The sequence below is a fragment of the Nitrospira sp. MA-1 genome (assembly GCA_032139905.1).
In the GTDB taxonomy this organism is placed as follows: domain Bacteria; phylum Nitrospirota; class Nitrospiria; order Nitrospirales; family UBA8639; genus Nitrospira_E.
In genome coordinates this window covers 391,029-448,699 of sequence record JAQJDB010000005.1, presented here as the reverse complement: position 1 = coordinate 448,699, position 57,671 = coordinate 391,029, and the positions used below count along the sequence as shown (strand labels likewise).

Annotated in this window: 51 protein-coding genes (2 of these 51 cut by a window edge); 13 read left to right on the top strand and 38 right to left on the bottom strand. The window is 49.4% G+C overall.

Going from position 1 to position 57,671, the window contains the following annotated elements:
- The 7 genes from PJI16_06455 to PJI16_06425 all read left to right on the top strand — a co-directional run.
- Positions 1-784, top strand: partial view of a tyrosine recombinase XerC gene (locus tag PJI16_06455; GenBank protein ID MDT3777196.1) — the 3' portion only. Its footprint begins 164 nt before the window's first position; the window shows 784 of its 948 coding nt (coding positions 165-948); its start codon lies beyond the left edge, outside the window; the stop codon is at positions 782-784.
- Entirely contained in the window at positions 781-1,317 is a 537-nt protein-coding gene (hslV, locus tag PJI16_06450) for an ATP-dependent protease subunit HslV (protein MDT3777195.1), read from the top strand. Before PJI16_06455 ends, hslV begins: the two co-directional genes overlap by 4 nt.
- 3 nt (positions 1,318-1,320) lie before the next feature.
- Positions 1,321-2,724 carry an ATP-dependent protease ATPase subunit HslU gene (gene hslU / locus PJI16_06445; GenBank protein MDT3777194.1) on the top strand — a complete coding sequence of 468 codons (1,404 nt, stop codon included), beginning with the start codon at positions 1,321-1,323 and terminating at the stop codon, positions 2,722-2,724.
- An 82-nt stretch (positions 2,725-2,806) separates the two neighbouring features.
- Complete coding sequence (gene argB, locus PJI16_06440) at positions 2,807-3,700, top strand: acetylglutamate kinase (GenBank protein MDT3777193.1); 894 nt, start codon at positions 2,807-2,809, stop codon at positions 3,698-3,700.
- A gap of 5 nt (positions 3,701-3,705) precedes the next feature.
- The gene (locus PJI16_06435) at positions 3,706-4,359 is read left to right on the top strand and encodes an isochorismatase family protein (protein MDT3777192.1); all 654 of its coding nucleotides are present in this window, start codon (positions 3,706-3,708) and stop codon (positions 4,357-4,359) included.
- A 190-nt stretch (positions 4,360-4,549) separates the two neighbouring features.
- The gene (locus PJI16_06430) at positions 4,550-5,017 is read left to right on the top strand and encodes a helix-turn-helix domain-containing protein (GenBank protein MDT3777191.1); all 468 of its coding nucleotides are present in this window, start codon (positions 4,550-4,552) and stop codon (positions 5,015-5,017) included.
- 171 nt (positions 5,018-5,188) lie between these two features.
- Positions 5,189-5,368 carry a hypothetical protein gene (locus PJI16_06425; GenBank protein ID MDT3777190.1) on the top strand — a complete coding sequence of 60 codons (180 nt, stop codon included), beginning with the start codon at positions 5,189-5,191 and terminating at the stop codon, positions 5,366-5,368.
- A 249-nt stretch (positions 5,369-5,617) separates the two neighbouring features.
- Here PJI16_06425 and PJI16_06420 read toward each other — a convergent pair whose 3' ends face one another.
- The 3 genes from PJI16_06420 to PJI16_06410 form a co-directional block, all read right to left on the bottom strand.
- A complete protein-coding gene (locus PJI16_06420; GenBank protein ID MDT3777189.1) occupies positions 5,618-6,445 on the bottom strand; it encodes a HAMP domain-containing sensor histidine kinase in 828 nt (275 codons plus the stop codon).
- Between the two features lie 535 nt (positions 6,446-6,980).
- Positions 6,981-9,125, bottom strand: coding sequence for a V-type H(+)-translocating pyrophosphatase (locus tag PJI16_06415; GenBank protein MDT3777188.1), 2,145 nt, complete (start codon positions 9,123-9,125; stop codon positions 6,981-6,983).
- A gap of 484 nt (positions 9,126-9,609) precedes the next feature.
- Entirely contained in the window at positions 9,610-10,212 is a 603-nt protein-coding gene (locus tag PJI16_06410; GenBank protein MDT3777187.1) for a pseudouridine synthase, read from the bottom strand.
- A 757-nt stretch (positions 10,213-10,969) separates the two neighbouring features.
- On the opposite strand from PJI16_06410, the gene hflK reads away from it, so the two are divergent.
- From hflK to PJI16_06395, 3 genes are all read left to right on the top strand, one after another.
- Positions 10,970-12,010 (top strand): FtsH protease activity modulator HflK, encoded by a 1,041-nt coding sequence (gene hflK, locus PJI16_06405; protein ID MDT3777186.1) that lies wholly within the window; start codon positions 10,970-10,972, stop codon positions 12,008-12,010.
- The gene (hflC, locus tag PJI16_06400) at positions 12,007-12,864 is read left to right on the top strand and encodes a protease modulator HflC (protein MDT3777185.1); all 858 of its coding nucleotides are present in this window, start codon (positions 12,007-12,009) and stop codon (positions 12,862-12,864) included. Before hflK ends, hflC begins: the two co-directional genes overlap by 4 nt.
- A gap of 66 nt (positions 12,865-12,930) precedes the next feature.
- Positions 12,931-13,596 (top strand): pentapeptide repeat-containing protein, encoded by a 666-nt coding sequence (locus PJI16_06395; GenBank protein ID MDT3777184.1) that lies wholly within the window; start codon positions 12,931-12,933, stop codon positions 13,594-13,596.
- Positions 13,597-13,823: 227 nt separating this feature from the next.
- On the opposite strand, the gene PJI16_06390 is transcribed toward PJI16_06395, so the two are convergent.
- The 6 genes from PJI16_06390 to PJI16_06365 form a co-directional block, all read right to left on the bottom strand.
- A complete protein-coding gene (locus PJI16_06390) occupies positions 13,824-15,884 on the bottom strand; it encodes a PAS domain S-box protein (protein MDT3777183.1) in 2,061 nt (686 codons plus the stop codon).
- Between the two features lie 151 nt (positions 15,885-16,035).
- Positions 16,036-16,206 (bottom strand): hypothetical protein, encoded by a 171-nt coding sequence (locus tag PJI16_06385; GenBank protein ID MDT3777182.1) that lies wholly within the window; start codon positions 16,204-16,206, stop codon positions 16,036-16,038.
- Between the two features lie 220 nt (positions 16,207-16,426).
- On the bottom strand, positions 16,427-16,723 hold the full coding sequence (locus PJI16_06380) for a hypothetical protein (protein MDT3777181.1): 297 nt from the start codon (positions 16,721-16,723) through the stop codon (positions 16,427-16,429).
- 580 nt (positions 16,724-17,303) lie between these two features.
- Entirely contained in the window at positions 17,304-18,233 is a 930-nt protein-coding gene (locus PJI16_06375; protein ID MDT3777180.1) for a GTP-binding protein, read from the bottom strand.
- A gap of 59 nt (positions 18,234-18,292) precedes the next feature.
- Positions 18,293-19,051, bottom strand: coding sequence for an SIMPL domain-containing protein (locus PJI16_06370; GenBank protein MDT3777179.1), 759 nt, complete (start codon positions 19,049-19,051; stop codon positions 18,293-18,295).
- A gap of 254 nt (positions 19,052-19,305) precedes the next feature.
- A complete protein-coding gene (locus tag PJI16_06365; protein ID MDT3777178.1) occupies positions 19,306-20,535 on the bottom strand; it encodes a TraB/GumN family protein in 1,230 nt (409 codons plus the stop codon).
- Positions 20,536-20,661: 126 nt separating this feature from the next.
- On the opposite strand from PJI16_06365, the gene PJI16_06360 reads away from it, so the two are divergent.
- On the top strand, positions 20,662-20,865 hold the full coding sequence (locus PJI16_06360) for a hypothetical protein (protein ID MDT3777177.1): 204 nt from the start codon (positions 20,662-20,664) through the stop codon (positions 20,863-20,865).
- Between the two features lie 35 nt (positions 20,866-20,900).
- Here the strand turns inward: PJI16_06360 and PJI16_06355 are convergent, their stop codons facing one another.
- From PJI16_06355 to PJI16_06345, 3 genes are all read right to left on the bottom strand, one after another.
- The gene (locus tag PJI16_06355) at positions 20,901-21,212 is read right to left on the bottom strand and encodes a hypothetical protein (protein ID MDT3777176.1); all 312 of its coding nucleotides are present in this window, start codon (positions 21,210-21,212) and stop codon (positions 20,901-20,903) included.
- A gap of 55 nt (positions 21,213-21,267) precedes the next feature.
- Positions 21,268-23,052 carry an aminopeptidase P family protein gene (locus PJI16_06350; GenBank protein MDT3777175.1) on the bottom strand — a complete coding sequence of 595 codons (1,785 nt, stop codon included), beginning with the start codon at positions 23,050-23,052 and terminating at the stop codon, positions 21,268-21,270.
- A gap of 481 nt (positions 23,053-23,533) precedes the next feature.
- Positions 23,534-23,869, bottom strand: a complete 336-nt coding sequence (locus PJI16_06345; protein MDT3777174.1) for an STAS domain-containing protein — start codon at positions 23,867-23,869, stop codon at positions 23,534-23,536.
- A 365-nt stretch (positions 23,870-24,234) separates the two neighbouring features.
- On the opposite strand from PJI16_06345, the gene recQ reads away from it, so the two are divergent.
- The gene (gene recQ / locus PJI16_06340; GenBank protein ID MDT3777173.1) at positions 24,235-26,697 is read left to right on the top strand and encodes a DNA helicase RecQ; all 2,463 of its coding nucleotides are present in this window, start codon (positions 24,235-24,237) and stop codon (positions 26,695-26,697) included.
- A gap of 236 nt (positions 26,698-26,933) precedes the next feature.
- Here recQ and PJI16_06335 read toward each other — a convergent pair whose 3' ends face one another.
- From PJI16_06335 to PJI16_06220, 24 genes are all read right to left on the bottom strand, one after another.
- Positions 26,934-27,734, bottom strand: coding sequence for a hypothetical protein (locus PJI16_06335; protein ID MDT3777172.1), 801 nt, complete (start codon positions 27,732-27,734; stop codon positions 26,934-26,936).
- A 796-nt stretch (positions 27,735-28,530) separates the two neighbouring features.
- Entirely contained in the window at positions 28,531-29,997 is a 1,467-nt protein-coding gene (locus PJI16_06330; GenBank protein ID MDT3777171.1) for a hypothetical protein, read from the bottom strand.
- Positions 29,998-30,251: 254 nt separating this feature from the next.
- Positions 30,252-30,383 carry a DUF5615 family PIN-like protein gene (locus tag PJI16_06325; protein ID MDT3777170.1) on the bottom strand — a complete coding sequence of 44 codons (132 nt, stop codon included), beginning with the start codon at positions 30,381-30,383 and terminating at the stop codon, positions 30,252-30,254.
- A 545-nt stretch (positions 30,384-30,928) separates the two neighbouring features.
- Positions 30,929-31,138, bottom strand: coding sequence for a DUF433 domain-containing protein (locus PJI16_06320; GenBank protein MDT3777169.1), 210 nt, complete (start codon positions 31,136-31,138; stop codon positions 30,929-30,931).
- A gap of 301 nt (positions 31,139-31,439) precedes the next feature.
- Positions 31,440-31,931, bottom strand: coding sequence for a peptidylprolyl isomerase (locus tag PJI16_06315; GenBank protein MDT3777168.1), 492 nt, complete (start codon positions 31,929-31,931; stop codon positions 31,440-31,442).
- A 66-nt stretch (positions 31,932-31,997) separates the two neighbouring features.
- Positions 31,998-32,699, bottom strand: a complete 702-nt coding sequence (locus tag PJI16_06310; GenBank protein MDT3777167.1) for a ribonuclease H-like domain-containing protein — start codon at positions 32,697-32,699, stop codon at positions 31,998-32,000.
- Positions 32,700-32,808: 109 nt separating this feature from the next.
- Positions 32,809-33,114: a hypothetical protein gene (locus PJI16_06305; GenBank protein ID MDT3777166.1), complete on the bottom strand. Its 306-nt coding sequence runs from the start codon at positions 33,112-33,114 to the stop codon at positions 32,809-32,811.
- Between the two features lie 65 nt (positions 33,115-33,179).
- On the bottom strand, positions 33,180-33,779 hold the full coding sequence (locus PJI16_06300) for a hypothetical protein (GenBank protein ID MDT3777165.1): 600 nt from the start codon (positions 33,777-33,779) through the stop codon (positions 33,180-33,182).
- Positions 33,780-34,253: 474 nt separating this feature from the next.
- Positions 34,254-36,593, bottom strand: a complete 2,340-nt coding sequence (locus PJI16_06295) for a serine hydrolase (protein ID MDT3777164.1) — start codon at positions 36,591-36,593, stop codon at positions 34,254-34,256.
- A 154-nt stretch (positions 36,594-36,747) separates the two neighbouring features.
- Entirely contained in the window at positions 36,748-37,599 is an 852-nt protein-coding gene (locus PJI16_06290; protein MDT3777163.1) for a DsbA family protein, read from the bottom strand.
- A gap of 378 nt (positions 37,600-37,977) precedes the next feature.
- Entirely contained in the window at positions 37,978-38,850 is an 873-nt protein-coding gene (gene sucD, locus PJI16_06285; protein MDT3777162.1) for a succinate--CoA ligase subunit alpha, read from the bottom strand.
- Between the two features lie 50 nt (positions 38,851-38,900).
- The gene (gene sucC / locus PJI16_06280; protein MDT3777161.1) at positions 38,901-40,076 is read right to left on the bottom strand and encodes an ADP-forming succinate--CoA ligase subunit beta; all 1,176 of its coding nucleotides are present in this window, start codon (positions 40,074-40,076) and stop codon (positions 38,901-38,903) included.
- A gap of 83 nt (positions 40,077-40,159) precedes the next feature.
- Entirely contained in the window at positions 40,160-41,737 is a 1,578-nt protein-coding gene (locus PJI16_06275) for an FAD-binding protein (GenBank protein MDT3777160.1), read from the bottom strand.
- A 21-nt stretch (positions 41,738-41,758) separates the two neighbouring features.
- On the bottom strand, positions 41,759-42,475 hold the full coding sequence (locus tag PJI16_06270) for a 2Fe-2S iron-sulfur cluster-binding protein (protein ID MDT3777159.1): 717 nt from the start codon (positions 42,473-42,475) through the stop codon (positions 41,759-41,761).
- Positions 42,476-42,559: 84 nt separating this feature from the next.
- Entirely contained in the window at positions 42,560-44,806 is a 2,247-nt protein-coding gene (locus PJI16_06265) for an aconitate hydratase (GenBank protein ID MDT3777158.1), read from the bottom strand.
- Between the two features lie 67 nt (positions 44,807-44,873).
- Positions 44,874-46,700 carry a citrate/2-methylcitrate synthase gene (locus PJI16_06260; protein ID MDT3777157.1) on the bottom strand — a complete coding sequence of 609 codons (1,827 nt, stop codon included), beginning with the start codon at positions 46,698-46,700 and terminating at the stop codon, positions 44,874-44,876.
- 35 nt (positions 46,701-46,735) lie between these two features.
- The gene (locus PJI16_06255; protein MDT3777156.1) at positions 46,736-47,932 is read right to left on the bottom strand and encodes an ATP citrate lyase citrate-binding domain-containing protein; all 1,197 of its coding nucleotides are present in this window, start codon (positions 47,930-47,932) and stop codon (positions 46,736-46,738) included.
- 364 nt (positions 47,933-48,296) lie between these two features.
- On the bottom strand, positions 48,297-48,971 hold the full coding sequence (locus PJI16_06250; protein ID MDT3777155.1) for a methyltransferase domain-containing protein: 675 nt from the start codon (positions 48,969-48,971) through the stop codon (positions 48,297-48,299).
- 113 nt (positions 48,972-49,084) lie between these two features.
- Positions 49,085-51,319, bottom strand: coding sequence for an NADP-dependent isocitrate dehydrogenase (locus PJI16_06245; GenBank protein MDT3777154.1), 2,235 nt, complete (start codon positions 51,317-51,319; stop codon positions 49,085-49,087).
- A gap of 367 nt (positions 51,320-51,686) precedes the next feature.
- Positions 51,687-52,958: a hypothetical protein gene (locus tag PJI16_06240; protein MDT3777153.1), complete on the bottom strand. Its 1,272-nt coding sequence runs from the start codon at positions 52,956-52,958 to the stop codon at positions 51,687-51,689.
- A 44-nt stretch (positions 52,959-53,002) separates the two neighbouring features.
- Positions 53,003-53,623, bottom strand: coding sequence for a prepilin-type N-terminal cleavage/methylation domain-containing protein (locus PJI16_06235; GenBank protein ID MDT3777152.1), 621 nt, complete (start codon positions 53,621-53,623; stop codon positions 53,003-53,005).
- Between the two features lie 2 nt (positions 53,624-53,625).
- A complete protein-coding gene (locus PJI16_06230) occupies positions 53,626-54,042 on the bottom strand; it encodes a prepilin-type N-terminal cleavage/methylation domain-containing protein (protein MDT3777151.1) in 417 nt (138 codons plus the stop codon).
- Complete coding sequence (locus PJI16_06225) at positions 54,043-54,504, bottom strand: GspH/FimT family pseudopilin (GenBank protein MDT3777150.1); 462 nt, start codon at positions 54,502-54,504, stop codon at positions 54,043-54,045.
- Between the two features lie 77 nt (positions 54,505-54,581).
- A complete protein-coding gene (locus PJI16_06220) occupies positions 54,582-55,355 on the bottom strand; it encodes an A24 family peptidase (GenBank protein ID MDT3777149.1) in 774 nt (257 codons plus the stop codon).
- Between the two features lie 125 nt (positions 55,356-55,480).
- Here PJI16_06220 and PJI16_06215 point away from each other — a divergent pair, with 125 nt between their 5' ends.
- Positions 55,481-55,741: a response regulator transcription factor gene (locus tag PJI16_06215; GenBank protein ID MDT3777148.1), complete on the top strand. Its 261-nt coding sequence runs from the start codon at positions 55,481-55,483 to the stop codon at positions 55,739-55,741.
- Positions 55,742-55,755: 14 nt separating this feature from the next.
- On the opposite strand, the gene rlmB is transcribed toward PJI16_06215, so the two are convergent.
- Positions 55,756-56,520, bottom strand: a complete 765-nt coding sequence (rlmB, locus tag PJI16_06210; GenBank protein MDT3777147.1) for a 23S rRNA (guanosine(2251)-2'-O)-methyltransferase RlmB — start codon at positions 56,518-56,520, stop codon at positions 55,756-55,758.
- Positions 56,495-57,671, bottom strand: partial view of a cysteine--tRNA ligase gene (gene cysS / locus PJI16_06205; protein ID MDT3777146.1) — the 3' portion only. It continues 308 nt past the right edge of the window; 1,177 of the gene's 1,485 nt are visible here — the last part of the coding sequence; its start codon lies beyond the right edge, outside the window; it ends in the stop codon at positions 56,495-56,497. The genes rlmB and cysS overlap by 26 nt, the downstream gene beginning before the upstream one ends.

Here is a 57,671-nt window from a genome sequence, read left to right as displayed (position 1 = left end):
CAGCGATCAAGGGTTAAAAAAACCCTCACTTGCCAGAAAACTGGCATGCCTCAAAAGCTTTTTCCGTTTTTTAGTTGAAGATGGACGGGTACCGCGTAATCCGGCATCGACGGTTCGTTCACCTCGACAAGGAACACGTCTTCCCACTGTCCTCACCAAGGACGAAGCCAATACCCTGTTAGACGCGTCAGCATCCCAGAGATGGATTGAGTTGAGAAACCACGCCATTCTAGAAACGTTGTATGCAAGCGGAGCCCGGGTATCAGAACTGGTCGGATTAAATTGGGGAGATGTGGATCTAGAAACCAGATCGATCCGATTGCGTGGGAAAGGGAAAAAAGAGCGGATGGTGCCTATTGGCACAGTGGCGGCTGAGGTCATCTTGGAATATCAACGTCATCTGCCCCACAAGAACAAGGTTGTACCAACCGGAACATCAGCTCCACTCGTACCCTGCTCAGGATCCCAACCCCTTTTTCTTAATGCTCGAGGAGGACGATTAACCGCTCGAAGCGTGGAACGCATGATGAAGCAAGAGACCGAACACCGTTTCAATAAGACGGTTACTCCCCACACCTTGCGCCATTCTTTTGCCACCCATCTTCTCGATGAGGGCGCGGACCTGCGAGCCATCCAGGAACTCTTGGGGCATGCTTCGCTCGCCACAACCCAAAAATACACCCATGTGGCAACTGACCAACTCATGGCCGTTTATGACCGGGCACATCCCCGATCCGGCTCTTCTCACTCCATACCCCCAGAAGGAGGCCTTCTCAAACGATGAAGATTCGATCCACTACGATTTTGTGCGTCCGCAAGGGGGCTTCAGTAGCTATGGGCTGTGATGGCCAGGTCACCGTCGGCAGCACGATTATGAAAAGTAACGCCAGGAAACTCCGGAAAATGCATCAAGACCAGGTCCTGACCGGCTTTGCGGGAGCCACAGCAGATGCGTTTACCTTATTTGAAAAATTCGACACGAAGCTGGAAGAATACCGAGGAAATCTAACTCGAGCCGCTGTTGAGCTGGCGAAGGATTGGCGAACCGACCGAGTCCTCCGACGATTGGAAGCGCTTTTGGCGGTGGCTGACCGGGAACATTCATTCATTATTACCGGCACGGGTGATGTGGTCGAACCGGAAGATGGAATTTTGGCCATTGGATCGGGCGGACCCTATGCCTTATCGGCGGCTCGAGCTCTCCTGGCTCATACTGAACTGCTACCCTCCCAGGTTGTCGAACAAAGCATGCAAATCGCCGCCGGCATCGATATTTATACCAACCATCACATTGTCATTGAGGAGTTATCGTCATAACGTATGGAACAACAGACTTCACCAACACCCAAAAATTTGGACTCCCTCACTCCACGCCAAATTGTGGAGGAATTAGACCGCTATGTCATTGGACAACGGGACGCCAAGCGCATGGTCGCCATCGCCTTACGGAACCGCTGGCGACGCCAACAGCTCAGCCCGGAGCTCCGTGATGAAATTGTCCCGAAAAATATCATTATGATTGGGCCAACAGGTGTCGGGAAAACCGAAATTTCCCGACGGGTTTCAAAATTAGCAGATGCGCCATTCATTAAAGTTGAGGCCTCCAAATTCACCGAGGTGGGATACGTCGGCAGGGACGTGGAATCTCTGATTCGTGATCTCACAGATTTATCCATCAACATGGTCAAAACTGCTTACCTGGAAAAAGTCCAAAAGAAGGCTGAAGACATGGCCGAAGAGCGCGTCTTAGATATGCTCCTTCCGCCTTCGCCATCGAGTCCTTCATTTGAGACCACTGAAGAGTCAGCAGAGGCTCCCACACAACAGAAACAGGATCAACAGGAATCCACCCGCTCAAAACTTCGCCTTCAACTGCGCGAGGGCAAACTGGATAACCGGATGGTGGAAATAGAAATTAAGGAACGAGGAGGACTTCCGGTTGGAATCATTTCCAATATCGGAGGGATGGAAGATCTTGAGCACAACCTCCGGGATATGCTCGGCGGCATGATGCCGGGTAAAAAGAAAAATCGTCGGATGAAAGTCTCAGAAGCGCTGAAATTCATGGCCCAGGAAGAAGCGCAAAAACTCATTGATATGGAAGAAGTGACCAAAGAGGCCATTACCCGCACGGAACAATCGGGTATCGTCTTCCTGGACGAGATTGACAAAATAGCAGGGCGAGAGAAAAACACAGGCCCTGACATTTCCCGGGAAGGAGTCCAGCGAGACCTGCTTCCGATCGTGGAGGGATCGACGGTCAATACTAAACACGGCCCGGTCAAAACCGATCATATTTTATTTATTGCCGCAGGAGCATTTCACGTGGCCAAACCCTCGGACTTGATTCCGGAATTACAAGGTCGGTTTCCCATCCGGGTGGAACTGGAGCCCCTCACAAAGAATGATCTCATCCGCATTTTAACCGAGCCCAGAAATGCCCTGGTCAAACAATATCACGCATTGCTAAGCACAGAAGGCATCGCGTTGGAATTCACTAAAGACGGGATCGAAGAAATTGCAGCCACTGCTGTGCAGGTGAATGACCGAACCGAAAACATCGGAGCACGTCGGCTCTTCACCATCGTGGAACGATTATTGGAAGATGTCTCGTTTGAAGCGCAGGATCTTCAGAAAAAAGAGGTCGTCATCAACGCGCAGTATGTTCGAGACCACCTGCAAAGCATCGTGAAGGACGAAGATCTCAGCCGGTTCATACTTTAAAATCATCCCATCTGCTACTATGACCATATGTCCTTTTCACCTCTACCATCTCCCCGAAACCCTCTACCCATGAGTAGGTTGCATGATCAAACTGATTAAAAAAGCCGACATTCTGATTGAAGCGCTTCCTTATATTCGGACATTGGCCGGAAAAACCGTGGTCATCAAATACGGCGGAAGCGCCATGGTCCATGAAGAACTCAAGGAAGGATTCGCCGAAGATGTCGTCTTATTAAAATATGTCGGATTGCAACCGATCATCGTTCATGGCGGTGGGCCACAAATTAACGAGATGCTGGATAAATTCGGCATTGAAGCAAAATTTCTGCATGGCGTTCGGGTCACGGATCAGCCAACCATGGACGTGGTTGAAATGGTCCTGGGTGGAAAAATCAACAAGGAAATCGTCTCGTTATTGAACCAGCATGGCGCCAAAGCTGTAGGACTCACCGGAAAAGATGGTCGCCTCCTGACCACGAAACCATTTAATCCCAAGAGTCTTATTCACACCTACAGCGGATCGACCGACGTGTTGCATCCTGAAGACTACGGCCTCGTCGGCCAAGTCAGTCATGTCGAGACCGCATTGCTCCACACCCTTCAAGAGGCCAATTTCATTCCGGTCATTGCGCCAATTGGAGTGGACGCCAAATGGAAAACCCAAAATATCAATGCCGATCTGGTAGCAGGCAGCGTAGCTGCGGCGGTTCAAGCCGAAAAACTACTGGTCTTAAGCGATGTCAAAGGCATTCGTGATGCCAATAATCGGCACGTCTCCACCCTCTCAAAAAAAGACATGGAACGAATGGTCAAAAAACAGGTCATCAGTGCAGGCATGCTCCCCAAAGTTCATGCCTGTTTAACCGCGCTTCAGGGAGGCGTCCGCAAGGCGCACATTATTGATGGACGCGTGCCTCATGCGGTGTTACTCGAAATTTTCACCGACAAAGGCATCGGGACAGAAATTCTGGCATAACGAACATGAAACTTTCCAAGCATGTCTCCCCATCAGATTCCTCACATATCCAAACCTCGACCGTTCCCCAACCCGATCAATTTTCCGCGCTCCTTTTAGTCGACCTACAAAATGACTTCTTTCCGGGTGGCGCACTGGCTGTTCCCGAGGCAGATAGCCTCATCCCTCTCATCAACGCCTACATCAAGCACTTCAGCCGTCAAGGCTGGCCCATACTGGCGACCAGAGATTGGCACCCGGCCAATCACAGCTCCTTCACCGAAGAACGGGGACCTTGGCCGACTCATGCAGTTCAAGGGTCACGTGGAGCTCAATTTCATTCAGACTTAGTCCTTCCTCCTGGAATGATGGTCATTTCTAAAGGAACCGATCCCAAGAAAGATTCGAAATCCGGCTTTGATGGTACAAGTCTGGCCGACCGACTGGAAGATCTCAACATTCAAACATTGTATGTGCTGGGCTTACCTACCGAACATTGCGTCAAACACACGGTTCTCGATGGCTGTCAACGCGGGCTTCGAGTCGTCCTGCTCACTGATGCCACGAAGGGGGGCATTCCCCAACAAAAAGATTCCCTGAATCCCCTACAAGAAATGGCCGATGCAGGCGCGTGCCTCGCGAACAGTAGCGATTTGGGAATATCCGCTTCTTCTCTCTGAATAGTATCTGCTCCACTCCTTTTGTGTTAGGCATGTGGTTGACTTTCCTCACGTTTTGAATTGGGGAAATTTTTCTGTCATCACATCCTCCCCTTCCGGAATTTTTTCCAGGCATCCCACCTTTGGTCTTTTACGGGATGATGCACATATTCCCTCAAGAGTCGCATTGAGAAATCCGAGAAATGGATTTATGAGACCAAAGGGTAGTGCAGAAAAACTAGAAGCCAGGCGCCGAATGGCCGCCAGACTGTTGGCCAAAGGGCGAGGTATTCGTGAGGTTGCTCGCACAATCGGGGCAGCGCCATCTTCTGTTAAGCGATGGAAAGATGCACTCGAACAAGGCGGGAAAAATGCCTTGAACTCCAAGCCCCATACCGGACGTCCATCGCGCCTTTCGCCCAAACAACGCCAAAATCTCCTCCAGATTCTCCAACGAGGACCACGAGCTGCCAAGATGCGGACTGATCAATGGACCTGTCGTCTTATTGGCCGGATGATTCGGCGATATTTCGGAGTGAAATATCACCCAGACCATGTGAGTCGGATTTTGCGAGGGTTAGGTTGGAAGAACAAAAAGAACACCAGCCCGGTTAAAAAACCCAGCAAGACAGAACAAACACGCCTTCGGCGCTTGAACCAATCGCGGCGCCATCGGTAAGAAATTTTCGATGAGGGTCACTTCGGTCCTCAACAATCAAAATACGGGTTTCGGCTCCCAGCAATGACCTTTTCTTTCTTGCTGCCTGTCTCCAAACTTTCGCGACTGCCGAAAGGGACGCGCCTTACTACACCATTCACCACAAGCTTCAGGCCGGAGAGCCTTTTTGCCATGCAAGAGGTCATGGCCCACAAGAAGAATGGCTCCTACGTCCCATCAACAAACGCGTCGATTCAGGGAATGTTGAAAAATGCCGCCAGCGGTGTTCTCGCCCATTGGCCGTGCTCACGTACTCCTCCGTACGCTCCGCTCGTCCAAGCGGCTGCGGCCTTGCTGGACGGGCCTTTTTGAACACTCCACTATTTTTCTCTGATGAGCCTCGTTGACTCCTAAGCTGATGAAGCGGCGAAATTTTTACAATATTCAACAGTCCAATTCACGGAATACCAAAAGAAGATCTAAGCCACACCCAGTGACTGACGACTTCCTCATGAAACCATGCCAAGCAAGCAAAGGCCTCTGCCGGAGGTGGCTGACCAAGTGAAGATGGTTAAGTTCAAGTGGCCCGATTGGGAATAACACTTTTTTATTTCCTTCGATTCATTCTTCTTTCCCTCCTCCTTCCTCGGCAATGATCGCTCGAGGAAAATACACCCGAAAGGTCGAGCCTTGCCCCGGAGTCGATTCGACTTCAATATTTCCTTGATGCCGATCAATGATCCGACGCACAATGGCCAAACCAAACCCTTGACGATCTTTCGGCTCCACGACCGGATGCGAGAATGCCTCAAAAATTCGGGCATGATGTTCTTCGGCAAGCCCGATCCCGTTATCCCCAACAGAATAGACCGACCATCCATGCATCGCTTTACCGGAAATAATAATTTCTCCAGGACGTTCAGGATCGAGATATTTCTGCGCATTATCAAGCAGATTCGCAAAAACTTGATTCACCAACACCTCGTCACCCATACAATCTGGAAGATCCTCAATACGAACCACGACTTCCTTGGTTTTGAGTTTCCTCTCCATGGAAGTCACGATTCCCATCACAAGTTGATTCACGTCCAGGCCCTCCCACTGAAGGACAATCTGCCCAAGCCGGATAAATTGGAGAAGTCCCGACGTGAGGCAACGCATATGATCCACCTCACCTCGTATACGCTGTACGGCCTCGGGGATTTCTTTTGTGACCAAAGGATCGAATGGACCCCGTGCATTACCGAATGAGGCCTCCTCCTCAAATGATTCATTCAGCCGGTTGAACACCATGGCGAGTTGCCGACAGGTATCCTGAATAGTTGCCATTGGAGCAGAAAGATCTTGGGAGATCACCCGCAGCAACAGTTCCATTTCCGCGGAAGCAATGGCCTCAGACCTTCTCTTTCTCTGAAAGAAAGAATCATCTAGTTGGTTGGGTGATTCCATTCCAAGTACTCCCTTTTCAAGCAGCCATCTCGATTCATTAGGAAACCTGTCTACCAGAATTAGGCAGGGCGCATACCAATGGAGAGAGATCACCCCCTTCCCCTGAATGCGTTTTCCCTCAAATCGATACGAACCGGAACCACCATGAATGAGAAAGACCCAAGCGCCTCCTGGCTATTCTCATTTCACCAAACTGGCGATCCCGCCCGTAAAAACTTCAGAACATCAATCCTTGTTGTAATAAGACCGGTAAAAATTAGGGGAATGACCGATGAAATGACCAGCTTGGCCAACCACAGCTAGGAAGAAAAAAGGAGGATAAAGAGAGAGATGAAAATTCCACACCGAATAGAATAATGAAAAATACCACATCAAGATAGGCATGAATACCACATATAAGGCTTTAACCAGTCTCGCTATATCACTTAAAATGAAAACACCGTCTGTAGCACCCATTATCCGATGGATCACGGAATTCGGCCCAACCAAACAGAAGAAAGCTCAGGACTTGTTGGGCGCCTATGGTCTGCAGAAATTACTTTATCAATAGCCCGCCATACTGGACGAAAAATGGCACAAACACCAGTGACAAAATAGCTGAAAGTTTGATCAGGATATTCAACGACGGCCCTGAGGTATCTTTAAGGGGATCACCAACGGTATCACCAACAACTGCGGCCTTATGGGTATCGGTACCCTTCCCGCCAAGATTTCCTGCCTCAATAAATTTCTTCGCATTATCCCAAGCACCACCACTATTTGATGAGGAGATGGCGATGACGCCCCCGGCGACAAGGGAACCGGCAAGCACCCCAGCCACCGCTTGAATCCCAAACAGGAATCCAGTGATCAGGGGTGTTCCCATAATCAGAATGCCCGGTGCAATCATTTCTTTTAAAGCCGCCTGAGTTGAAATAGCGACACATTGTTCATAATCCGCCTCGGCTTTCCCTTCCATGAGGCCGGGAATGGTGCGGAACTGACGTCGGACTTCCTCAATCATCTTATAAGCCGCCGACCCCACCGACTTCATCGTCATGGCGGAAAAATAGGCGGGCAACACGGCTCCGATAAACAGCCCGGTAAACACCAGGGGATCCAGCAAATTAATACTGCCTAACAGATCAAAATCCTGCCCATGTTGTTCCTTGAGCAGCAAGTCCGCCCTGGTGAGGAACGCGGCGAACAGGGCCAATGACGTCAAAATAGCCGCTCCGATGGCAAAGCCCTTCCCAATGGCGGCAGTCGTATTTCCGGCAGCATCCAACACATCCGTCCGTTTACGGACATGTTCCGGCATACCGGCCATTTCAGCGATACCGCCAGCATTATCAGAAACCGGTCCATAGGCATCGATCGTGAGTGCAATCACCAGAGTTCCCAACATACCAAGAGAGGCAATGGCCACCCCATACATGCCGGCTAACATCCACGGGATATAGATGGCGAGACCAATGGCGAGATAAGGGCCCACGGCACTCTGATAGCCGAGAGCCAGTCCAAAAATGATATTGGTGGCTGCACCCGTTTCACAGGATTTCGCCACTTCCCGCACAGGCTTATAGTCATGGGAAGTGTAGTACTCAGTCATCAATCCCACAGCAAGCCCGGCAATAAGACCTGTCAGGAAGCAAAAATACACCCCTAGATCCGTATACGCCTGCCCATTAATTTCAAAAGTATCCGGGAGCATGGCCTTGGTCACAAACAACATCACCACCGCCATCAACGCACTGGAGATGATGAGCATCTTTTTCAGGGCCGGGCCAACCTGGTCCTCGGAAGTGACCTTGACCATCAACAGAGTGAGAAGACTCACTGGGATGCCGATGGCAGAAATAAGGATTGGATACAACAACGCATCCACCATCCCGGAAAAGGCGACCGCACTAATCACCATGGCGGCGCAGGTACTTTCCGCGCAGGAACCAAATAGGTCGGCCCCCATTCCGGCCACGTCACCCACGTTATCGCCTACGTTATCGGCAATCACCGCAGGATTACGCGGATCATCTTCCGGAATCCCCGCTTCAACTTTTCCGACTAAATCGGCCCCGACATCAGCGGCTTTTGTGAATATTCCTCCACCCACCCGCGCAAATAACGCGATGGACGATCCTCCGAGGCCGAAGCCGGCAATCACCTCCATCAGAATGTGCGTCGGGAGTTGATCCGGCATGATACTTTTGAGTCCAAGATAGATAATTAACAGTCCTAAAGCCGCCAAGCCGACCAACGCAAAACCCATCACAGCTCCGGAATGCAGCGCGACATTAAATGCGGTGGAGAGAGATTGATTGGCAGAAACCGTCGTCCGCACATTGCCCTGTGTCGCAATCTTCATCCCGATAAAACCGGAGGCAATCGAAATGATGGCGCCAAAGATAAAGGCAATAGCGGTATACAGCCCTTCATTCACATAGTCCGTATGATGGTCATCAATGAGCACCGCAATGATTGCCGCAAAGACCACCATAAAAATGGCCATAATTTTGTATTCTTGCTTCAGGAATGCCATGGCCCCGGTGGCAATAGCGGAATGGATTTTCGCCAGACGCTTCCGTGTTTCCGGATCTTCGACACCCATATCAATGGGGATCTTTAAAACCGATGAAGAATAGTAATACGCGATAGCTAATCCAAGAACGGACAGGGCCAGAATAATAGTTACCGACATGATGGGAATATCTCCATTCTTATGTAAGTGACCAGAAGTAAATTGTTAGCACCACCTCAACAGGAACGATAGAATGGGACCGGTGAATTCCGGCTATGGGCTAAGACCATACGTTACAACCTAAGAACCGACCCTCCATTTGTTCACAGAGAAATGCTCCATTCTCGAATCAACTTCCTTATGTCGTTCTAGCTGGGAGACAAAACAGCGTGCGGGGGACCGTCCTTGACCGACCAGACACGATCATGACATCGGCCTGATTCAAAAATGTGTCATGCCGCTATTCCGTCGGCCATCAACGCATGTTCATTGATGACGAGCGGTGAATTTTACCTGTCTGCGTAACAATGTTCAAGGTAAAAACCCTAATACCTATTTTATCGACACCAACACCCTGATCAAGGTCAAATATAAGGGTTGTTCCGGCTCCTGCTAATTATTTCATCCGAATGGCTTGTTCCTGTCCACACATTCGATTCAGTAAGCCCTAGGACAACCCGCGCAATTCTCCTGTTCGCAGCTCCCTCCATTGTCCAGGCGCAAGAGAGCCCAACCGAATCGGCCCGATGGCGACACGAATGATTCTGAGACACGGGTGTCCGACTTGTGCAGTCATATGCCGAATCTGCCTGTTCATGCCTTCTTGAATTTCCATACGCAACCATACCGTGGGAACGGATTTGCGAAAACGAATGGGGACGGGGCGAGGATAGACGTCCGGCTCACCGTGAAGAAGCTGAACTTTAGCCGGCCGGGTCCGCTTACCTTTGACCATGACGCCTTCCCGAAGCTCCACGAGGGCTGATTCATCTGGAATACGTTCCACCTGCACCAAATAGGTTTTGGAAACTTTCTGAAATGGCGAGGTCAAACGATGAGCCAGATCTCCATCGGAAGTCAGCAGAAGCAGGCCTTCACTATCCATATCCAATCGCCCGGCCGGATACACCCGTAACTCATTCACATAGTCGGCTAACGTCGGACGTCCTTCGGAATCGGTAAATTTTGACAGAACCCCGTAAGGCTTATGCAGCATCAAATGCCGATGAGGTAATTGCGAGGATGTCCTAGCTTGAAATTTTGATTTCATTGTCAGCGCTGTCGGTCAATCACAAAACGTCTCTCCACACTTCCCAAGGGACATTTTCTCTGCCCTACTCAATTATTCCAGCGAGTACATCAGACTGGGGCGATCCCACAAGACTTTCCCTTAGCTAACGCCCTGTCTACCACAAACATTCCTCCCTGTACTCCGTCAATTTTAATCCCTTGGTAAGGACCAGGTGGCAGGCCCTCCAGTGTAGGAACGACAGGCCCTGAAAAAGCTCGGCCTACCCCCAAAACACTCAAATCATCGAACAGGCAACTAAGATCTTCTCCCTGTCGTCAAAAACATCCCTCCTAAAAAATACAACTTATTTCCTTGTTGCCATACCACCAAGCTCTCTACGGCGATTGAATCGACATCACCTATTTATGAGCCCGTAGAAAACTCCCTCAGGACGACTACGTGATGGAAGTCTTTTACCCTTCAATCCATCCTCCATTCTCCACAAACCTCATGGGAAAAATTCCGCCAAGGTTTTTTCCAATTTTTTGCTCCCCATAGGAATAAGAATTTTTCTTTCTTGGACCAAGGCCAAATACCTGACTAGGCCATTTACTAAAATAGCAAATAGAGCAAATCCATTGCAGAAAGGGAATTGCCACACGGCACTCCCTGCCTGTGTGGAACAGGATTCATTGATCTTTTATTGCCCCACTCAAAAATTTCTGTTACCGTGGTTCACGTACCTACAGTAATTACCTCGCACATCCCGCTTGTAACTCAAACATAGGACTAACGTATGGCATGGGAACCTAAAGATCCGTGGGGAGGAAGCGGTCAAGACCCCCTCGATGAAGCGCTCCGGAAAGCACAAGAACAAATCACTCGACTCGTGCCCGGCCGGGGTTTCAAATCAATCATTTACATCGTCTTAGCCGTCCTAGCTCTCTGGCAATCAGTGTTTATTGTGGCTCCGGACGAGCAAGGTCTGGTGAAACGGTTTGGCGATATTGTTCGCGAGGTTGAATCCGGCCCACATTTCAAGATTCCATTTGTAGAAACAGTTGACACACCCAAGGTTGAAAAACTCCATCGAGTGGAGGTGGGATTCCGCGAAGACCGCGGACGCACCCAATTCGTTCCCAGAGAAGCCCTCATGTTGACCGGTGACATGAATATTCTGTCTCTCGAGTTCATCGTCCAATATAAAATCAAAGAAGCTAAAAATTATTTATATAAAGTCGCGGATGTGGAAGCCACCATTCACAATGCAGCTGAAGCGGCCATGCGTGAAGTCATAGGCAAAAGCAAGATTGATGAAGCGCTAACGATCGGCAAAGCGCAAATTCAACAGGAAGCTCAAGACCTGCTTCAAGGCATCCTCGACCAGTACCTGGCTGGCGTACAAGTGGCCACAATCCAACTTCAGGATGTGAATCCTCCGGATGCTGTCGCCGCGGCTTTTAAAGATGTCGCCAGCGCCAAGGAAGACCGCGAAAAACTCATTAACCAGTCTCACGGCTACCGAAACGATCTCATCCCCAGAGCCAAAGGGGAAGCGGCTCAAGGCATCAACCAGGCCAAAGGGAGCGCACAGTCACGGATTGCACGTGCGGAGGGAGAAGCCAATTACTTTCTCCAGACTTTAAAAGAATACAAACTGGCCAAGGATGTCATTAGTAAACGGGTCTACATTGAAACGATGGAAGAAGTCATGGCAAACACGGAAAAAATTATTCTGGATTCCAAGGCAGCCGGCAACGTCCTGCCCTTCCTTCCGTTAGACCGCCAATCCCGCTCGCGCGGAGAAACAACCACGCAAGGAGGGGACAACCGATGAAACAAAATCTCCTCATGGGTGTCATCTTAGTTTTTGGACTGCTTTTGGTCTTAGGTCTATCTCCATTTTTTGTGGTCGACTTAACCGAAACGGCTATTGTGGTCGCATTAGGAAAACCTGTCCAAACCATCACGGAACCAGGGTTGAAGTTTAAAATTCCCTTTTATCATCAAGTCACATTTTTTGATAAGCGTTATTTGGATTATGACGCTCCCGTGCGAGATGTCATTACCAGTGACAAGAAGTCTATGGTGATCGACAATTTCGCCAAATGGCGCATAGTGGATCCCTTAAAAGTCTATCAGGCATTTCAGACACAACGAGGTGCCCTCCAGCGCCTGGACGATATCATTTACTCGGAATTGCGTGTTGAGTTGGGCCGGCATGAACTGACGGAAATCGTTTCCGCAAACCGTGCATTGATCATGAAGGTCGTGTCAGATCGTTCCAACGAAAAAGCCTCGACCTACGGCCTTGAGGTCCTGGATGTGCGCATTAAGCGAGCCGACCTGCCTGAGCAAAATGAAAAAGCGATTTTCCAACGAATGCAAGCCGAACGGGAACGTCAGGCCAAGCAATATCGAGCAGAGGGGGAGGAAGAAGCCCAAAAGATTCGCTCCGAAGCCGAGAAAGACAAACAAATCATTCTAGCCGAGGCCTATAAGACCGCACAGGAACTTCGTGGAGACGGTGAGGCCAAAGCCTACAAAATCTATGCGACCGCCTATCAACAAGGTCCGGAATTTTTTGAATTCATCCGAACCATGGAAGCCTATAAGAAAACATTTGCGACCAATACCACGTTGGTGCTCTCTCCGGATTCGGAATTCCTCAAGTACCTCAAAAAACGGTAAACAACCAGAACCCCACCACCTTCAGCCAGGCGATCCGGTTCGTCGTTCAATCCCGACACTCTCCCCATGGCCAATCCTGAACATGTTGAACGCCTCATCAAGGGAGGGGTCGGGGAATGGAATAAATTTCGACGGACAAGCCAGGCGATTCAACCCGATCTGAGCGGAGCCGATCTTTCCGGCTATGACTTTACCGGACTCGATTTAGCCCAGGCCAATCTGGAAGGTGCCGACCTCTCAGACGCCTATCTCTTTCATGCAAATTTAACAGAAGCCAACCTTACAGGCGTGAACTTCACCGAAGCCGATGTCCAGGAAGCCAATCTGATCAAGGCTAATCTCTCACATGCCACCATGACCAGGATTGATTTGTCCGGAACCGGGCTCATTGCCTGCAACCTGGAGGGCGCGAATCTTGAGGGAGCCACCCTTACACGTGCTTCGATTCCATGGGGAAATTTTACCCGTGCCAATCTGGCCAAAGCCAAGCTCCACTTAACAGATTTGCGTGAGGCTCAACTCATACAGGCTAATCTGGAAGGGGCTTCACTTCAGGATACATCCCTGACCGGGACGAACTTACAGGAAGCCAATCTCCAAGGCGCCACTCATGTCTCCATTGATCTGCTGGCCAAAGCCAAATCTCTGTATCAAACCATCCTTGATCCGGACCTAAAAGAAACCCTTCTGCAAGGTCATTCTCACCTTTTCGAAAAACCAGTTGACCTATAGAAAATAGCTCCAAGCCATTTTAATTTTATTCCTTTGGAACGAATAATTTACGGAGTTTTGTCCATGACATTATTGGACGTATCGATGCAAGTCGGTAAGCATTCGAAATGGTCTTGTTCAGCAAGACGGTTGTCACTTTTGCATGCGAAAGGTACAGATTCGCAGATAAGTATAATAATGGACCAAGCTCACGTTTGAACGACCGTTCTCCTGATTCAAGAATCCCGCTAGGAAGGAATTCCTTCTGTTTTCGAAATCTGTGGAGTAATTGGCAATTGGATGGTGAAGATGGTGCCTTTCCGTGGTTCACTATGTACGCTGACCGTTCCTGAATGAGCATCAACCACATCCTTGACTATCTTAGTCCCCAATCCGGTTCCCCCGGCTTTACCGCTAATCGCTTCTTTAGTAAATAATTTGTCACGGATTTCAGGGGGCATTCCCCCACCCGTATCTGCGACCGTTAACACCACCGTTCTTCCATCTAACCCTACTGACCCACCAATGGTGACTGATCCACCGGCAGGGGTTTCCGGAATTGCATTATTGACCAGATTGTAGAGGGCGTTGAACAAACGGTTCTCATCCGCCTTAATGGGCGGAAGGACGTCAAGACCTTGCGTGTGCAGGGAAACCCTCATCTCGGTGGCATAGAACCGAAGGATGCCAAAGACACCTTCGACCACTTCTGCTATCTGGCATGGGGCAAACCGTAGCGGGCTGGATATACCTTTGACCGTATCGGCAATCTCCCGCATGCGACCTTGAATCCGACGGGCATTCTTCACGATCATGTCGACCGCCTCCCTGGAAAATTTCCTTGAGGCCGACAATTCCTTTGGAGTAACGTCAGGCAACTTCGCAAATAATTCTTGAAGATCGTCGTCTAACAATTTGGCGCCATTCAGCACCGGCATGAGCATATTCTTAATATCGTGGGCAATATCCCCAAGCATCACCGTCACCCCAGCGAGTTTTGTCTCTTCCACTAATTTTGCAGTCATTCGTACCCGCTCGCTGATATCTTTGAACGTCACTACAGCCCCAATCAAAATTCCATTTTCCCGGATCGGCGAAATGTAGTAATCAACGGGGAAAGAGGTCCCATTTTTGCGCCAGAGCCCCTCTGTATCATCATGATAAACCCTTCCCTCCTTAAGCGCGGCATAAATAGGACAGGCTTCTCTGGGATAGCGTGACCCAGCGGGTTTCGTATGATGTATCAGCTCGTGCATCGGCTCGCCAATTAATTCCTCGACCGTGTATCCCAGCATAAGAGCCCCGGCCGGATTCACAAAAGTGGTTTTGCCTTCTCTATCCAATTCATAGATCCCCTCTCCCGAAGCGGCGAGGATTCGTGCATAGTGCCTTGCGAGATCCTGATGCGCTTCCATGACTCTTTCACGTTCAATGGCTGTGGCGATACGGTCAGCCACTAACCCAAGACTGTGCCACGTAAAACTAGTCAGGAAATGCCGGGAAAATACCGCCATGACCCCCACCACTTCCTGATTGACCAGCAACGGGTACCCAGCAAAGGCCATTAGTCCCTCTTGTATGGCCCTGGCCTGTTCTGGAACACCAGGATCCCTAAAAATTGCATTGGTTAAATGTGGTCGTTTTTCAAACGCAATTTGACCGATTTGAGAATGGCCAAACGGCACTGAATCGTTCCAACGGGTGAACCGAGTGGAAAGACCGGCACTAGCCTGCAGCTCCAATCCTTCCTCCAAAGAATGCATGGTCCAGAAGCCGGCCCACGCAGCATCCAGATGACTTATGAACGAATCCGCGCAACCCTGCAGGCGGACGCTCAGTGTTTGGTCACAGTTCAGGACCTGCCCCACCTCCACCTCAAAGGCCAATAGACGGTTCCGTTCCTCCAGCACCCTCTCCGCCTGTTTCCGATCCGAGATGTCGCGGATAATGCCGCAATAAAATATCTCCTCGCGTAGGATGGATTTTGAAGGAGCCATCTCAATAGGAAATTCCTCCCCGTTCTTTCTCAATCCATGCAATTCCACAGTCTTCACGATGGTCTGACCCTCTCCTTCAATTCCCACACGCTCCATCCCATAGTGATGAGCTTCATGGTACCGGGCAGGCATGATCAGGATAAGGGACTTGCCTACAATTTCCTCGGCTGCATAACCAAACAGAGTGTGGGCACCCTTATTCCAACACAGGATGGTTCCGTGCTCATCCCACAAAATAATGGCATCCGTGGCGGTCTGTACAACAGATTGAAATCGCTCTTCACTGGCCGTCAACTTTTGAGTCAATTTCATTGATGGATTTCCGGAAGCTCTGCCCTTTAACGAATGGGAGAGGGTTGCGCTAATTTTGTTTTCTTTCACTTGAGTATCTTTCATTCATTACTTTCGAGGATTCTTGATGAAATTTCATATAAAAAAATGGTCAACTGCTTTAAAATACCTTTCACGGTGCGGAAGCCCGCCATTTACGATCAAGAAGCCATATGATCCCGTCAGACAACCCAAAGATGACAGTCATGATCACCCACCAGGTTCCGACCACTAATACTGGAATCAACGCCAGGCCGACCAAACCCATGACGATCCCGACAAAGACCGACATGACCAGTTCCATGTTTCACCTCCATTTAAAATTCTCAGAAAAGTGTAGATATGAGGCGGGGGGATTTTCTGTTGGACGCCCTCACCTCACCCTTCCCTTCCGAGGGAAACGGTGAGGCGAAAGAGCCATACTCAACAGCGACAGGGATTCAACTTCACTGCTCCGAGCCAGTCGTGAGATTCATCAGGAAGACTCCCGGGGCAACAACAAGCAGGGGCACCCGGATTGGTCCTCAGAAAGTCAGTGACTGCTGATTAATTGTCCGGACAGTCTCAACTTGTTGGCAGCTTTCTTTCGCCAACATCAGTTGCCCGCTACTGGCATCCTGGGGAATTCTTCCCAGACAGGCTTTTAATGTGTCCTGGGCACTTCCAACCGCAATTTGCGTGAGACCTTGAGCCTGTGCCTCGGCAGAAGACATCGGTTCTGTTACTTGTGGGGCGGCTAAAGTCAGTCCCGTCAGAATCAAAGGGATGAGTGCCATGGAGGCAATAAGAATGGTGCGTTTCATCAATAGAGTGTGTTTCATGGTTATTCTTTCCTTCTTAAAAAAAAGGTAAAAAAGTGCCCACCACGTCACATGGTTCCATGTGACGTGGCAAACAAGATTGACAACCTGCCTAGAAAGTAAGGTTGCTTACTCCCGCGATGGCAGGTCCCTACACAGCAGGTGTTGGCCTCTCGATGAAGGACGCATAAATGGCCGCACCCCAAAAGACAAACATGAGGCCTAAAAGAGCTTCTAATGGATACATGATGTTCACCTCTTTCCTGAGACCGCAGGGTCAGGAATGAACTCTCCCGGAACCTGATCTGACGACCAGCGTTACAATCGAAACCGTTGGATGGCACCGATTGGTGAGAAGAGTATAGGCGTAGGCTTGCGGAGACAGAGGAATCAGACGCGCAGGAAGGAATGCTGAAGCGCGAGGGATAGGAGAGTCAACGTAGATTCATACGTCATACACTCACGCTATACCCTAAACAGAAGGGTGTCAAGACAACACCATGTGTGTTTTTGAGGTAGTCGACCATAAAAGTTGATGATTTCCACAAGTCCTGCATGAATGAGAACCCGATCCGTGGAGAGATTAGCAAGGCCGAAGTCTCTATTTTCTCCGGATAACGACCAGACGGCCAAGCATTTCTTGAGGAAATTGTGAGGGAGGGGCACTGAGATCAATCCGGGGACCAACGCCTTGGACAAGCGTCGGCCCTTCTGACGTGTTCACGATGCCTTTTATGCGAAGAGTGTTGAGTGGTTGAAGGTGTTTAAGGAGCTGTTCGGGCGTGATGTTGTCGGGAAAGGAGAGTTCCTCCGCCTCAAATTCCTCATGGGTGTGAGGAAGGAGTTCGGGCTTTCGTTGAGCGTTGGATGAAATCTTTGCCGTAGGGATGGAAGGAAAAACAATCGTCGTATCGATTTCACCCTGAATGCTTCGAATTACTGGAGCGCCAGGGGCCATATCATGGAGAAGATCTTCCAAACGACCGAAGGAATCTGATGGAACTAAATCGACTTTATTGATGACCAACAAATCTGCCGAAGATACCTGTTGCTCAAACGTGCCTTCCAAATCCCGACCTTGGGCCACTTGTTCGGCATTGACCACCACCACGGCTAAACTTTCCCCTACCCACTCAGTGACGGGCTCGCGCCAAAACGTCAGAAGCGTTTCGAAGGGTAATGCTACACCGGATGTTTCCACGACGACCCGATCCGGATGAATGGTTTCCCACAGATTCTGCAGGTTGTTGAGCAACTCACCGGAAAGCTGGCAACACACACACCCGCCTTCAAGCTCCACATATCCCGGACCGCCTTCTTCTTGAAGCAGGGCTCGATCAATGCCTAATTCACCAAATTCATTGGAGATCACAGCCAACTTCAGACCCTGTCGTTGAGCATCGGCAATCAAATGTTTGACAAGAGTCGTCTTACCCGCCCCCAGGAAGCCGGACACCACCAGTGCCGGAACCCCAAGATCCGTTCCGGCTTTTTCAGTTTCTGCCTCAGTTTCTGGCTTTTCATTGTTCATGAAGGGAATGCTCATGAGGACAAGGACGGGGGATACAAGACTGATAAAAAAATGATTGATTACTTCTGGCTGATTTCATACACCAAGAGGACGGAACCACGTATGGAGATTTCTCCTGCCGACACTGAGGCATCTCCGCCGCTATCCATGGCCATCGCCATGCGATATCGACCCTCAGGAGGGGAGGGAGAATTTCCACCTTCCGAAACATTGATCATACGAACCAACTTGAGATTCAAAGCCTGAGCCAACGCTTCAGCCTTGGCTTGGGCTTTGGCAGAAGCCTGTTTCAAGACCTCAAGCTTTGTGGGTTGTTCATTTTGCAAACCCCAGGCGATGCCTGAAAATTTGTTGGCCCCCACGTGTAAAACTCGGTCAACGATTTTCCCCACAATCTCCAGATTACGGACTTCTACATTGACCTGGTGAACGACACGATAGCCAATGATCCGGGGTACATTGTTCTCTAAGGTTCCATCCGCTTGACGCCGCGGAGGTGGCGGATATTCAGGAATCACATTCAGGGAGGTGGTTTGAATGAACTCAGAGGGAATATTTAACCGTCGGCATTCCTCCAAGACCTTCGCCACGCGTTCCTGGTTTTCTTGTTGAACATCGGACAACTTTTCCCCGACTGTTTCAACCGCAAAACTTAATACCGCTTTATCGGGAGGCACATTGATCGTTCCCTCTGCGGAAACGGTTAATCGTGGAAGATCCTCTTCATTCGTTTCGGACCACCCGGATACCGGGAGCAAGAGCACAATCCCCAGCACCATACCATTCAATATTTTTGTGGCATTCATAGCCCTAAACATTGACAAACCCCCTGTATGTTTTTGAGAATGACCCCTATTATGACCGACACGGATTCCATACCTCCCTTGACGCCTTCTACATCAGATCTGCCTGACCGTCTCTGCACCTGGTGCCAAACGTCTATGCTGAAACGTCTCGTTGGCGATGGTCGCTTTATTCACTATACCTGCCCGAAATGTATTTTCCAGCACACGTCTAAAGTCGCCGCGCCCCAGTCCTAGCCTCTCTGTGCTTGGCTTGAATTTGCTCCTGATCAAAACAAATTAGAGACAATACGCGTGCCTCCCACCCAGGTGCCGATGAGACTTCCAATCGTGGGCAGGAGAAACGCTAAGAACACACGCAGGAGTCGACTCTTCCACCATTTGCGTGGAATGGCGATATCCTCTGCTACGGTTTGAAACTCCCGCACCAATGGCGGTTGCAAATAAGCCTGGACAAACGCCGTCACATACCCGACTCCAATAACCGGGGTGAGGCTGGTAAACGGTGCCGAGAAAAATGCGGCCACAATGGTGAGCGGATGAGCCATAGCTAACAACCCGCCAATCCCGCTGGGAATACCATTAGCCAAAATCCAAAACAATAAATTGTCTCCGGCAGCACTTAAACCTTTTTCCCATCCAATCCAGGCAATTGACCCCACAATCAACACAGGGATACTCCAACCCACGGCTTTCCACACAGGAGAGACGGGCGGAATACTTTCCAGCTTCTCCAAGACCACCGTCTCCCGTTCGTTCAATGTTCGGCAAATCCCTTCCACATGCCCCGCGCCAACCACGGCAACAATCCGGGTCCCAGGCGCATCGACAATTTTTTTGGCCAAATAATGATCCCGCTCGTCAATGAGCACCGTTTTGAGCGTCGGCACTTCTTTTCCTAAATCCTTCATCATTTCTGAAAGCACATCCTGCTTTTTGAGATTCCGAATCTCCTCTTCGGAGACTTCAGTGGTGTCGAAGATGCTCAGCATGAGGGAGGACATTAAGAGACTTTTTCGCCACATTGGGGTATTGCGCCAGGCCCGACGCATCGTCACCCGCACGTCCCGGTCAGCAAGGGTCACGGGAATGCCATGTTTGTCGGCCATACGAATGGCCTCCAGCATTTCCGTGCCTGGAATAACGCCCAATTTATCGCCCAGCCGCTTTTGAAAGGAAGACAGAATAAGATTGACCATCAGCGTACTGAGCTGCTGCTTGCGGATGATTTCTTTGAGGTCTAACGATTCCCACCGGTTGGGATGTGAGATGGCTTCAAAACGCTTCGTATCCAATTCTACACAGACACGATCAGGATGCTCCTGTTCAATGACGAGTTTGACTAAATCCACTGATTCTTGTGACACATGCGCCGTGCCAATTAGGATCACGGTCTTCCCATATACGGACAGACACAGAACATCCGCTTCGTACTGCCCCACCAAGCCTGTGGATAATTCCGGCACAATAGCTGATGAGGGATAATCTGAATTTTTCATGGGCACACCATGACATATCCGGCAAGGAACTTGTCAAGCCTCATAGCAATCGATCACAATACTCTCGGTAATATTGACTTCAACTCCCACAAAAGTCCCATTCAGCACGCCGACAAGGAGGTTTAAGTGCCATCCGAATCTAAACGGCCCGTTCGACGTTCCCCGGTCTGGATGTGGATCAGTGCCGATGGAGGACGATGGCGGATTAACCATACGCCGAACGGAGTGTGGTCCTGTCAAATTGGTCTCGGTGGGAAACGTGTGGGATCTTGGAAAACCGGACTTCCTCCTAGTCTGGACTCCTGGCCGAAGGGCACCTATCAAGAATAGGCCACGTCCCTTTCCCTGGAGTTCTCTTGTAAAACTTACAAGTCAAACAGGAAATTCACATTATCCCCGCCAAAGGCTTTGACGGTTCCCTCAATCACTTTCTCGTTCTCTGAATAGACCCACACTGCAACATCCGTTAATCCGGTCAGTTGCTTCATCTGTTCCATGAGGACCAGGACAATTTTCCGACCTCGCTCGCGATCGGCCGACAAGCGATGAAATAGCCCTTGGGTCACATGCAGTTGAAGCAGATGGCCCTTCACGATCACATTCGTAATCTCTGGATTTTTACCCATTTGAGTTTTAATGGCTTCAGTGATTTCTTCATTCGTTTTTTGTGGTGTCATGTATCGTTAGCTCCGATTTGATTATAGTTCGAATGGTCTCGGGCGAAGAGACGGACTAGTTGAGCGGTTGCGTCGCCTGCTCCAACCAAGCACGCGTATCGGTATCCACAAGGGATTGGAGATCCGCCCACACCCGGGCATGATAGGTATCGACCCATTGGCGTTCCTTAAGCGATAACACCTCTGTGGCAATAAGGGTCCGCTCAAATGGTACGATCGTCAGCGTATCAAAGCCAAGGAATGACCGCGTTGAGTTCTGGGAGGACTCATCTTTCACCACCGTCACGAGGTTTTCCAGGCGAATCCCATAGGCCCCGGTTTTGTAATAGCCCGGCTCATTTGACACAATCATCCCCGGCTTCAGGGCAACCGCATTGGCAGCTTTCCCGATCCGTTGCGGGCCTTCATGGACTCCTAAAAAACTCCCAACTCCGTGGCCTGTCCCATGATCGTAATCCAACCCCATTGCCCATAGGGGCGCACGTGCCAACACATCTAATTGACTGCCTGTAGTGCCTTCAGGAAATCTAGCCGTGGCCAGAGCAATATGGCCTTGTAACACGCGAGTATAACGATCACGATGTTCGTCCGAAGGGTGTCCAATCGCGAGCGTTCGTGTGATATCCGTCGTTCCGTCCAAATACTGCCCGCCGGAATCCACCAAGTACAATGTCCCGGGCTCCAGGCACCGATTCGTCTCCCGGGTCGAGTGATAATGCACAATGGCACCATTTGACCCCGCACCAGAAATGGTCGGAAAGCTGCAATCCTCCCACATCGCCTGCTTTCGACGACAGGCATCAAGATAGTCCACTGCTTCTAACTCGGTCACCTGTCCCTTGGATCCTTCCCGGGCCAGCCACGCCAGAAATTGACACATGGCCACTCCATCCCGCTGATGCGCGGCATACGCCCCGGCAATTTCCACAGGATTCTTACAGGCCTTTGGCAGCACACAGGGATCATCTTTTTGTAATAGAACAGCCCCGCTCTGAGTTAATGTGGTAAAAATCCAGGAATTGGTCTTGGCCGGATCACACAGCACTCGATTTCCATGGGTTCCTAACTGTTGTAAAGCGGCTTCAAATTCTTCCGGCAATGCCAAGGAAATGTCCGGACCCAAATGCGCTTGCAAGCCCGGTGTGATTTTTTTCGGATCGACAAATAGGGCGACCCGCCCCGTGGTGTAAAGAATTGCCCGGCATAATGGTAGCGGAGTATGCGGCACATCCGAGCCGCGAATGTTCAACAACCAGGCAATGGAATCGGGCGCGGTGATGATGGCCGCATCGATCCCGCCTTCCGAGAACCTCCTGCCAAATATCTCACGCTTTGCCTGGGAGCTTTGCCCGGAAAACTCCAGCAGATGAGGCTTGATCACACCTGAGGGTTGTTGAGGCCGGTCATGCCAGACCGCATCAATAGGATTCGATACACAGGGGACGAGATGTGCACCCACTCGTTCGGTTGCTGTCTGAAACCGTTCGAGATCCTGCGGAGTATGAAGCCAGGGGTCATAGCCGATTCGATCCGTTGGTGTCACCCGAAGTGCTAACCATTCATGTGGTAAAGTGTCTCCACTATTGTGAAGCGAAAAGCTTTTCTCATCAACCTGGTTAGCCACCTGAAGCGTATACCGGCCATCCACAAACATGGCGGCTTCATCCCGCAGGACAATCGCCGTCCCCGCCGAACCGGTAAATCCGGTTAGCCAGGCAAGCCGCTCGGCACATGGAGGCAGATATTCATTTTGATATTCATCCGTATGGGGCACCACAAAACCGGTTAATTGTTCACGGAGCAGCTCCGCTCGTAGCGCGAGAAGATGTTCATATGCCATCACAACATTCCTATTATTCTCAGAATTCAGGTTCTACTTGTTCCCTAGCAAATCCACGCGAGGATAACACATTCGCCATGATCTGCCGATTGTAAAAGCACACATTCCCGGAAGACACCACATCTGTACACATCCCGAATCGTCTCGGATATGCGCCGGGTCGACATGTTCGCGCCTGAGTAGGGAAATTTGACTTACCTCATTTTAAACGATGAAAAAGGGAAGCGCACCCGTAAATCTATTGGGAGTGTTGAATCATACTGTTCTCCATGTGCAAAAATCCCCATGGCAACTTTGAAGGCCAGAGGCCTTGGATCGGTTCAAAAAAGCATGCCCTGAGCCATTCGAAGGGTTCGTCCAGTCCTGACCTGAGTTAGGTGGAAGGGAAGGCCACAGCCATTTTTGCGCGCGGAGCGTACACGGAGTAAGTGAGCACGGGAAAATGGCGAAAACGCAGTTGGCGGCTTTTTTCAACAGACCACTATTGGATGGCTTGCAAGGCAGTCTCTTCGGTGGGATACGTCGGAATCAGATCGGGAAAATTTGCGTCTTCGAATAAGGTTTTGACCGGATGTTGAGGCTCCACGACGCTCATGGCCATATGATTCTCATTCAAGTCCAGGTAGGCGAGCACCAACCCACCCAAGGCAATGCTGTCCATGAAGGTGACTTCCTGCATATTGAAAATGATATGCTTGGCACCAGAGAACCTGGCTGCCTTCACCATCCCCTGGAAGACTTTCCTGGAGTACACGGTCACTCGTCCTGAAATCATCAGAACAAGGGTTGTATCTTGCATTCGTTCGGCTACATACATTATGGCACCAAAGGGTTTCTTTGTTCTTTTCGGCAATTTCCAGCGATTCTTGCTGAATGCCCCAGATTTCCTCATGATGTCGAGGATCTTGTGCATACACAGGTAGACAGCCTCTTGATGGAAAGAGCAAGATGGCGGATCCTGAGACGCCCACTGACAGAGAATAACATGCCGAAATGACCAAGAAATTAAGAAAAAATCTGAACATTGCGCCTGAGCCGAAGGAAATAGATCGGAATGGGAAATGAGGAAGCCACCTAATGTCAGTGGAGGATCTCCCTCCACAAGATGACCCTTGCGGCACACCTCAATAATTCTATCAAGACGATTCATTAACATCTCCAACATTTGCGACAACTTCAATTGTGAAAAGTAACCTATTCCCTCAACAGACGGATTCCCCGCACCTGCCCACCTCAACACAACCTCCCCTTCTCTCTCTGCTAAAAGAACATTTTGGCTTCACCGTCTTTCGACCCCTACAGGAAGAGATCATTCGGGATGTCCTGGCCGAGCGCGACGTCGTAGCCCTGTTACCCACGGGAGGAGGAAAGTCCCTGTGCTTTCAGTTGCCGGCACTGGCCCGCTCAGGCCTAACCATCGTCGTCTCACCGCTCATTGCCCTGATGAAAGACCAGGTCGATGGGCTCCGGGCCAATGGCATTGCCGCGACCTATCTCAACTCCACTCTCACCGCGCAGGAATCCCAGGCCCGCTTGCGGGGGCTGTACCAAGGGGACTACCGACTGCTCTACATGGCACCGGAACGGCTCATGCTCCCCGGGTACCTCAACCTGATCCGGAATTTTCAGGTCAATCTGCTGGCCGTTGATGAAGCCCATTGCATCAGTGAATGGGGGCATGACTTCCGGCCGGAATACCGGCGGCTCGTGGAACTACGAGATCAGGTCCCTGCCCTTCCAATCATCGCACTAACCGCCACCGCCACGGCGCGTGTGCAAAAAGACATCGTGACCCTCCTGCGATTGCGGGCTCCGGCATGCTATGTCGCCAGTTTCAACCGTCCCAATCTGACTTATCAGGTGCAGCCTAAGGACAACCCGTTTGGACAGGTTCTGGCATTTCTCCGGACACGCCCCAAGGACTGCGGAATTCTCTACTGCCAAAGCCGAAAAACTACGGAAAGTGTGGCGGAACGATTACAGGACCATGGCATCAACGCACAGCCCTATCATGCAGGCCTGAGTGCCGAGGAACGCACACGGCATCAGGAATTATTCCTGCGGGATGAAATCCAGGTCATCTGCGCCACCATTGCCTTCGGCATGGGAATTAACAAACCCAACGTGCGATTTGTCATTCACTACGATTTGCCAAAAAACCTCGAAAGTTATTATCAGGAGACCGGCCGCGCCGGCCGCGATGGACTGCCAAGCGAGTGCGTCCTGCTCTTCAGCGCCGGGGATACGGTCAAGCAGCAACGCTTCATCAATGAGAAACCCAACTTCCAGGAACAGCAGATTGCTAACAGGCAATTACAGGAAATGGTGCAATATGCCGAATGCGGCACCTGTCGACGTCGGACGCTACTCCAATATTTTGGAGAGCATGTTGAATCAGAAAACTGTGGCGGATGCGACAACTGCCTGACACCCCGCGAGACCTTCGACGGCACAAATGCCGCACAAACCGTGCTCACCTGCGTTGAAGAAATACGTGGATCCGGGGGATTTAGCGTGGGACTCAATCACGTCATCGCCGTCCTCACCGGAGCCAATACCGAAAAAATCCGCCGATGGGGTCATGACCGACTAACCAGCTACGGGAAAGGGGAAGCCCATCGCCGGCCTGAATGGGCAGCCATCAGCCGGGAACTCATCCGGCTGGGGTACCTTCAACAAACGGCAGACCCCTTCACTGTGCTGGAAGTCACCGATCAGGGGCAGCATTTTCTTCAGGACCCCAAGACGCTCATGCTCACCAAGCCCATGAGCACACCGGAGCGCAAAACTCCGTCTCTTCAGGACCTGGGTCACGACGAAATGCTCTTCACTCGCCTCCGCCAACTCCGAAAAACGTTAGCCGATGAAGCTGACGTCCCCGCTTACGTCATATTTTCCGATGTGGCATTGCGACAGATGGCACGAGACTGTCCCACCAATGAACAGGAATTTCTACAGATTAGTGGAGTCGGAAAGCGAAAATTAGAGGAGTTTGGGCCCAAGTTCCTCACCGTCATTGCGGCACATCTGGAGAATTACGCTCCCCTAACTAATCCAAACGAATCCAATCATTCTCCAGCCCCTTCTTTAAGGGATCAGAACCCGGCGAGCAATCAAAAAGGATTTGGGCACCAACACGATGTAGAGGGTTATGAAAAAACGTCCGGTTCACAAATCCCCACAATTTCACCAGCCCAATCCCAAGGGCGCCAAGACGCCCTTTCCCACGGACAAGGACGTAGGGGAATTGAAACCCCGAGCGCACACCAAATACCCGAGCACGACCAAGCTCCGAGAACTCCGCTGGCTGACTTCTCCAACAGGCCGGCCAGAAGAAAGCCGCTTGGAGATACCGTCCATCAAACCTTGCGCCGTTTTGGATCGGGAAATTCGGTCGAACAAATCGCCAGAGAACGCGGGTTGGTCACCAGCACCATCTATGGGCACCTGGAACAAGCCATCCAGGCGGGTGAGCCGGTAGACTCCACACAACTATGGACACCGGAGCAGGAATTAGAAATGAAAAAGGCTTTTGAGAAGACAGGGTATGGCAATCTCACCGGTGCCAAAGAGATCCTCGGCGATCTCTACGATTACGGCCAACTCCGCCTCTTCCGCGCCGTTCATGGAAATAAGGATCAATAAAAAAATCCGCTCTCTTTTCAGGCACTCGTTATTTCAAGAAGGTGCCATTCACGAGCACATAGCGGATTACTGAAGAATGTTTGTACGTTCGCTGTATGCGGGAATATCGTAGGAGGTAAACGGTGTCGCGCTAACAGTTGGTGTTGCCACCGAATGTGATCCCGGTACACAGGAAGGGTAAGACCCGAACGAGGCCTTTTCTCCTTAGAAGAAAAGGCCTCGCGGATGGGAGATGCCTACGGCACTTGAGGGAACTCGACATTGATAAAATAATCATCCTGGGGACTATTTGAAGATGGATTGGCTGCAGTCACCCCGGCATTGGATTCTCCGCCCATGGAAACCGACACCAGATCGAACACCTCTGACACTGTCGAATCAATGATATCTGCAAAAGCAGTGGACTGTGGGATATCCGTTATCCGAAACCGGGAGCCGGATAGTGAATTCTCCCATGTATACCTGGCACCTGCGGATGAAACAATCATAGGACTGCCACTCATAGAACTGCCGGGATCTATGGAAAGAACCTCCAGTGGTAGTAGGGGAGCGAAGAATCCTATATCAGTACAGGGATCTGCCGAGGGGGGAGCGGGGCAAGGGTCATAGTTCATGGGGTATTGGCTTAATTCGATAGTGTCGCCCTCACTAAGTCCCGCAGTTGTGTCGGTGTCTAACAACTTTGCGATTTCAAGGTCTACGGACGAGTCGTACACCCCGTTACGGTTCTTATCAATGTATGCGCGCACAAGTACGGGCGCAGGCGCCATGCTCTCCATGCAATCGGAATCCAGGGTGATCGACCCATCACCATTTGATTCGCCTGGAAATATGTCCCCATGGTTGGCCAGGTGGTTCGGTACTGCGTTACCACTGACGGAAATTTTCTTAAAAACCCCTTCATCCGCATCAAAATGGCAAATCTCCACTTTAGGCATCTTGGCCGCTTCGACTTGACCCACTCCTAGAATACATACACCCACAAAAGCTGCACTGAGCCATACCGATGCTCTCCTTCTTTGATCGACTAAATTCATAACATCCTCCAAATGTGTGGTTATGAATAATTAATCGGTTGGTTACCCAAAAAAGGAAAGTACCACGGAGCAAAATAATTTCACTCACGACCGAAAACTGTTCATACCAGGGGACCCACCCTCCCATTAGTAAGTCCCGCAATTTCTGGCATGGGATGCTTCAATCAATGTTCAAGGGCAAAGCCCCAGACTGGCACCATCACAAAAAAACACCACGCTTATTTAAAGGGAATTTCCTGTAGGGCACATCACCAATCAACGGGGATTAACGGCAAGCACTATCAATGGGCATCTGGAGCAAACCATCCAAGCAGGTGACGGTGGACCCCACCCAACTATGGACACCAAAGCAGGAATTAGAAATGAAAAACGGTTTTGAGAAAACAGGGATCGGAAATCTCACTGGCGCTAAAGAGATCCTCGGCGACCTCTATGATTATGGTCAGCCCCGCCTCTTCCGCGCGGTTCAGGGAAAGGACTGAGCGCTCACTCTTCAGACAGGGAAGGAATACTTTGCGACTCAGTTAGCTCTCCATCCGTATGTCCTCCTGAGCCACCAGCGAAGGATCTGTGTCCACAATGAAGATGCACTGCTGAGCGAGACCCTTTGTGGAATCTTACCTCAGCTACGTCGAAGGCGCTCAGTATTACATGGTCTCCTAAGCATTACCCATTTACTCATGATCAGCACCATATAATGGCTTTTTTGAGCCATCGCGTATTGCCATGGTGTACTTCAGCCTGAGGCCACGTTCAAAGGAAAATTATGGGTGCACTGCTTTGTTATCTTCACTCTTTAACGCACCTTACTTTTCGCTAATGCGAATACTCCCATCATTGAGTGGGAAAATTGCTTGTTCTCTGCTGTTTCATCCAGCTTATCAGAAGCATATTTGCCGATGGTTGAAGTGAGGCCCAGCGGAAGTAAAGCTCCTAAAAATGGAGCAAGAACTGGGAACATTGACACTCCTAAAGTTCCTGCACCGATTAAGGCTGTATACTTGTGCTTGGCTGCGTATTTTTTATTGATCCCATTTATTTGTTTCTCATGCTTTGATATGGACATCTCAATGTGGGAACAAACCTCTGAAGCAACATAACCTAAGTCATCAAGCTTCGTGCTTGGCAAACTATTTATCAAATCACGCAATTCTCTTCTAAATGAAATATTTTCCTTAGTTTTTCTCAGGTGCACGATTTGGGAATCATTAATATTTGCCAAAAAATCTAACTTTTTTGATGTAAGAGATTTCAAAATACTCATTGTAGAGGGGTCAAATGAGACGGCATCAGATGCGCGATTGTTCTTCATATTTGCAATTAGCTGATAATAATGAGCCTGCGCTTCAATACATAAAAATGGGTGACTTCTTAATTCATCTGAGTTTTCAAGTAAATGATAGTGAGGTTGAATTCTCTCACATATAGCATTTGTAACCACTTTCACATCGTTCATAGACAAAATTTTATTGCACCAAGCTTCCGATCTCCATGTCCTCATTTCATTTTTGTAGTTTTCAATTGCATTCTTTAGGCTTTCACCTATGTCACCACCTGGTGAAATAAAAAGGGTTGCATTTTCAACTTTATTAAGAAATAGGTCGGGATATTTGTCACCAAATTCTAAAACATCTTCCCAGTTCTGGATACCAGAATCTACATAAGTAGAAAAAACATCTACAATGAGCTGCATTGAGTTAGATTGAGTTTGGGGATCATTTTCCTCAAGCGTTTTTTCCCAACTAGGAAAAATGAAAAATGGTGGAATATCAAATTCGCTTTCAAGAAGATCCGAAAGATGGAGTACAAAAAAAGCCATTTCTAGAGGAATTACATGATGAAATTTTTCCTCGTCCCTCTTTTTCTCAATCCAGGGCATAACTGGATCTGGAATCAATACAGTATCCGAAAATAACAACGACCTACGCGTTGCGCCAAGTTGAGTATTCTTAAAGGAACGGCCGCCACCTAAATTTAGCTTACATGCGTCTAGCCTCTGAGCAGAGGCAAAGGCATCGGCTCCTTCTGAGGAATATAAAGTCTTTAAATTATTTTCTAATAGGGCATATGAATTTTGTATTTCAACTTGCCTTCTTATATTTCCCCTTATGTTATCTGGCATCCGATTGACTGCTTCTGAAAAGCTATCTAGCTGAGCAAACTCATTAGGTTGCTTTCCCGTCACAGATACGAAAAATTCATTCAGTATTTCAAAATAACGATTCTGATAAATTATTAGAGTATGTAAGTCATCCTGATCCACTCGATTCTCCCATTTAAAAGATAACCTTAATTAGACTAATCCGCATAAGATGTGGAGTTCTAATTTTTTATCTCTAATGACATGGCTTAAAAGAGGGACACTACCCTTTGTAGGTCGAACAATTACCGACTTGAGTTATTTCAACTAATAATCAGCAGTGCCTCATTCTGATTATTGAAAAAATCCTTGATGAACTCCACTCCACGAGTGAACAGTTCGTGGATATTCCGAGTTGAAAAATTTTCCACTCTCACTTAAATAACCTTCGGGGGGTGCCTACGGAGAAGACTTCTATGCAAGAAATCGGAATCTTTGGAAACAATAACGAAACTCTGCTCCAAAGCCAATTGCCCAATGGCTTCATCATCGTTGTGAGTTATAGGCATTTGAATTAACGTTCGATGGTTCAGCGCAAAAGAAACATCATTTCAAACACATTCCACTAACTGGAGTTATGAGAATTCATGATAAATGCCGGGTTTCGGCCCGGCAGCCCAGGTCCTTTTGTTTCGGCAAAAGGACCCAAAACCATGTTGGCCATACTGTGGCCCTTCAGGTTCCCTACGCGGTTCGCCGACGCCCGCGTCGCGCAAACTCGCTGCGCTCAAACAATGCGCGACTTTTTCCGGTGTCGGCTGCACGGCTCGGCCACATCATGAGGCCAGGAGAGGAGTCTGCTAAAACAATGAACCCCCTTAATTATGGAGAGCCAACTCCGGAGTCTACCCTGGGACTCAAACAAGGCCCGCCGGTTCATTAAAGCGTCCGACCCCAGGACCGGACAGCAGGCGTCGGTCAGCCCCGAGGGGGAAGCCTTTGGAAATTATTTGGAACCACCAAAGGCTAAAATCCTTGACATGTTTGGAGTCAGGGAACTCGGAATTCAGCCTAGGAGGGAGTTTAAAGGAAAGATTATGGTCGATAAGCAACTTCATGCCAGAGGCGCGGAACGCTTTTTCTCACGATCAGCGGCAAACGAGAGACACGCATGAATATCATCTTTGGTCAATTCAGGGAAATCACTAATAATTTCGTCTTCGGTCATCCCTGAAGCTATGTATTCCAATACATCCTGGACCGTGATCCGCATCCCTCTGATGCAGGGCTTCCCACTTCGCTTCCCAAATTTGATTGTGATGATATCTGCGTAGCTCGCCCATCGACGCCTGCCGTCCTGTCCCTATTGTGGACGCTCTTATCTCACGGCGGGCCTTGTTTGAGCCCCGCGAGTTGGACCGCTCTCTCAAAACTTGCGTCCACAATATCTGATGAGACAGGACGGGGCGTCACTGGTTTTGGCTCCTTTTGCCGAAACAAAAGGAGCTCGGCTGCAGGGGCGAAACCCTGCATCTCCCGTACATTTAAAAATACTCGGCTAGAAGCTGAAATTTAAAGCAGAGTTTTTTTTCAATTAAATGATTCCCTTACACGCCTGGGACGATCTAGTGACTATGGCCATCACCAGCATGTGAATGCCCATGCTCGAGTTCTTCCTTGGTGGCTTCTCGCACACTCACAACTTTAATATCAAAATTGAGCGCGACACCGGCCAGGGGATGGTTGGTATCAATGGTGACGGCATCACCGTCAACTTTCACCACTACAATTTCTTGCGTCGCGCCATCCGGCGCCTTGGCCTCAAAGACCATTCCCGCTTCAACCGCCTCGACTCCTTCGAACGCGGCCTTTTCGATGGTCTTGATACCGTCAGCAATAAGCTCGCCATAAGCCTCAGCAGCCTCAATTCTTACCTTCAGAGAATCTCCCTCGGCTTTACCCGCCAGCGCCTTCTCCAACCCGGGAATGATATTCCCCGCCCCATGCAAATACACCATGGGCTTTGAGCCATCTGAACTATCCAACACCTTACCGGCATCGTCAGTGAGTTTATAATTGACGCTGACCACCGAATTCTTCCCAATCAATACAGACATACTCTCTCCTTTATTTCTAATTTTTCTATGACCACTTACACATGCAACGTGTGCACCTTCTCTCATTCACCACCATTCCATAAACTTTGATCGCGGCCATGGCTTATCCATCCATGACGTGTCAGGCAGAGGTAACTTGGAGGCTTCTTGAACGGTCAGCCATCCGCCCGGCAATTCAAAATGGGATATGGTGCCTCGCCCGGTTATCCAACTGATCTTTTTGGCTTTTTCGCTGGCTTCGGCCACGTCCAAGGTTAACCGACAATCCTGTGCCACATAGTCCAGTACCGTTTGACATTCTCCCTCTTTCCATAGCCTTGGGGCCACAGAACCATCCACATTAGCAGGCTTACTCACCCCTATGGCCTTCGCCGCCGCATTAAGCTTTATGGGGAAGCCTTTCCCGCAAAAGAAATGATACATCATGTCGACATGGTTCATCGCCAATGCACGGCAATCATCCACCTGTCCGCATTCTTCCGCCACAATGACGAAATCAAATCCCAGTCCATTATGGGTTATGAGGGTATAGCCTTCCTGTAACTTGCTTTTGAGATGCTCGACAAAGGCAGTGACATCCGCCCTGGTCATTTGTGGCGCAGGAGATCCATCGGCATTTTTTGAGTAAAAGGTCACAGCCGAGGGTTCATCGCTACACCAGGTCGCCATACAGGTAATGCCGAGTGGCCGATGATCATGTAAGTCACCGAAGTTTTCAGGCAAAATTTTGGCCGTTTCGATATCAAATGCCAGATATTTTCGCGGCATTGCAACCCTCCTCACGATTGAACTGAATGGCGTGATTGATTGAAACACCCCACACCATCACATGGTTAGTTGGGGTGTTCTGGAACAATGCGGTGTTAGTGCTTTTTGGTCAACATACCGGTTCAGAAACTGCCTGTTGAACGATACCTTCGGCATCGAGTTCAAACGTTTTATGACACTCATACGAAGTGCCATACAATTCACCTGCCAATGGATGGCGAGTGATTCGTTGAATAAATTCCAACCGTTGTCCGCCGTTAGGCAAAGCGGTTTGCTTAGTCGGTGGCCCCATCACCCGAATGAGCTCTTCACGGTGAACTCCCTTCCATCCATACATTTGTGCCTGAGGGTAAAGACCGCAGCCCATGGCCAAAATTAGTAAAAATGCCAAAAAAATTAATGATAATCTTCTCACGAGTACTTTCCGATCATCAGGTTCGGCAGGAATGTCCTCTCCCACCACTTGTTATACATCCATAATTAACAGGTTAAATGGCGGCAAAACCACCATACCCGAGGATAGGGAGATATTTCCACTAGACGCGTTTCTGAATCCCTTGGTGTCGGGAGTTGAGAGGTGATAGGAAGACCGGCTAAGTCGGGATACAGCGAAAGAACTTGGGCTTTTGCATCCTCTAGATCAGTTTCCACGGAAACATCGACCAACCGAAGATACGTCGGTGGGTGAATTTTCACTTCCCATATTCCCAGATAATTCAGTCCCCCCCTACTCACCTCGAAGGTCGAATTCAATTGAGCCATAGATCGAAAAGCTCCTTCATTGATCTGGAGTCGCACCAACTCATATTCGCCTGGCGGCAGTGCGAGAAAAAATGGAGAATCGGCAGATTCGATATCCACCCGAAACCATTCTTTTGTCGTGAGATTCATGAGCTCAAAAAATCGAATCTGCGGAGTATACCATCGCGTCGTAGGTCCGGTGAGACTCGCTTGAACTTTCCCAAACACGATTGTTTGATCAACTGAAAGATTTGCGGGCAAAGGTGCCATATTCGTGGCACATCCCAGGAAAGGAAAGGCTATTCCGAGGACTAACATCAGGGTTCTTATTTCTTTCATGACCAGATAGTCTCTCGTGGTTTTTATCAATCGGTCTGAAAAGAAAGTTTTGACCTCCAAACAGGACTACTTTCCTTCTGTGTGAACGAAATCACATGAACCACATACCGAAAAAGTGGTCTCCCGGCTTCCTCTGGCGCTCAAAGTAAGTATTACCCTAAAACAGCCCGCGGGCACCGACCTAAGCGATCCTCTTCCGCTATTCTGATTATATCAGAGGGATGGTGTGCTCCTACCATGACGGTGATACAACCGGGTCCGATTTTCGTTCATGATGATGGATGACCATCACCACGAACGATACGCCCATCCAGATCCTCGATAATGTGCGACAATTTCTCAACGGAATAGGGAATCAGGCGCATTGAATTCATCCTGAATGAAGGCAGGCCCGCTTATACCAGGATTCAGGCCATGCTTCCTGAGGTTCACTACTCCCGGCCCGGCAAAGCCGAGAATCTTTGCAGGTTGACCTCATTTCGTACAGTAATTCTTTTTGGTCACAGGCGTTTTACATTTCTGCGATCCTGGACAATCATTGTCGGACTGACACACACATTCCCCTTGTTCACATTTATCCGAGGCACATTGGCTATTCTTCGAACAACTCGCTCCCAGAGCCTTACTCGTACTTGCACAATAGTTCGCCTTCCCAACCGGGGTATAACAGCTTTGCCCGTTGGGACAATCGCCGTTTGATTTACATACACACTTGTCCTGTTCGCACTTGTCTGAGGCACATTGACTATCCTTGGTACAGCTGGCCCCCAGGGCCTTACTTGTACTTGCGCAATAATTCGCCTTCCCAACCGGGGTATAGCAGGTTTGCCCGTTGGGACAATCGCCGTTTGATTTACATACACATTTGTCCTGTTCGCACTTGTCTGAGGCACATTGACTATCCTTGGTACAGCTGGCCCCCAGGGCCTTACTCGTACTCGCGCAATAGTTCGCCTTCCCAACCGGCGTATAGCAGGCTTGCCCATTGGGACAGTCACCGTCCCCCTTACACACACACTTATCCTGTTGGCATTTGTCCGACGCACATTCACTATTCTTGGAACATGTAGCTCCCAGAGCCTTACTCGTACTCGCGCAATAGTTCGCTTTGCCAACGGGTGTAAAGCAGGCCTGCCCGTTCGGACAGTCACCATCCCCCTTACACACGCATTGGTCTTGTTGACACTTATCCGAGGCGCATTGGCTGTTTTTAGAACAACTGGCCCCAAGGGCCTTGCTCGTACTTGCACAATAGTTGGCTTTTCCAATTGGGGTATAACAGGCTTGTCCATTGGGACAGTCGCCGTCACTCTTACACACACAGGTATCTTTCTCACACTTGCCGGATGTGCATTCCTTGTCCTTAAAGCACTGATCACCGACGACGACCGTTCCCAGGAAACCACATTTCCCGATCGGCTCGCCGTAACACGTCAGGTTGGGGCCACAGACATCGTTCCGGCTGCACGTTTCATTACGTTTCTTGCCTGCCTTACACTTGTTAATCCCAATTGTCGCAACAGGGCCTTTGTCACAGTATTGACCCTCAGCACAATCCTCGTCTTCGCTACATGTTGGTTTAAGGGGTTTCCCTGATTCGTTGCTCACCCCAAAAGCAATTTTAAACGCTTTGACCACCGCATTATTGAGGGTGCCTGCTCCGTAGACTTCCTTATTTCTTGCCCATGTATACTTGCCGTTGACGAGCACGACAATGCCTACCTGCTTATCGCTATGCGCATAAAAGTTCGTCGCAAATCCCTGGTGCTTGCCTCCGTGAGAGAATTGAGACCCCGAAATGTCCACTCCCAGTCCATACTCAGCAGGAGGCACCTTTGTCAGAACCTCATCAATGTCGGCCTTCGGTATGATCTGCGTTCCAGCATTGTTCTCAAGATACTCTGCCCCATCGTTCATCATCAGCGAGACTAATCGTGCGTAATCTACAGGATGGCACAGCAATCCACCTGCAGCTTTGAGTTCAGAAACTTGGACATCATAGAGACATACACCTCGACTACACCCACGAGCCAGATGGACCATGTCCGAACTGCCATCCTCAAAAGTGCTCTTATTCATGCCATAGGGCTCAAGAACATTCCGTTGGAGATAGGTCTCGAAAGGTTTATCGGTAGCGATCTCGAGCATCGCTTCTGCCACGGTATACCCACCTCCAGAGTAGTCATACTTAGTCCCTGGTTCGTGGATAGGTTTAACGGCATCATGCGCAAGGTTTCTGCCGAGAATAACCCCCTTGAGAGGGTCGCTGGAAGGAAGCCATGGCTTATTCGCGATTCCATGTGTGTCCAAACCTGCCGTATGGCTCAGCAAACGTCGGGGCGTAATGTCATCAGGCCAGGACTTATGATCTTTGAAAACCTTGTCGACCCATTTTGTAATAATGGTGTCAGGATGTTTCTTATTGAAATCCGTGACGCTCTCATCGAGGCTAAGTTCCCCTCGCCTCGAAGCTGCAGCAAAGCCTAATGATGACACCATCTTGCTCGTCGAGGCACATTGGTAGATCGTATTTGCAGTCGTCTTTTCCTTCTTTTTCTGGTTACGATCTCCATACCATTTATGAATGACCGGCTTACCATTATAGATAATGGCAAGGGACAGGCCTGCCACATCGTTCTTCTCCACGGCCTTGCTAATTGTGTAGGGATCTTTGTCATACAAAAAGATGGATTCTTCCATTTGTTTGAAGAGGACATCCGCCTCGGCATTCGGAATCACTTCGTAGGCGGCCACGTCGGCACTCATGACGAGGAGTAGACCAATAAGAGTCAGCAAGGTCTTCATGTATCTCATGAATCTCCCATTTTCATTCGATCATTTCAGGGCCTTATGCAGAGGCTCGGTACAGCTTTTTCACTTACAGAGCCTAAGAGTGACGCAACCGAAAAACTGTGCAGCCCCATCACAATCCCGCGAATTTTATTTGTTGCCATTTAGAAGCATTTTTCTATTCGCGTCTATGCCCGTCACTTGCGAGTAGCGGCTCAATGATTCTTGAAAAGGCTGACAACGGTTGAGTCCCACTCACTTCTTTGGGATCTGTGAGTTGCCCGTTTTCTACTCGTCCAATAAAAAACGTCGGGGTTCCGTTCACCCCAATCTCTTGGCCGTAAACCACATCTGCCTCAACTCTTTGTAATTGTTCAGGACTATTGACGCATGCTTCAAACAGGTCCATGTTGAGTCCCAAAGACCCGGCCAACTTTTGATACAAGCCATCCCCAAGCTCGGATTGATGGGAAAAAAGCTGATGGTTCATCTGCCAATATGCATCCTGTTCACCGGCACAATTTGCAGCAACAGCGGCCCCTTTGGCATAGGCATGGAAGTCCAACGGAAAATCTCGAAGGACATATTGCACTTTTCCCGTGTCGATATATTCTTTTTTCAGGTTTTCAAATGTTTCTGAATGGTATTGAGCACAATAGGGACATTGATAATCCGTAAACTCCACTATCGCCACTTTTGCTCGCTGATTACCAAGGGTAGGATCATGATCCTTGAGTTCAACATTGCCAACAACAGAAGGAAGTGAAGCAGGAGCAAGGGGAAGATTGAAATTTTTCTTTGATTCGTCCACCGATTGACGTAATTCTGCAAGTTCTTTTCGAACATCTTTCAGTTCGTTTTGAATTTCGATGAGTTGCCGAAGAATAAAAACATCTGTTGTTTCATCGGAGGAAGGAATTGAAGGTTCCTGAGCAAAGAGCAGGAGGGGAAAGACCAGAAGGGATCCGAGTAGCCCTCCGACTATCCGCCACGTGAAAAATGTCGCAGAATTATTATGTAGTTTTGACATAGGTCCTCACTTTCCAGTGAAAGACCTTACTATTCTTTTTAAATAAAATAAAGAATATTGCCAAAATAATGGAACTCTATAAGACTTCAAATATAACGTGGACAGATATTGAGGATAATTATTGCCCCACCACATAATACGTTCAGAATTTTCCCTGCCTTTGCATGGCCTTCACCTAATAGTTCTAGTGATTCCCAGCTGAAGCAGGACACAAATTTTTGGGAAAGTAAGCGAAAAATTGGATTTGCGGGGTTTTGTGGAAGAAGTTGCTAAAATTCCACCAACTCCATGTTCTCATCAGGACGAACGTGTCCGCTCAGTTCATGGAACGGGATTAAACTTATGAAGAAAATGAAGAGGCGTTAAGAACGAATAAGGCTAGGCATGTAGAACGCTTCTCACGGCTTCCCCTATTTCTGCTGGATTTTTGACGACAATCACCCCAGCAGATTCTAAGGCGGCCATTTTATCGGCGGCGGTGCCCTTTCCTCCGGTAATAATGGCACCGGCATGGCCCATTCGTCTTCCGGGAGGTGCCGTTATTCCGGCAATGAAACTCACGACCGGCTTGGTCATCTCTTTTTGAATATAGGCGGCAGCCCGTTCCTCGGCATCTCCACCAATTTCCCCGATCATCACCACCGCTTCGGTTTCGTCATCCTCCTGGAACATATGCAACAAATCGATATATCCGGTTCCAATGAGGGGATCGCCACCGATGCCGACGCAGGTCGTTTCGCCAAGACCCAAATTGGTGAGCTGGTTGACGGCTTCGTAGGTTAAGGTGCCACTTCGTGAAATTACACCGACCCGCCCTTTTTTATGAATAAATCCAGGCATGATCCCGATCTTGCATTCCTCGGCCGTTATAATTCCCGGACAATTGGGGCCAATCAGACGCGTGGTTTTCCCATACAGTGCTCGCTGGACCCTCACCATATCATTGACCGGAATCCCCTCCGTAATGCAGATGATGAGCCATATCCCCGCATCGGCGGCCTCTAAAATCGCATCGGCGGCAAACGGAGGTGGCACAAAAATCAACGACGTGGTGGCTTCCGTCTTCTTGACGGCTTCCCGAACGGTATTAAACACGGGGATGCCCTCGACTTCTTGCCCGGCCTTGCCTGGCGTCACACCGGCCACGACCTGCGTTCCATATGCTTTGCATTGGGTCGCATGAAAGGACCCTTCTTTGCCGGTGATTCCTTGCACGACAACCCGGGTATTTTTATTCACCAAAATGCTCATGCCACGTCACCTTTCACCAATCAAGGAGAATAATCTCACAATCAGGTTGACTATTTCTTTTTTCTGAGAGCGACAATGCGTTGTGCCGCTTCCCAGAGGTCAGCGACCCCTTCCACTTTCAAGCCTGATTCAGCCAGAAGTTTTCGGCCTTCTTCCGCATTGGTTCCTTGAAGTCGAACGACAACAGGTAACTTGATGCCGACTTCTTTCGCCGCATCAATCACTCCATGGGCAATACGCTCGCAACGCACAATCCCGCCGAAAATATTAATGAATATGCCTTTGACCTTTTTATCTTTCAAGAGAATGCGAAACCCGGCTGCAACCGTCTCTTTCGTCGCCCCACCGCCCACATCCAAAAAATTCGCCGGCTCTGAACCCGCCAACTTGATGACATCCATGGTGGCCATTGCCAAACCCGCCCCGTTGACCATGCAGCCGATATCTCCATCAAGTTTGACGTAGTTCAAATTATTATTGCCCGCTTCGATCTCCAACGGTTCTTCTTCGTGTAAATCTCTGAACTTTTGAACATCGGGATGCTTAAACAGCCCGCTGTCATCAAAGGAGACTTTTCCATCCAACGCGACTAGACGCTTATCCGTGGTGACCACCAGTGGATTAATTTCCACAAGCGATGCATTTTTTTCCATGAACAGGCGATACAGGTTTTCCAACATTTGAAAAAACGGCTTCACCACAGCCGGCTCAAGCTCTGGTAGACCTAAGCCAAATGCCAGATTTCTTCCATTGTACGACTGGAATCCCACCGCCGGATCAATGGACTCTTTCAGCAATTTGTCCGGTGTATGTTCGGCTACTTCCTCAATGTCCATGCCACCTTCGGTACTGGCAATAAACGTCGGAAATCCTGATTCACGGTCAACCAGTAAACTCAAATATAATTCCTTAGCAATCCCTGCACCTTCTTCAATGAGGAGGCGCCGCACTTTTCGCCCCTTGGGGCCGGTCTGATGCGTAACTAAGGTTTTGCCGAGAATTTCCTTCGCCAGCTCAGGCACTTCCGCTTTATTTTTGGTCAATTTGACTCCGCCGGCTTTCCCACGTCCACCGGCATGGATCTGCGCTTTCACGACAAACACGGGGGTATCAAGAACTGAGGCCCATTTTTCAGCCGCTTTGACGTTTTTGATTTCCTTGCCTTTGGGTACAGGAATCCCAAATTGCGCAAAGAGCTGTTTGGCTTGAAACTCGTGAATATTCATAAATCCTCTTCGTAGGTTCTACAGCTCAAATCGGAACATTCGGCGATGACAATATCCCGGTTGGTGATCAATCGACTTGATAATTACTTGTTGGTGTAGGCCGGCAAGACCATGGGTGAGATGATGCCAGCGGACACATGATGCCGTTTGGCTTCCGCTCGAAACCGCTTCAGATGGTCTAATGTCAATGAACATTTCGGCAGAGACTTCGATCGCTCGGCTGCGAGAGTACCCGTCCGCTTCCCAAACACCATTAAGTCCAACAATGAATTTCCCATGAGCCGATTTCGCCCATGCAATCCCCCGGAGGCCTCTCCTGCCACAAATAAATTAGCCACCGGCGTTTCCCCATTCACATCAATCTTGACGCCCCCGTTTTGGTAATGCAGCGTGGGATAAATCAACACGGGGTCTTTCCGGATATCAACCTGGTAGCGCTCATACTGCCGAACCATCGCGGGAAAATGTTTATCCAATGTTCCAGGGCCATGTTCCACATCCAACAATGGTGTGTCGAGCCAGACTCCCACCCTTCCTGATGGTGTTCGAACGCCTCGGCCTTCTTCACATTCTCGAATGATCGAGGAGGACACGACATCTCGGGTATCCAATTCATTCACAAAACGCTCGCCATTCCCATTCACCAAATGGCCGCCCTCAGATCGAATGCCTTCTGTGACCAGCGCACCGACTAATTGTTCCGGATACACGCCACCTGAAGGATGATATTGGAAGGTATCGATTTGAACGAGGGGCACCCCGAGGCGATAGGCCAGAACCAGGGCATCCCCTGTCGCCCCGAAATGATTGCTGGTCGGAAAACCCTGAATGTGCAACCGGCCTATTCCGCCTGTTGCCAGGATCACCGTTTTGGCCGCAACGACGATGTACCGGTTGTTGTCTAAGTCCTTCAGCACCGCGCCGGTGCAGGCGCCCTTGGCATCGCTTAACAATTCCACCGCCGCGACAAATTCCAACAACGGAACCTTCTGGTTCAGCACTTCGTCTTTCAGCACACGCATGATTTCCAAACCGGTGTAATCGGAGCAGGTTAACAACCTGGCCTTTGAGCTTCCTCCCCCTTTTTTTACATGCAGATTTCCATCGGCATCCCGATCGAATAGGACACCCAATTCCAGCAGCCATTTCGCAATAGACGGTCCCTCTTCCACCATGACCTTTAACAACTGATGGTCATTTTTCATGTGCCCGCCCTTTAAGGTGTCCAAGAAATGCTGAACAGGCGAATCGTCCGAGCCGACGGCAATTTGCATTCCGCCTTGGGCCATGACCGAGTTGGAATCCCCGAGCCGCAACTTCGTGGCCAACAACACATTGGCACCCTGGGCATGGGCATGGAGCGCCGACGCACACCCCGCCCCTCCTCCACCAACGACCAGGACATCCACGGAATAATCAGGAGTAAGGTTAAGATCAGCCGGAACCGGGCTCTCCCCTTCCAACAGAGTCGCCACTTCGGTCACGGTTGATTCACCGGCATTCGGGCCAAAAATAATTGGCCGGTAGGCATGCGCCCGATGATCAGGATGGTATTTCTTGATAAGGCCGTCCCGTTCGGCTGGAGAAAGCTTGGGAAAACTTTTAGACCGGCGGACGTCTCGGGTTTGATGAACTAAATTTCTCTGATTGGTAAGTTCCATGGGAAAAGCGCAGAAAACTGTTCAGGTTGTGGCGGCGGTGGTATTTTGTAATTCCTCATCGGACAACTTAAGGATACGATCCCATTCCTGCTGAAAACGCCCATCGGTAATCTCTTGAATACGTGTCGCCAGACCTTCAGGTTTCTCGGTGAAATGTACGCCTTGGGCCCGACTGGCATAGAGCGCGACCAGGTTGGGAGCTATATCAGCAATACACACGGGCGCACACATTCCACACATCACACAATCCATGAACATTTCCGAGACCGCTTTAAAATCCCCAAACACGGCTTTCCACACCCCTTCCCGCACATCGATATGTTGCGGGCAGGCTTCTGTGCAGGCATTACAATTTCGGCACAAGGGGGCTTCAGGATAGAGGGTAAACAAATCCTGTTTGGGATCTTTGAGCTCAAGAAGATTGTAGGTCGCTTTTCTCGCTGGAAAAGCCGGCATGAACGAAAAGGACATGCCATCTTCAACTGCCATCGAGCACGCCAAACAGGTTTTGACCTTGGGATCGTCTTTCGTACGGTAATAGGTCGCACAGGCTCCACAAAAACCGCCTAGGCATCCAACCCCACGGATCACATCCTGCCCGGCATACCACAAGGCCTTGATCAGTGTAATACCCGCTGGAACCTGAAACGGCTTCCCTTCAATCTCCACCGTGACCATCTTGGGTTGGAGATTCTCTTCTTGATCCAGCGTGTTTTTTTTATCCAATGTGTCAGGCATAGCTTAGAGATAGTACCTTAAACTCTTAACAAATTTCTCGTGATGCGTTCCAATCACCTAGCCCCACTTAAATGAGGGGCAGGGTTAATTTAACGCATTCAATGCTGAACCAGCCTTAAACCACGTAAGCTGTTGTTCCGTCATACTATGATTGGCTTGAATGACCACTTCCTGCCCATCCTTCTTGTGAAGGACAACCTGAACCGGCTTACCTGGGGCAAGTCCACTTAACCCTTTCACACTGATCCGGTCTTCCTGTTCAATTTTGTCATAATCTTTCGGATCCGCAAATGTCAGTGCAAGGATGCCTTGCTTCTTGAGATTGGTCTCATGGATGCGAGCGAAACTTTTTGTCAGGACAGCTTGGACACCCAAAAATCGTGGAGACATCGCCGCATGCTCACGGCTGCTCCCTTCGCCATAGTTTTCATCCCCCACCACAAACGACCCCATCCCTTTTTCTTTATACCGCCTGGCGACTTGTGCAGGTGTCAAACCGGACTCCCCTGTTAGGACGTCATTGGCCTTGCCCGCTTCGTCTGCAAAAGCATTGTTGGCTCCAAGAAACATGTTGTCGCTGATCTTGTCCAAATGCCCTCGAAATTTAAGCCACGGACCCGCCGGAGAGATATGATCGGTGGTCGTCTTCCCTTTGGTCTTAATCAATAAGGGCAATTTTTCAAAATCTTTTCCATCCCATTTTGGAAAGGGTTTCAATAATTGCAATCGCTCGCTGGTTGGAGGAATGTCCACCTGAAGCTTGGAACCATCCTCCGCAGGGGGGACCAAGCCTTCTTCCCCTTTTGCAAATCCCTTGGCAGGCAATTCATCTCCCTGAGGCGCTTCAAACTTAAAGTCTTTTCCATCTGCCGTTTTCAATGTGCTATTGATTGGATCAAAGCCCAAATCACCGGAAAATGCATAGGCCGTCACGACTTCGGGACTGGCCAGGAAGGATAATGTCTCACTCACTCCATCATTTCGGCCAGGAAAGTTTCGATTGAACGTACTGACAATTGAATCAGCTTTGCCTTTTACGGCATCCGAGCGTTTCCATTGCCCAATACAGGGTCCACAGGCATTGGCCAGGACGGTTGCACCCATGTTTTCAAAAGTCTCCAAAAATCCTTCACGCTTCATGGTGTGGTAAATCCGTTCCGATCCCGGGCTGACCAGGAAAGCGGTTTTGGCTTTAAGGCCTGCTTGCAACCCTTGTTTGGCTATATGTGCCGCACGACCGATATCTTCATAAGAAGAATTCGTACAGCTTCCGACTAATGTCGCTTTTAACTGAACGGGATAGCCTTTCTCTTTGGCCTCTGCTGCCATTTTGGAAATAGGCCGCGCCAGATCAGGCGTATGCGGTCCCACAACATGAGGCTCAAGAGTGGACAAATCGATTTCAACGATTTCATCAAAATATTTTTCCGGAGACTGATAGACTTCAGGATCCGCAACCAACATGTCCCGATTGGCTTCGGCTAATTTGGCTATATCGGCGCGCTCGGTGATATTTAAATACGCCACCATTTTTTGGTCGAAGGGGAAAATAGAAGTCGTGGCGCCCAACTCAGCACCCATATTGGTTATCGTACCTTTTCCTGTCGCACTGATGGTTTCAGCTCCAGGGCCAAAATACTCGACGATCTTATTAGTGCCACCCTTCACCGTCAGGAGGCCACAAATATACAGAATGACATCTTTGGGCGAAGCCCAGCCACTCAGCTTTCCGGTTAGCTTCACGCCAATGAGTTTTGGATGAAGGACCTCCCATGGAAGACCCGCCATGACTTCACCGGCATCGGCTCCACCGACACCGATCGCTAACATTCCCAACCCGCCACCGTTTGGCGTGTGTGAATCGGTTCCAATAATCAATCCGCCAGGGAACGCGTAATTCTCTAACACCACCTGGTGGATGATCCCGGCCCCAGGCTTCCAGAATCCGATTCCATATTTTTTCGCGGCCGACGCCAGAAAATTATACACTTCCTTGTTTTCATCACACGCGCGTAAAAGATCCTTTTCCGAACCTACTTCAGCCCGGATCAAGTGATCGCAATGGATGGTACTCGGAACAGCAACTTTATCCTTACCCGCTTGCATAAACTGCAACATGGCCATTTGGGCTGTCGCATCCTGCATCGCCACTCTATCGGGACGAAGGGCCAACATGGCCTTTCCGCGTTCCCAGACTTGCGTATCGAAATTATCTGCATGGCTGACCAGGATCTTCTCTGTCAGCGTGAGAGGACGTCCAAATGCTTTGCGAGCTTTGTCCACAATTCCCGGCATTGAAGTATAGAGTTTTTTGACCATTTCTAAGGACATAGCACCATCTCCTGGGTTCGGTTCAATATGGATAAGATTCGACCAAGAAAGCCCACTTACACCAGCATTACTTTAACGGTGGCACCTCGCGACGTTTCGGAGAGGCATAATTTACCAGATAGTCAAATAACCGGATGAGCCGACTCCCTTGCTTCTTTTGATCTGTCCAATGGCCAATCATTCCGATGGTTCGCGACAAAATGAAAAACCCATTGAGGCTATCCACCGGAAATCCGATATCGACTAACACCGCCGCCATGGTTCCATCCACGTTGAGAATGAGATTATCTTTTTTGACAGCGGTAATTTTTTCGACTTCCAAGGCAAAATCCAAGTGCGGAGTGGCCATATTCAAACTTTTTACGTACCCAACCAACTCCTTCACCCGCTTATCTGGGTTTTTCAAGCTTTTGACGCGATGACCGATTCCCGGAACCGGACCCACATTTTTCTTCATGTAGACCAGGAAATCATCGACCGAAAGTTTGTTGTCGATCGCGTACTTGAACCATCGCCCCGCGTCCGTCACCGCGCCACCAAATCGTGGACCGATCATAATCATCCCGGCCGCCACCGCTTGAGATAACCCGATTCCAGCACAAGCCGCAATAATCGTTGTCAGGGCTCCACTTACACAAGGACCATGATCCGCAGACAGCATGATAATTCGTTTTATGATTTCAGCTTCCTGCTTGGAGACAAGGCGATTATCCCACAGTAATCCAATAATATGAGGGATGTCATATCCGTTATTGATTAGTTCAGAAGCCGGATAGCCTTGATAGAGTGGTTCATCACCACGATCGTCACTGATTGTCGACCGAATCAGGGGGGTCACCAACACTTCCCCCTCTTTCATACTCTCTTGAACAGTTTTGGGGAGCTTCGGCATGTCCGCCGGAGCCAGATCAGGGATGGGCTTGACCTGTCCGCTTTTCAGCAACTCTTCGTGGGTAGCCTTGATGGCCGGTCCCAGAGCACCAAAGGTTTCAGGCACTATGGCACCAGCTTTTTTCAGCGCTTCAGACTTTGCCCGAGCAGACCCTTCACCCTTCAATCCTTCTTTTGCCCCGGCATGCCCGAACTTCATCCCCTTTGGAAGACTCTCCTGACAGAAGCCTGACACGACCGCAAGTAATTTAATCCTTCGCTTCTTAGCCCCGTACCATTCGGCGGCGCGCTCTTCCAAATCTCCGCCCATTTCTCCAACAATCACCACCGCCTTGGTCTGAGGATCGTTTTCAAACATTTCCAGATAGCTGACATAGTCGGTTCCCGGATAGGCATCACCGCCAATACCGATCGCCGTCGTAATGCCATCTGCGAACTGGGAACAAATCCAAATAATCTCGTTTGACAATCCCCCGGACTTGGTGACCACGCCGAAGGAACCAGGACGATACAGTTTGCACGCCACCAAATTGTCAAACGCGCCACCGATCACTCCGAGTCGACATTCTCCTGCAGACACCACACCAATAGACGAAGGGCCATTAAAAGTCTTTCCAAGCTTGCGGGCATGCTTGCCCAGAAGTTTGGCATCTTTTTCCGGCACCCCTTCGGTAATCATGGAGACCGTCTTAATATGCGAGTCATTCAACGCTTCCATGGTTCCCGCATAGGCCCGATCCGCTCCGATGTATACCAAACTGGTATTTATCTCCGGATGGTTGGCGGTCGCCTCGGCGACGGTTTTGTATATGGGGATCATCACTAACTCGGTCCCGCAAATGATTTCGTTGGTCTTCCCCGCATCAGGGGGATACACAAACGCAGAGACATTTAACGGTTGTTTGATCATGTACCGGAACTCAGCCATACGACGAGCGGCATTCACACCGGCCAGCCCACCTTGAATCACGACATGCGTATCTTTTGTTGCAAGAATACTCATCGAAGCGGTCTCCTACATCCTCAAGGTCAAATAGGTTATTTTGCGGCCATGGCCATATCGACAATGTCCGTTAATGGCGTTTTGCGGTCGAATACCTGGATATCAAAACCCTCATCCTGAAGGGCACGCATGGCGGCTAGTCCTTGCAGTTCATTTGGCCCACCCCGGCGCACCCAAATTTTGACACCCTGAAGCTTGCCTTCCGCTTTTGCTTTACGAAACGCGTTGATAATTCCTCCAAACGTCTTTTTGACATCGGTAAAATTCGCAATGGCTCCACCCACAATAATATGCTTAATACCAGGCAAAGAGCAGACTTTTTCAGTCAGAACTTCCACTGCCCAGTCCGGTGGATCGCCGGAATATTCTGCATAATTCGCAAGTTTCCCACCACGGGCTACCACAGCATCTGAATAATAGACGCTGGCTCCCCCACCGGCTGGTAACATCGCAATATTGCCTCCGGGAATCTCAATAAGCTTGACCGAGCCCTTTACTTTGGCATCAACCGCCATGACTTCTTCTTCATTTTTGGTATAGGCGCGACCAAATTCCGCCGCAAACGGGAAGGTCCAGTCTTTATGCCGGAATTTGGCATCACCGTCCAGGAGGGTCACCGCATCAAGAGCCACAAGTTCTCCCTGGCCGCTAAGCACAACAGGGTTCACTTCCACGTATTGGGCATCTTCATTTTCAAAACAGGCATGTAATTTTTTCAGAAATTCAGCCATTTTGGCCGCCGTGTCACCGGAAAACCCGGCATCTTTCACCAGGGAGGAAAGCGCAGAATCAGTGAGAGTTTCCCCCGTTTCTATAGAAACATGCTTGACCTTATCCCAATTAGATTCCACTTCGATGCCGCCACAGGTTGCCACCAAGAGGTCCACCCCATCACGAGTCGATTTGGCTGCGGCATAATATTCTTCTTTGTGATCAACCGCCTCGGAAACAATCACCTGCCTAATCGTCAGTGTTTCCATTTTTTTGCCAAGCATCTCCCGCACAGCCGCTTTCGCCGCCGTTAAATCCAAGCCAACCTTAACTAATCCCAATTTAAAACGAGAGCCAAGGGCTTCATGGGCTTTGACCACTAGTTTACTTTTTTGGAGCCAATCATTGACCTGGGATAATTGGTCAAATTCATCACTTGAGGTCACGACAGCATAGTTGGGAGTTGAAATTCCCCATTTTCGCAGTAGACCCATTCCAGGGCCTTCAAGAACTTTTGCCATAATCCAACCCTTCCTTCAGGGACTCATCATGATGGTTAAGGACAAACGTAGCATAACCCGCCTTCCGCACGGAACGGTGCATTGTACGAATGCCCTCATCCCGCTGCAATCAATCAAAAGACCCATGGCTCCCCTTTCAAAAGTCCCATTGTCATACCATAACCGAGCCCCATGGGAACATCACGCCAACCCAAATTGCAAAACCTATTTAAAATTAGATAGTTGGAATGATATTTACGCTATACCTTCCTTACACCACAAATCCCATCAATTTTCGACTCTAGATATTTTGCCTTCTGAGCCAACTACCGGTTGAAAGCCTCGTTAGAACACATGGAGCATCAGGACGTGGAAAATAATATTGTCAGGATGCCAGCTGACTTCTGCGAGTGAGTTGGTAAAGAGACCCCATTTTTCCTACCCCAGCACCTTTTCGCGGAGGCCAGTTGAGGGGGATTTCATCTATTACCACGATAAACTTCTCGTTGAATCCACGTTCGATGGTATCCCACCCCAGTCTATTTGGATCACAAAAAAGGCCTTTTCCCCCTGGGGCAAGCATTTGTTCTAGCACATGTGAAATATTCGCTAAAATTTCTTCGTCATAAAAAACTTCACTGCCTAAGACCAAATCATAAGGTTCTTTTGGTTCAATCGTCTTCGACCAATTCAACAGACATGTGTCAAAATTGCTGATATGATTCCGACGGCAGGAATCCTTTACCGCTTCAAGGGTAATCGGCACCATATCTGAAAACATGGTGAATGCCCCGAGCTGAGCAGCCACGACTCCGGCCACCCCTGTCCCACAACCAATTTCCAGAACCCTGGCCCCTTGCAGTTTTGTTGGGAAAAACTGCTCAATGAGATATTCTGATAAGGCCACCGCCGAAGGCCAAATTCGATCCCAGTACCCCCATCCTAGGGATTCGTCATCCCTCGCATCTAATGGGGTTTCAACAGAGATGTCCCGCTTGGTCTTACAGACAATGGGAACATCCCCGATTTTGGAAAGGGTCACGACTTTCACATGACTCACACAAATACCTCCTCTCCCCAAAAAAATCGAGCCGGGCTCCGTTCGGAACCCGGCTCGTTGCACACATCCCCAGTATAAAAAATAATACCGGAAGACCAGCCTACGTTTAGAACCTAGGCTAAGCGACCCAAGATGCTATTAAGAGTTGCGCTGGGACGCATGGCGACCATAACCTTTTTCGGATCAGGACGATAATACCCGCCAATATCCTGAGCCCGCCCCTTTGCCGCTTTCATCTCTTCAAGTATGGTATCGATTTTGGATTCCAACTCTTTTGCGATCGGGGCGAATTGCTTTTTCAAGTCCTGATCATCATCCTGAGCCGCCAGTTCTTGCGCCCAATACAAGGCCTCGTACACATGGCTTCCCGCATTATCCAACTCTCCCAATTCACGTCCAGGTGATTTCCGGTTGTCCATGAGCTTTCCAGTGGCCTTGTCCAACGTATCCGCCAGGATTTTTGCTTTTTTGTTATTTTTGGTTTGACTTAAATGCGCAAACGATTCGGCCAACGCGAGAAACTCTCCGAGTGAATCCCAGCGCAAATGTCCTTCTTTGACAAATTGCTGTACATGCTTCGGCGCGGATCCTCCGGCCCCCGTCTCAAACAGTCCCCCACCATTGATCAAGGGAACGATGGACAGCATTTTGGCGCTTGTACCCAGCTCCAAAATCGGAAACAGGTCAGTGAGATAATCCCGAAGCACATTTCCAGTGGCCGAAATGGTATCGAGACCGTCCTTCGCGCGTTTGAGTGAGAATTTCATGGCATCCACAGGCGCCATAATCTGAATGTCCAACCCTTTTGTATCATGATCTTTCAAATAGCGATTCACTTTTGCAATCAGCTGCTCATCATGTGCCCGATCTTTATTTAACCAGAACACTACAGGAGTTGATGACGCTCTGGCTCGCTTCACAGCCAGCTTCACCCAATCTTGAATGGGAATATCCCTAACCGTACATGACCGAAAGATATCGCCTTTTTCCACTTCCTGTCGAAGAATGGTCTTGCCCGCTCCATCAATAATACGGATGGTCCCATCGCCCGGCGCTTCGAAAGTCTTGTCGTGAGATCCGTACTCCTCGGCTTTTTGTGCCATCAGACCGACATTCGGCACGCTCCCCATCGTCGCAGGATTGAATTCACCATGCTTCTGGCAGAATTCAATGACCGCCTGGTAAATGCCGGCATAACACCGGTCTGGGATTATGGCCTTGGTATCATACTCTTTGCCATCCGGACCCCACATTTTCCCAGATGTCCGAATCGCCGCCGCCATCGAGGCATCAATGATGATGTCACTCGGCACATGAAGATTCGTAATACCCTTGTCAGAATCCACCATTGCCAAAGCAGGGCCATTCTTCAGTGCCTCCTGAATGTCCGCTTTGATCTCCTCTTGTTGGGCGGCGGGCAATTTGCCAATTTTGGCATACACATCCCCAAGCCCATTGTTCGGATTCACCCCCAGTTCACTAAAGACCTGCTCATGCTTCTTAAACACATTTTCAAAAAAGACCGTCACGGCATGGCCGAACATGATGGGATCCGACACTTTCATCATGGTCGCCTTCAAGTGCAACGACAACAGAATGCCGCTCTTTTTGGCGTCTGCAATTTGCTCCTTAAAGAATTCTCGCAACGCGTTCACGCTCATTTTCGTGGTATCGACCACATCGCCTTCGTCGAAAACCACATTATCTTTCAATACCTTGACCGTTCCATCTTTCGCCATGAATTCAATGCGTCCCTTGCCAGCCGCTTGCTCCGTGATGGTCGCTGATTTTTCGTTACCGAAAAAATCTCCGTCGGACATGTGGGCCACATGGGTTCGCGACTCTTTAGTCCACTTTCCCATCCTATGAGGGTTCTTTTTGGCATACTGCTTGACCGAAGCTGAAGCCCGACGATCGGAATTCCCCTGCCGCAATACGGGGTTGACCGCGCTTCCTTTTACTTTGTCATATCTGGCTTTAATGTCCTTTTCGTCATCGGTTTTAGGATTTTCCGGATAGTCAGGAATCGCATAACCCTGAGATTGCAATTCAGTAATTGCACCCTTAATTTGTGGGAGGGATGCACTGATGTTCGGCAATTTAATGACGTTGGCATCGGGCTTCTCAACCATTTCACCTAATAGCGCCAAATCATCCGGTTGCCGTTGCTCCGGCTTGAGTTTGTCAGGAAATTGCGCAAGAATTCTTCCCGCAAGAGAGATATCTTTGGTGCCAACAGTCACACCTGCCGCTTTAGCAAAAGACTGAATGATTGGAAGAAACGATCCGCTGGCCAGCTCAGGCGCTTCATCAACTTTCGTGTAAATAATGTCTGGTTGTACACTCATGGCATTTACCCCGTTAAAAGTTAACTATGAACACATTTTTTCCTGCAAAGACCTCGCTCCAAGCACATCATTTAGGATCTCACCCACCAGGTAGAGAATGAAATTTGTAAACCAATCCCCATGCCGTGACAAGAAGTAAGGCATTGTAAGAATGGTTTCACACTTCTGCAATCAATCAAAGGACCCATGTGGATACGAATCAAAAGTCTCATGCAAGATGCGGAAAAAGGGGAAGTTTGCGAGAAACTTTAACCGAAAAGTAAAACTCCACTAGAAACAGGAAGTGAGTGGGATTATTGAGAGGAAGTCTTGCAAGGAATTTTATTGAGATGTATCAGTCGAGAAATTGGAAAGTCTTAGAGAGACCTTAGAGGAGTTGTTGCCAACTGAGGGTAGCAACAGGAAGCACCCGAAGGGACGCGCCGATCGGACAGGTATCCAAAGTCATCTTCACCTCGCCATTCAGTATCTGCACCTGATCCGCCAAGAGGGCACCCTGAATGACTGAAGTCCCGATTCCACCATCAAACGTGACTTGTCCAGTAACGACGATGAGGCCTTCCCAATGAAAAGGGGAGGAAATGTTCAGGTTCCCCCTTACCAACAGGATGCCATATCCATTGAGATTCTGAATGGCAAGCCGGCTCGAAAATCCCCCTGCAAGCGGTTCGGCATACAACTGGGCAGGATTCCCCGGCGCCCCAATATTCACACCGATAAGATCTCCTGAAATAACCTGCGCGCCTCGCTTGAGGCTATCCAGAGTATTCACCAAATCCAGGGCATCCATGCCCACTTGTGGCATCGGAGGATTACCTGTGAAAGTGGCAGTTCCTGCCAATGCACCTGCAGGGCCCAACCACACTGGAGGCCTTCCTCCTGGCAGGAGGCCACAGGTATCAAAGCCTTCCACGACAGCGGTTCCGCCAGCAAATACGACCTGACTATTCGCATATACCGGTGCCAGCAATGGGGGGCCAGAGGGGTGCGCCACCTCCACCTGAATCAGGGAGATGGCTCCTTCTACCTGACCCTGGCTGATGATGATTTCGACGGGAGAATATGGTGTGGGATTTGCTGCCGTAAATGACGTGGGCATCAGTCCGCTTCCTGTCGCAAATCCAAAGAAGACCACGTTGCCTCGGTTATTAGTGGAATGGGTCGCGGTGCTTCCATCCTCATCTTGATAGTGAGGGGTCAGAGAACTGTGCCCCGCCCGTTCCGCATCATACTCGGTTTTATGACGAATCTTAGTCCAATAAGGAAGAGTCGTTTGCACACTATTGGGAAGAACTGCCGTATTGCTGAGATTTCCATTCAGAGGGAAATAGTTGGTGAACAGCCCTGAATATTCCTGATCATCCTGTGATTTCCAGTCGGAGGTGGACAACACATAGGCAGACCAATTTGCTTGCAAGATGGGAGAAGGATCGCCGAGATGCCCTGAATTTGATAGAGAGGAACCACCTAAACGAATGGCGGTTTCTGCGATGCCCGCCTCTGCGGCATAGAACGTGGCCATCGACCTTCGGAAATTTCCACTGATTTGTAAATCGGTGGACGTGGCAAACAGAATCGTCGCACCCATTATTGTGGAAATAGCGACCAACAACAAGGCGGCAATGAGCGCTCCACCCATGGAGTTAAGACAAGGCCTTATTCCTACATGCCTATTTTGTCCGATCATGATTGTCTATTTCTTACCGTAATTCGGGAGTGGAGAGTTACTGTTCGATATCCACCGTTCTTGGCATACTGTGGATCAGGCCGTGACGTTCGAGCTGTCACCGAAATTCCCACTTGTCGTATGGCTTTGGAATTCGTGGTAGGGTTTCCACCCTGATCAAGATAGTCTATGACAAACGCTTCAATGTCCTCACCAAACGGTTGATTACCTCCACCGGTATTACGCCGGAGCAGGTGGGTCGTGGCATCATAGACAAAAACGATTGATTCATTGGCATCGCTGATGAAGCCATTTCCATTCAAATCGGCCTTAATAGAGAGCTTGCCTGGATCATACGTGATGCCTTCAAAATCATTTGTAAGATCGGAATCATGATTCACTCCTCGGGGATCATAGCCGGCCATCAGGATTTCCCTGGTCACCAAATCTACCACCACACGAGCCTGTTGCTGCATGTCCAAGACATGCTCTCGCACGCCCTGAGCCTTGAGTTCTTGAATATACAGGGCATAGACCACACTCACCGTCAGGAGACTCAGTCCCAGGGCAACCACAACCTCAACAAGCGTATATCCCTGCTGGGACCATTTTGAAATACCTGGTATCTGCTTATTCATTCTTACCGGGTGAGAAAGGTGGTCAGTGCGGTGGAATGCGCATCATGGTCCCATCGCACTTCGACGGTGACCGTGTGCAACCCGGCTAATGGAGTGTGCGGTTGAATGATGACTGTGCGTTGATGATGCATCGCACCGGCAATCGAGCCATAGGGTTCTGAATTGATCCATGGGTCGGTTAACGAAATAGGCACTCCACCCCGACGCACGTCTTCTATTTTTTCCTGGGCGAGTGTGACAGCTCTGGTCATTTTTTCACTTGCGGACATGCCTGTATGGGCAACAACGGAATAGCCTGCAAAACCAAGGAGTGCCATGAAAACCACCACCAAAGCCATGAGCACTTCTAATAAAGAGAACCCTCGTTGATCACGAAGACACACCCCTACCGGATATCGCTCATGAATGTTGGCGTTCATTTAAGACTTCACTTTTACCCGTCCGGTAATGCTGACGGTAATAATTCGCTTTCCGGCAGAATTGGAAAGTGTAATAGAAGCTAAGCTGGACGCCGTTCCTCTTGGCAGAAAGGAGGGATTGTTGGATGCCGTCAATTTGACATCTCGATAGCTTTCTTGAATATCGCGAGTGACAAGATGCTCACCTGGGTCGGACTTTCCATTATTGTTATCATCATCCAATAACTCATACCGATGACTATCCTGAAAGAAGACTCGTTGCCTATTCCGCTCAACCACCGCCTTCATTTTTGCTCCTAAAAGGTCGGAGGTCACCTGTCTGGTTGCTCCATTCAATCGCCAATGAGGTAACTGGGATACCAACCAGGTTTGGGCTAACATCAAGACGACCCCGATAATGCCAAGCACGATAATCAATTCAGTGAGGGTAAAACCTCTGGTACACCAAAGAGACCTCTTCAACCCTCTTATCCCTCTTACAGTGACGACTTGAACCGACTCCATGTGGTCGTACCTGCCTTACAGGATTCGTTGGGTACTTATAACAAGCCATGAAAATACCAGTGCCATAATTCCGTTCCCCATACCACCGCGATCAGGCCCCCGAGCGCTAAATAGGGTCCGAAAGGAATGTATTGGCCTTTTTGAAGAACCCTCGTGGCCAGCAACACTATCCCGATAACCGCTCCCACCACTGATCCCACCATCAAGGTGAGTATGGCCTGTTGCCATCCCAAAAAAGCTCCAACCATGGCCAAAAATTTTATATCGCCTCCCCCAATGCCTTCTTTCCCGAACAAGAAGGGGCTGACCCACGCAAGAGCTAGTAAAAACCCGCCCCCCACTAAAATACCCACAAGCGAATTGCCCCAGCCTGTCGGTAACAGGAAAGATGCGCATAAGAAGCCAACCACAATTCCCGGCAATGTAATCACATCCGGAATGATTTTGTGGTCCCAATCAATCCAGGCCACCACAAGGAACACTGATACTAATCCCGCATACACAAGCGTTGGCCACGTAAGCCCAAACCGCCACACCACCAGGAGATAGCCTAAGCCATTGGCCAACTCAATAATGGGATACCTTGGGGGTATATCCCCATGGCAAGAACGACACCTCCCCAGCAACCAGACAAAGCTCAAAAGAGGAACATTGTCATACCAGCATATCTGCCTTCCGCAATGAGGACATGCCGACCGAGGAGCCACCACTGATTGTCCCTTTGGTACTCTGTGCACACATACTGTCAAAAAACTTCCAAAGATCGTTCCCAGAATAAAGACGCTCGGCCAAACAATCCAGTGAAACATAAAAGTCACATATTCCGTAGTTAATTCGACTAGGGTGAGTTTACGTACGCTTTCGGTTTACAATCCTAAAATGACCTGATATTCTCCCTTAGATAATTCGCCTAGAGAAAATGCCTGAGGTACCCATGACCAACCAACTGAAACCGGAAAAATTGGACATGCCGCCTATTAAGCGAAAACGCCCGGAGGCGCTGACTCAACGCGAGCAAGAAATCCTGCAACTCATCTGGTCAGGATTGAAGAATAAAGAAATTGCACAGCAGTTAAAAATTAGCGTCAAAACAGTCGAAGCCCACCGGGCCAATATGATGAAGAAAGTTCGGGTTTCTAATGCCGCCCAACTGCTCAATGCCGCAATTCAGGAAGGCCTGATTCAGATAAAATAGTTTGTTCATGGCTCTTATCGTTTCTGAGTCCGTTGGCGAACTGCCTCAAAGAGTGTCACTGCTACGGCAACTGACAAATTCAGCGAGTTCATTTTTCCAAACATCGGTATCCTCACTTGTTGGTCGCATTTTTTCAGGACAATCGGCCGGATTCCTTCTCCTTCACTTCCAAACACCAGTGCGACAGGCTCCAGGTAGTCGACCTCTGAATAGGGTTCAACTCCTTCCGGGACCAATGCCACGGTCCTGATGTCCCGCTTCTGACATGTTTCGAGAAACTTCCCCGTATTGGCTACCCGCGCAATTGAGACATGCTCTAAAGCTCCAGCGGATGATTTGGCAACCCCCCCCGTCAGCCCCACGGCCCGGTGCTTAGGGATAACAATTCCATCTCCACCGGCCGCCTCTACCGAACGGACAATCGCGCCTAAATTATGTGGATCCTGAATTTGATCTAACACCACTAATAAGGCAGGAATCGGTCTAAGAGAAAGGAGGTCCAGCAACTCCTCTCCCTCCAGATACTCTTTGGCGGAAACCTGAGCTACCACGCCCTGATGATGTCGATCACCAGCTAAGCGATCTAAACGCTCCCGTGATTCGACGGCCAGGGAAATACCACGTTCCCTTGCCAATTTTACAATGGGAAGAAATCGGCCATCAGCCCGAAGAGTCCAAATTCGTTGGACGGGCCGAGACTGCGAGTGGAGAGATTCTAGAACCGCATGAAACCCGTACACCGTTGCCGGGGGTTCATCGCTTCCATCGTGTGGTGCCATCGGATCGGTCTTCCAGGATGATGCCTTGTTCGGCTAATTCTTTTCTGATGGTATCGGCGGTAGAAAAATCTTTCTGGGCACGGGCTTCATTGCGTAGGCGGATTTTTTCTTCGATCCATTTATCAGTTGTACCAACAATGCCGTTGATAGGAAGAGCGGTCTCCTCAGATTTAGCCACTCCCAGGCTGCCTACAATTAAATTCCATTTACTCACTGTAATTTGAAATAGACCCAGGGTTTCCCCATAGACTTTAAGGGTTTCCAAGATGATTTTCTGCGAATTATCAGACAGTCCCTTGCCAAGCAATCTATTAATAGTGCCTCGAATTTCATTAAATGCTCCCAGGGCCTTTGGTGTATTAAAATCATCATTCATGGCCAATGTGAATTTCTCAGTAAAGTCTTTGAAAGGAGTTTCCCAATCCTGGGCACTCTCAATTTCAGGCTTAGAACTAGATTCCTCAAGCCGTTGAAATAATCCATAAAAATTATCTAATGCTGCTTTTGCTTCGTTGATGGAATGATCTGAAAAACTCAGATCGTTTCGGTAATGTGTTGATAAAAACAAATAACGTAGGCATTCAGCGGTAACGGGTTCGGAATGCGGCGATTTGTCAAAAATCTCGCGTATAGTGAAAAAATTGCCAAGCGATTTTGACATTTTTTCTTTGTCCACGGTCACAAACCCGTTATGTACCCAAAACCGCGCAAACTCCTTGCCCGTATAGGCAGAGGATTGGGCAATTTCATTTTCATGATGAGGGAATATGAGATCCTTACCCCCACCATGAATATCAAAGGTGGGGCCTAGCTCAGCCACTGACATCGCCGAGCATTCGATATGCCACCCAGGACGTCCCTTTCCCCAGGGGCTGTCCCATCCAGGTTCACCAGGCTTTGCAGTTTTCCATAAGGCAAAATCCATGGGATCTTGTTTTCGGGTATTAACCTCAATCCTGGCGCCGGCCTGTAGTTCTTCCAATTTTTTTCCGGACAGTTGGCCATAAGAGGAAAAATTCTTGACGGAAAAATAGACATCCCCTTCTAGCTGATAGGCCACGCCCTTGTGAATCAAGCCTTCAACCATGTGAAGTATATCCTGAATATGTTCGGTGGCTCGAGGTTCTGCGGAGGGCTTCCTAATGCCCAAT

Excerpts from the sequence above, each read along its gene's own strand:
- hslV (MDT3777195.1), top strand. The coding sequence starts at position 781 with ATGAAGATTCGATCCACTACGATTTTGTGCGTCCGCAAGGGGGCTTCA.
- hslU (MDT3777194.1), top strand. The coding sequence starts at position 1,321 with ATGGAACAACAGACTTCACCAACACCCAAAAATTTGGACTCCCTCACT.
- argB (MDT3777193.1), top strand. The coding sequence starts at position 2,807 with ATGATCAAACTGATTAAAAAAGCCGACATTCTGATTGAAGCGCTTCCT.
- PJI16_06435 (MDT3777192.1), top strand. The coding sequence starts at position 3,706 with ATGAAACTTTCCAAGCATGTCTCCCCATCAGATTCCTCACATATCCAA.
- PJI16_06430 (MDT3777191.1), top strand. The coding sequence starts at position 4,550 with ATGAGACCAAAGGGTAGTGCAGAAAAACTAGAAGCCAGGCGCCGAATG.
- PJI16_06425 (MDT3777190.1), top strand. The coding sequence starts at position 5,189 with ATGCAAGAGGTCATGGCCCACAAGAAGAATGGCTCCTACGTCCCATCA.
- PJI16_06420 (MDT3777189.1), bottom strand. The coding sequence starts at position 6,445 with ATGGAATCACCCAACCAACTAGATGATTCTTTCTTTCAGAGAAAGAGA.
- PJI16_06410 (MDT3777187.1), bottom strand. The coding sequence starts at position 10,212 with ATGAAATCAAAATTTCAAGCTAGGACATCCTCGCAATTACCTCATCGG.
- hflK (MDT3777186.1), top strand. The coding sequence starts at position 10,970 with ATGGCATGGGAACCTAAAGATCCGTGGGGAGGAAGCGGTCAAGACCCC.
- hflC (MDT3777185.1), top strand. The coding sequence starts at position 12,007 with ATGAAACAAAATCTCCTCATGGGTGTCATCTTAGTTTTTGGACTGCTT.
- PJI16_06395 (MDT3777184.1), top strand. The coding sequence starts at position 12,931 with ATGGCCAATCCTGAACATGTTGAACGCCTCATCAAGGGAGGGGTCGGG.
- PJI16_06390 (MDT3777183.1), bottom strand. The coding sequence starts at position 15,884 with ATGAAATTGACTCAAAAGTTGACGGCCAGTGAAGAGCGATTTCAATCT.
- PJI16_06385 (MDT3777182.1), bottom strand. The coding sequence starts at position 16,206 with ATGGAACTGGTCATGTCGGTCTTTGTCGGGATCGTCATGGGTTTGGTC.
- PJI16_06380 (MDT3777181.1), bottom strand. The coding sequence starts at position 16,723 with ATGAAACACACTCTATTGATGAAACGCACCATTCTTATTGCCTCCATG.
- PJI16_06375 (MDT3777180.1), bottom strand. The coding sequence starts at position 18,233 with ATGAACAATGAAAAGCCAGAAACTGAGGCAGAAACTGAAAAAGCCGGA.
- PJI16_06370 (MDT3777179.1), bottom strand. The coding sequence starts at position 19,051 with ATGTTTAGGGCTATGAATGCCACAAAAATATTGAATGGTATGGTGCTG.
- PJI16_06365 (MDT3777178.1), bottom strand. The coding sequence starts at position 20,535 with ATGAAAAATTCAGATTATCCCTCATCAGCTATTGTGCCGGAATTATCC.
- PJI16_06355 (MDT3777176.1), bottom strand. The coding sequence starts at position 21,212 with ATGACACCACAAAAAACGAATGAAGAAATCACTGAAGCCATTAAAACT.
- PJI16_06350 (MDT3777175.1), bottom strand. The coding sequence starts at position 23,052 with ATGGCATATGAACATCTTCTCGCGCTACGAGCGGAGCTGCTCCGTGAA.
- PJI16_06345 (MDT3777174.1), bottom strand. The coding sequence starts at position 23,869 with ATGTATGTAGCCGAACGAATGCAAGATACAACCCTTGTTCTGATGATT.
- PJI16_06335 (MDT3777172.1), bottom strand. The coding sequence starts at position 27,734 with ATGAATTTAGTCGATCAAAGAAGGAGAGCATCGGTATGGCTCAGTGCA.
- PJI16_06325 (MDT3777170.1), bottom strand. The coding sequence starts at position 30,383 with ATGCCTATAACTCACAACGATGATGAAGCCATTGGGCAATTGGCTTTG.
- PJI16_06315 (MDT3777168.1), bottom strand. The coding sequence starts at position 31,931 with ATGTCTGTATTGATTGGGAAGAATTCGGTGGTCAGCGTCAATTATAAA.
- PJI16_06310 (MDT3777167.1), bottom strand. The coding sequence starts at position 32,699 with ATGCCGCGAAAATATCTGGCATTTGATATCGAAACGGCCAAAATTTTG.
- PJI16_06300 (MDT3777165.1), bottom strand. The coding sequence starts at position 33,779 with ATGAAAGAAATAAGAACCCTGATGTTAGTCCTCGGAATAGCCTTTCCT.
- PJI16_06295 (MDT3777164.1), bottom strand. The coding sequence starts at position 36,593 with ATGAGATACATGAAGACCTTGCTGACTCTTATTGGTCTACTCCTCGTC.
- PJI16_06290 (MDT3777163.1), bottom strand. The coding sequence starts at position 37,599 with ATGTCAAAACTACATAATAATTCTGCGACATTTTTCACGTGGCGGATA.
- sucD (MDT3777162.1), bottom strand. The coding sequence starts at position 38,850 with ATGAGCATTTTGGTGAATAAAAATACCCGGGTTGTCGTGCAAGGAATC.
- sucC (MDT3777161.1), bottom strand. The coding sequence starts at position 40,076 with ATGAATATTCACGAGTTTCAAGCCAAACAGCTCTTTGCGCAATTTGGG.
- PJI16_06275 (MDT3777160.1), bottom strand. The coding sequence starts at position 41,737 with ATGGAACTTACCAATCAGAGAAATTTAGTTCATCAAACCCGAGACGTC.
- PJI16_06270 (MDT3777159.1), bottom strand. The coding sequence starts at position 42,475 with ATGCCTGACACATTGGATAAAAAAAACACGCTGGATCAAGAAGAGAAT.
- PJI16_06265 (MDT3777158.1), bottom strand. The coding sequence starts at position 44,806 with ATGTCCTTAGAAATGGTCAAAAAACTCTATACTTCAATGCCGGGAATT.
- PJI16_06260 (MDT3777157.1), bottom strand. The coding sequence starts at position 46,700 with ATGAGTATTCTTGCAACAAAAGATACGCATGTCGTGATTCAAGGTGGG.
- PJI16_06255 (MDT3777156.1), bottom strand. The coding sequence starts at position 47,932 with ATGGCAAAAGTTCTTGAAGGCCCTGGAATGGGTCTACTGCGAAAATGG.
- PJI16_06245 (MDT3777154.1), bottom strand. The coding sequence starts at position 51,319 with ATGAGTGTACAACCAGACATTATTTACACGAAAGTTGATGAAGCGCCT.
- PJI16_06240 (MDT3777153.1), bottom strand. The coding sequence starts at position 52,958 with ATGGGTGGAGCGCTCATTGCCGCCTTGTTGTTGGTCGCTATTTCCACA.
- PJI16_06235 (MDT3777152.1), bottom strand. The coding sequence starts at position 53,623 with ATGAATAAGCAGATACCAGGTATTTCAAAATGGTCCCAGCAGGGATAT.
- PJI16_06230 (MDT3777151.1), bottom strand. The coding sequence starts at position 54,042 with ATGAACGCCAACATTCATGAGCGATATCCGGTAGGGGTGTGTCTTCGT.
- PJI16_06220 (MDT3777149.1), bottom strand. The coding sequence starts at position 55,355 with ATGTTTCACTGGATTGTTTGGCCGAGCGTCTTTATTCTGGGAACGATC.
- PJI16_06215 (MDT3777148.1), top strand. The coding sequence starts at position 55,481 with ATGACCAACCAACTGAAACCGGAAAAATTGGACATGCCGCCTATTAAG.
- rlmB (MDT3777147.1), bottom strand. The coding sequence starts at position 56,520 with ATGGCACCACACGATGGAAGCGATGAACCCCCGGCAACGGTGTACGGG.